Genomic DNA, 57,671 nt, shown 5'->3' with positions numbered 1-57,671 from the left:
TACAGACATCACAAAAAAATCCCTGATTGAAACTGAAATATTTATTCACGGTGCAATATGCATGGCCATTTCCGGAAGATGTTTTTTAAGCTACGGATTATATGGCCGCAGCGCAAACTGTGGGGACTGTCTGCAGCCTTGCCGTAAGAACTGGACATTGACATATGAGCAGGGCGATGACGATGTTGTCAACTTTTCAGATGTTGATGATGAAAGGTTCATCATTACCGGAAGTGATGACGGAAGTTACAGGACAAATTTCTTTTCTCCAAAGGACATGTGCATGATAGAACACATTCCCGAACTGATAAAAAGCGGTGTCGCTTCATTTAAAATAGAGGGAAGGGCCAGAAGTCCGGATTATGGTGCAATGGTTACTGGTGTATACAGACAGGCAATTGACAGTTATTTGGAAAATCCATCAGAATATGAAGTTAAAAAGGAATGGATGGATGAGCTTTCAGGAGTATTCAATCGTGGATTCGATACCAATTTTTATTTCTCAACACCTTTCGAGACAAGTGAGGATAACCAGTCAAGATATATCAAAAAGGACATTGGCCAGGTTGTAAATTACTACAATAAGGTCAAGGCGGCTGAAATAAGGATATGGGATGATTTGGCATTAGGTGATAAAATCATGATTCAGGGCCAGACTACAGGCTCCATCACCCATACAATCGATTCAATGCAAATCAGCGGTGAAAATGTAAATGAAGTCAAAAGGGGCTGTAATGTAGCAATAGCTATTGATAAAAAGGTAAGGCACAATGATTTTGTATACAAATTAGTCGAGAGGAATGTTAATGATTAAAAAAATAGCTATTTATGGAAAAGGCGGAATTGGAAAGAGCACTACTGTGGCTAATTTGTCTGCCGTATGGGGCAGTCAGGATTTGAACTGTCTGGTAATCGGTTGTGATCCGAAAGCAGACACTACACGTACATTATATGGGAAAAGAATCCCTACAGTAGTCAATACTTTAAAGGATAACAGGAAACCTGTCCGTGACGATTTGGTTTTTAAAGGATTTAAGGATATTTTATGTGTTGAAAGTGGAGGTCCCGAACCTGGTGTCGGATGTGCCGGACGTGGTGTCATTGTGGCCATGAAAAGGCTTGAAAACCTGGGAATTTTTGATGATGATTTGGATGTTGTCGTATATGATGTGCTTGGTGATGTTGTATGCGGAGGATTTTCAGTGCCTTTGCGTGAAAAGTATGCCGATGAAGTGCTGATTGTAACTTCAGGTGAATATATGTCACTTTATGCGGCAAACAATATTGTTCGTGGTGTTAAAAAGCTTAAGGGCAATTTGAGCGGTATTGTATGCAACTGCAGAAATGTTGATAATGAGGAGCAGATTGTTAACGACTTTGCAAAAAAGATAGGAACACATGTTATTGGTACTATTCATAGAAGCAATTTAATTCAGGAAGCTGAATTAGATGCAAAAACCGTTGTAGAAAAATACCCTGAAAGTGATGAAGCACAAGAATACATGACTCTTGCTTCAAGCATTATGGACAATGAAAAGATATCAACTCCGGAACCTATGGGTGATGAGGACTTTGAGGAATTTTTCAAGTCTTACATGTAGATATGATGTACTATTCAAGTAACTATACCTCACCAATCGGAGAAATGCTGATTGTAAGTGACGGTGAGGCAATCTGCGGTGTTTGGTTTTGCGGCCAAAAGCATTTCCCATCATCAATTGACAAAGACATTTCCAAAAGAGATGATTTGGCTATTTTTGCGGATGTTAAAAAATGGTTTGATGACTATTTCAATGGTCTAAACCCTGAAATTGATTTCAAGCTTAAACCGGAAGGTTCCGATTTTAGAAAGAAAGTTTGGAAAATACTGTCTGAAATACCATATGGCGAAACCCTAACATATGGTGAAATTGCTTCCAAACTGTCTGATTCAATGTCCGCTCAGGCAGTAGGCGGTGCAGTGGGACACAATCCCATAGCCATACTGATTCCCTGCCACAGGGTTTTGGGAGCGGGTGGAAAGCTGACAGGATATGCCGGCGGTATCGACAGAAAAATTGCGCTCTTAAATATTGAAAACATTGACAACTATAAAGTTTAATGCTATTTTTTGATTAAAGAAAATCCTTTCAGTGATTTAAATATATTCACAATCAGATATTTCATATGGATTGGATGAACGTGGTCGCTGACAGTGATTACTGTTTATGAATCTAATATTAAAAATAGAAGTGAGCAAAAAACCAAGTGAGATGATTTGCAGGAAGTGTTCGGATTTCCTAGCGGTGAAAACAAAATCAAATCTCTCCTAATGTTTCGTTTAAGTTATTTTTTTTGCCTGAGTAGTGTAATGGGTATCAATCACGCACGTCCGGTAAACGTGATATGTTGGTTCAAATCCAGCCTCGGGCTCTCAAATCAATATTGTGCTCAGGTCGTATAACATGGCAAAAAGTGCCGTTTGTAAGACGGCATGAAATTATATTCAGTGTCCGTTAAACTGAAAGATGCTGGTTCAAATCCAGCCCTGGGCTTTTATAATAATATTTAAAATATTTAATCTACAAATATAAATTCAATGAACAGTCATGAGGATAAAATTTTTACCAGACCATTTTTTCTGGTATTCGGTGCGTTGCTATTTTCAGCTCTTGTAATGTATGTGTTAATGTCAACCGTAACAGAATATGCCACTTCCATGGGCACTTCAGCAACTGTTGCAGGTCTGGTTTCAGGAATATACATTTTTGGAGGGCTTTGCTCAAGAATATACTCTGGCAATGCTTTGGAAAGAATCGGCTGGAGAAAGACAGCATTAATTTTCATGAGCATCCATTTTCTCTCATGTCTTTTGTATTTCATTGTAGATGACGTAACTCTGCTTTTGATTGTCAGGTTTATTCACGGAATAGGTTTTGGTGCAACAGCCAATGCAATTGTAACAATAGCATCTGCAGTTCTTCCCAAAAAACGTTTTGGAGAAGCGTTCGGATACTTTATGCTTGGAACAACAATAGCTGTCGGGCTTGGCCCTTACATCGGAGGATTTTTATATGATTATGTGGGATCAACAGGATGTTTTATGGCAGCAAGCATATTTTCAGCTCTTGCGTTAATATTCATTAACTTTGTTGATGTCAGTGATTATGATCCTGCAAACAGGGAAGTTGAAACAGTTGAAAATGACGCCGCAGGCATTGAAAAGGTTCTTGAAATTGGTGCAATTCCTGTTTCACTTTTCACAGCCCTGACAAGTCTCGGTTATGTTTCAATTCTCTCATTTTACAGACTTTATGCAACTCAGGTCAACTTAACAGCTGCATTTTCATGGTTTTTCATAATCTATTCGGTAGTTCTGGTCTTATCCAGGCCTGTTGCAGGTAAAATTCAGGACAGGCATGGAGATATGATTGTATGTGTTACAGGAATTTTAGCACAGTCAATTGGCTTGTTTTTAATTGCATTCTATCCGTCTACAGTAACGGTATTCATTTGTGCTATTTGTGCCGCACTCGGTTTTGGAACACTCAATTCCGCCTGCACTGCAATCGTTACAAGAAATGCGGCTGAACATAGAAGGTCCTATGCCATTTCCACATTCTTCATATTCTGTGATGCCACAATGGGCTTTGGACCTGCACTGCTTGGAAGCTTTGTATCACAAACCAGCGGTTATGCTCCGGTATATTTCATTTCTTCAATAATAACATTGATGGCTCTTCCGATATGTCTGTACTCTTTAAGAAAAAATAAATAGAAACAGAACCAATTTTTAATTATGAAAAAACTTTTTATATTTGATTTCGACGGAACATTATTCGATTCTGTAGGTGATGTTGTAATATGTTTCAACAAGGCTTTGGAAATTTACAATCTTCCAACCATGACACGTGAGCAATATTTGGGCCGTCTTGGGGGAAACATTGAGGATATTGTTTCACTGGTTCTAGGTGAAAACAGGACGGATGAGAATTTTGAACCATTTAAAAACACTTATCTTGAAATTTATGACTCATCAAAAAAAGAAAATACCGTTCCTTTTGCCGAATCTCTAGGACTGTTGAAAAAATTACATGAAAAGGGCATATTGCTGGCTGTCAATTCCAACAGGCTGACCTATTCGCTAAATGAGTTTGTCGCCAGATTCTTCGCTGACATTGATTTTTTAATGATTGAAGGCCATGACGAAATTCACCCTTCAAAACCTGATCCTTATGGAGTTTTAAAGATAATTGAAAAGGCCAATGTAGATAAAAGCGAAGCTGTATACATCGGGGACTCCAAAACTGATATTCAAACAGCAAAAAATGCAGGAATTGACTGCATAATTGTAAAATGGGGTTACGGCAATCAGAGTGATTATGAGGATGACTATATCCTGAAGGCCGTTGATGAGTTTGACGATCTTCTGGAGTTTGCCTCACCGTGAATTATATTTAATGATTTTAACAGATAGATTAGTATGGATTTGGCATTAAACATTGTAATTGGTAATTTAATATCATTAATAGCAGGCATTTTCATCATTTTGAGCATGTGGGTGAACGATGAAAAGAAAGCCTACAAATACCAGTTTCTAAATGCCTTTATCTTAATGATTTCATCTGTTTTTTTCCTCTCATGGACAGGCGTTACAACCATGGCGATAGCAGCAACCCGTAATGCCCTTGTCTATAAGGACAGGCTAACCTTTAAACTGACTGTATTTTTCATAATAATTTCTGTAGTTCTGGGAGTTTTGGTCAATACCATGGGAATTGTCGGATGGTTGCCGATAATAGCCATTGTCCAGATTACATTGTGCAACTACTATCTCAAGTCAATCAAAACAATCAAAACAGGTTTTATAGTAAACAGCGCAATTTATGTAGTGTATTTTTTAGCAATCTTTGACTTTTCATCTGCAGTCATTGAAAGTGTAACAGCACTGATCGGTGTGGTTTCCCTTATCAGACTGATTCGTCAGAATAATTAACTATTTTTAGCCGAAAGGCCAATCTATCATTATGTTGTTTGTACAATACCCAAAATGTTCAACTTGCAGAAAAGCCAAAAACTGGCTAGATGAACATGAAATTGAATATGAATCAAGACACATTGTAGAAGATAATCCCGCAGCCGATGAAATTGAAGCATGGTATAACAAGTCAGGTCTTCCGCTTAAAAGATTTTTCAACACAAGCGGAAAAGTCTATAGGGAAAATAAGCTTAAGGACAGGCTTCCTGACATGTCCGAACAGGAACAGTTTGACATTCTTGCAACTGACGGAATGCTTGTAAAAAGGCCTATTGTCGTTGGCGATGACTTTGTTCTGGTTGGCTTTAAGGTTAAAGAGTGGGAAGAAAAACTTTTAAAATAAGTTTTTTTGTACAGAATAATATCTGTACAAATTTTTTTAATTTTAGAACTGTATTCTGTTACCTGTCCAGAGGTCGTTGTCATCAAATACGTCGGTTTCCTCTTCAGGTTCTATTTCATGATTTTTGGTAACTTTGATTTTACAGATGTTTTCGTAGTCCCAGTAGATTACGTCTCCGTTTTCACAGGTTTCCTTGATGTGGTCTTCCCTAAATTCAATTAGTTTGTCTTCATTTTTGTAGAAATTTCCGTAATTGTCGCTGCTGTAAACTATGTGAAAGTGATCAAAGTCCTTTTTTGAAATTTCGTGCAACAAACCTTTAATGATACTTGGATAATTATATGACCTTTGGTTGTATTTTATTTCCATACTACTCTCTCCAAAAATATTTTTAAGTAAATATTTGATTTACAGTAATATATTTGGAATTCATTAAGATAATATTTTCCATTAAAAAAGATTTGAGATAGAGAAATTTTTTGATTTCACCTCTTGGGGTGATGCGCAATGCATCTCAAAAAATTCCATTTGGAAATCCAATGATTATCTGATAGGGAATTTGTTTGGAGGTTAAATAACGTTGACGCTAAATCGCTTATTTAATAGATTCGAACTTGTATTTTGGGAAAATACGTCTCATTTTCATTCCTTAGCTATATCTGCTCTATCTCGGGTGGTGAAAGCTACGCCGGTGTAACTTTCAATTGGAACTTATGCTTTTTGAATATAAATGCTTTTTGTAACCATTCGGTCACCTAAAAAACAAAAGGTTTATATACTTTAAAAACAAGTCATAATAACCTATCAATTTTTAGGGGGTACAATCATGGAAACCATAAAGCACATTAAATCATGTCCTATAGAATTAGTTGTTAAATTGATAAGCAAAAAATGGGTAATTCAGATCATTCGTGATTTATTCTTAGGTAAAACCCGTTTTCATGAATTCAAGGAAGACAAACCTGAACTTTCAAACAAGGTTCTAAGTAACTGTCTGAAAGATATGGAGAAAAACGGTTTGATAGACCGTATAGCCGACAGATATGATAGGAAAAACGTGAAATACAGATTGACAGAAAAGGGCAAGTCATTAAACAAGATACTGTATGAAATAGCTATGGTGAGTGTAGACGGCGAAACCTATTCGGATGATATTAAAAATGATGTGAAGGCATCATTCAGACAGGCTTTGCTTTAGAAAAATTGGCAGGGATGCCATATCAAACCACTTTTTTTTATATTTGATTTCTTTTTTTGATGCTATTTTTTTTAAATTCATACATTAACTTTAAAATACAAAACAATCATAATTAATAGTGAATAAAATATTTTAGGGGACAAAAATTGTTAGATATAAAATTATTCAGAGAAAATCCGGAAATAATTATTGACTCTGAGAAAAAGAGATTCAGAGGCACTGAAAATGTTGAAAAGGTAATTGAATACGACACCTTATGGAGAGAAGGTGAAAGAAAACTCAATTCTTTAAGATCAGAAAAAAACAAACTATCCAAATCATTCAAAAAAGCAAAAGAGGAAGGTAATTTGGATGAAGTAATTGCAAGGTCAAAAGAGGTTGCTTCTGAAATTAAAGATCTGACTGCTAAAAATGCCGATTATTTAAAACTCAGGGAAGACTACAGATACAAAGTCGGAAACATCATTGATGAGGATGTTCCTGTCTCAGATACAGAAGACGATAATGTGGTTGTGAGAACCTATGGGGAAATCCCTGAATATGACTTTGAGCTGTTAAACCATGTTGATTTGATCAATAAAATTGACGGTGCAGACCTTGAAACTGCAGCAAGCATTGCAGGAGCTCGTTTTTACTACTTGAAAAGAGACATATTGCATTTAAATTTAGCATTGATTCAATTTGCACTTTCAGAACTTGAAGCTGAAGGATATATTCCAATGCAGACACCTTTCTTTGTAAAAGGAGAGGTTGCAGCAGAAACTTCTGAATTGGGTGAATTTGAAGAGACATTATACAAAGTGGAAAACGAGGACATGTATCTGATTGCAACCGCTGAACAAACTCTTGCGGCTCTTCACAGAAATGAAATCATCTCCCCTGACGATTTGCCTTTAAGATATTGTGCTCTTTCAACATGCTTTAGAAAAGAGGCAGGTTCACACGGTAAGGATACATTAGGTATATTCAGAGTCCACCAATTTGAAAAAATCGAACAATTCATTTATTCCGCCCCTGAAGACTCTAGAAATCAGCATGATCACCTGATGGAAGTAACCGAGAGAATCTATCAGAAATTAGGCCTTCCATATCAAATCATAGCTATCGTGTCCTCAGCATTAAATGATAATGCTGCCATAAAATACGACCTTGAAGCATGGTTCCCGGGTTCCAATGCATTTAGGGAACTGGTTTCATGTACCAACTGTAAGGATTATCAGGCACGTAAAACCAAAACACGTATAGGAAGAGCAGGTTCTGGAGATGCTCAAACTTTACACACTTTAAACAGTACAGCTATTGCAACTGAAAGGACTATGTGCTGTATTTTGGAAAACTATCAACAGCCTGACGGCAGTGTTAAAGTTCCTGAAGTGCTGGTTCCTTACATGAATGGAAAAACTATTATAGAAGCTAAAAAATAACTTATTTTTAAATTTTGGTGTGCTTTGCACACTTTAACTATTTTTTTTGAATTCTTTTGAGAAATTTTCCTATTATAAAATAAAAAAAGTAATGGGATGTTAAAATTGAGTTATGTCATCCCATGTTTTATCAGGTGCCTTTTTACCATTAAAGATGTCCAAATCAATCGATTTGTTTTTAAATGAAACTATAATGGTACAAATTGCATCTCCAGTTACATTAACCGCTGTTCTGACCATGTCTAAAATGTGGTCTATTCCCATGATTACTCCAATTGCATCTACCGGCAGTCCTACGGAGTTGAATACCATGGTTAATGTTATCAATCCCACTGATGGAACGCCTGCAGTTCCGATTGAGGCCATCACTGCAGTAAAAACTACTGTAAGAAGAGCACTCAATCCCAAGTCTATACCATATGCCTGAGCTGCAAACATGACTGCACAGCCCTGCATTATGGCGGTTCCGTCCATGTTGATGGTTGCTCCCAGTGGAATTGTAAATGATGAAACTTCTCGTGAAACTCCAAGTTCAGAAAGCTTTTCCAAGTTCAGAGGTATTGTTGCACTTGATGTGGAAGATGAAAATGCAAAAAACATTACTGAAATGAATTTTTTAAAGAATCTGATTGGATTTAATCTTGTAAATACGACAAGCAATGCCGGATATACTATGAATGCCTGTATAGCCAATCCTATAAGAACACATCCAATATATTTTGCCAATGGCAGCAGTCCGTCAAAGCCCAATGAAGCGAAGGTTTTGGCCATAAGGCAGAATATTCCGATAGGTGCAAATTTCATCACGATACGGGTCATTTCCAGCATGATTTCATTTCCCTCGGTAAAGAAATTGTTTACTGTTTGTGTTTTTTCCCTTAGTTTGGCTAAGATAATGCCCACAAGAAGTGCAAATATGATCACTGGTAGCATATCTCCATTAGCAAGAGAACTGAAAGGATTTTCAGGAATTATATTTAAAATAGTATCGGTTAGTGTTGCATTTGATGTAACGGTTCCCTGTGTAAGGCCAGCCATATTTAATCCAACACCAGGCTGGATGATGCTTGCAATGATTAGGGCAATGGTAACCGCCAATGCAGTTGTTACCAGATATATGAGTATTGTCCGACCTCCGATTGCACCAATTTTTTTGATGTCTGAAATGGAAGCTACTCCCACAACTATTGAAAAGAAAACAAGCGGTACAACCAGCATTTTCATTAATCTTATGAATCCTGTTCCTCCCAGATAAAAGATGTTGTTCACAAGGAGTGTATCTTTTATGAAAGGATCATTAACATAGAAATTTAGTATCAGTCCTACGATAAAGCCTAAAACCATTCCTATTAACATCCAGTTTCCAAGGCTTATATTTTTCAGTTTTGAAATCATCTTCTTACTCCATTATTGTATAATATAATATATTTGAATTAAATTAAATAAAATTTTTTAAATTCTGCATTTTTTCATCATCTATATATTGCTTATTAATCTAAAAATTAATCAGTGGGTGTTAATGTGAAAACTATTGTAATCAATGCAAGTCCAAGAAAGAAATGGAATACTGCAGAAGTTATGGAAATGGCTCAAAAGGGAGCGGAATCTGTAGGGGCTGAAGTGGAATTTATAAACTTATATGATTTGGTTTTTAAAGGATGTCGAAGTTGTTTAATCTGCAAACAGAAAGACAAAACCAAGGGCAAGTGCTACTACAGTGATGATTTGACTTCTGTTATTGATAAGATTTTTCAAGCCGATACATTGCTTATTGGCTCACCGATTTATTTCGGAGAACCTACCAGCGGATTCAGGGCTTTGCTTGAAAGACTGATATTTTGCGTGATGTCATATGATGACGGAACCAGCTATTTTACCGGAAAAGTGAATGTCGGATTGTTCTATACCATGAATGCTCCAAGAAAGTTCTATGAGGATTCCATGAAGGACAGTCTGTCAAGCATTGAATTTCTGTTCGGATATCTCAATGGCGAGATTAAATCCTATCCTGTCTGTGATACTCTTCAGGTAGGTGATTATTCCAAATATAACATGGCAGGTTTTTCACAGGAAGCAAAAGAAAAGCAGCTGGTCCTTCAATATCCGAAGGATTTGGAAGAGGTCTTTAAGATTTCAGCTGAATTGTCTAAAAAGTGATTTAAATGAAAGCTGTTGTAATTAATGCAGATCCGAAAAGAAAGGAATCCACTGCACAGTTTATGAAAAGTGCAGCTAAGGGTGCCGAGTCTGTCGGAGCTGATGTTAAATATGTTGATTTGTATAAGTTGCCGTTATCAGGCTGCAGGGTTTGTTTAATCTGTAAAAAAGAGGGTATGGGTTGTAAATGTCATTGGAAGGATGAGCTTTCCCCATTGATTGAGGAGATTCTTGAAAGTGATGTTCTTCTCGTTGGTGTGCCTTTGTTTTTCTCCCAGCTGTCAAGCCATTATATGGCATTTCTCGAACGTCTGATATTTTCAATCGTTTCATTTAAAACTGGCAATGCATTTAAGGGTAAAGTTGATGTAGGCCTTTTTTACACAATTGAGTATCCGATTGATTATTTTGAAAAGTCAATTCGCCCGCATCTCAAACAGTCCGAGGATTTGCTTAAGATGCTGAACGGCAATGTCGTTGTTGAAACTTATTACAAGATTTCTAAAACCGAACGGTCTGATTCAACCGAAAATGGCATTGAATCTTTAAATTTAAAAGAAAAGCAGTTTTCAAAGGATTTGGATGAAATATTTAACATTGCTGCTGATTTAAGCCAGTGATTTGGCAATTATTTTTTTTTAAATTTTTTAAGTATACATTTTTTAAAAATGAATACATTTATATACTGCCTCATCACAATATAATAGTGTATACAAAAATCAAATTTGTAATACAATTAATAGGGTGATTAAATGACAAACCAAAAAAGAACTGAAAACCCAAGAAAATTCGTATTCGGAAACGAGAGGTTCGGAGGGTCATATTCTCCAGGAGAATTTGAATTCAACTTCCCAGAAGACATGACCAGAGAAGAATTCGAAAAGATGTTTACAAGAAGGATGAATGCGCTTCACAGAAGAGGCAATGAATTTGCAGAAGATTTTTTTGATGCAAAATCCAAAAAGGAAAAGCTCAAACCATTGAGTATTCGTGTAAAACCACACACAAAGGAATTTTTCAAAAACCACTCAATACTCTCACCAAGAGATGTGCTTGAGATGTATGAAAACTTCAACAACGGATCTGAAGCATTCATCAATTCCCTGATAGAAGATGAAAAGAACCTGCAAAAAGAACTTGAAGAAGTTCAGGAAAAATTGCACAATGCAAAACTCTTTAAAGAAAAATTAGAGGAAATGGAACCGGAGGGTGATATTTTGACAGATGAAGATAAGATATTACAATTAAAAAGAGTCTATAAAAACTCTGAAATTAAAGTAATTGGAAATGAAACTTCACTCGGAAAAGCCAAAAACGACATCATCGCCGATATTCAATTGTACAACACAATTATCGTACGTGTTTTCAATAAGGAATTTTTAACCATTGGAGCATATACAAATGCCCAGCCGGTTGTTTACTACTTTAAAAACGAATACTCAAAGGATGATATCGATGATATTTTAGGCAGGATTGAAGAATTCTGTGATGAGCAGGATATTGAGTTCAATTTGAATGAACAGTCCTGTTTTGAAGAGTAATTTAAACCTTTCGCAAGTGTGAAAAAACACATTTTCACACTTCAACTATTTTTATAATGTTTCATATTCAATATACCAATTGCATGTTTGGCTTTGCAATTAGATAGCCAAGTTAAACATGCTAGAGTATATGGCGTAATCTAGAAATGTAGGTGCGTATCACCTCAAATTCGGGAAATTCTAAAACAGGACCTGGTTATTTGTTTGTTTTTTTTTAAAAAATGGTGATGGTTGATATTTTGGTTCGTAAAACTTTTAACCAGGTCCAAAAAAATAAAAAAACAAGGTGAAAGCCTAATCGGATAAAATTAAGCTTACTCCTTCAATAATTAAAACAATTCCAATAATTATTGCAATGTATATCGGTTCGTTAATGGCAAATATTGCAAGGGCTATTGCAATGATACCCATTATTAAAACAAGAATTGATGAGAAATTTGATACGTGTTCTGATTTTGATAATAGTCCAGTAATACCAAATACCATCATTATAAATCCAACAATATAGAATTGGGCACCGACGAGGAATGATAATCCGTCAATATAGAAGACAAACAGAAATCCGAATATTATTGCTATTATTCCGATGACTATGCTTATCATTGAAAATGTATCAAAAGCATGTTTCATGTTCCAGCCCATGAACATGGTTGAAATACCAAAAAACAATAAGCTCAAACCAACAATCATAGATACTAATTCTGATGAGAACATTGGAAACAGCATAAAAACCAATCCTAAAATGATTGATAGAATTCCGGCACTTTTGTTAATCATGTGACACCTCCTTTTTTAAGCTAATTTTATATATCAATTAAATGTTATTTAATATTATGGCAGATTTTGAAGAAATTATTAACACAAGACGCAGTATACGTGAATATTCCTCACAGGAAGTTAGTGACGAGGACATATTAAAAATCCTAAAGGCAGGAATGCAGGCACCCGGATCAAGACTGGGTGCAGAACCATGGGAGTTTGTTGTAATTAAAAACAGGGAGACTCTGGTGAAATTGGCTGAAATCAAACCTAGGGTTAAAACAGCACCTGTCGCAATTTTGCTTGTGGCAAACATTGAAAGGGCATTCTATAAACTTCACTGGCAGCAGGATATGTCTGCAGCAGCTGAAAACATGCTGCTTGAAGCAGTAAATCTTGGTCTGGGAGGGCTCTGGAACGGTGTGGCTCCAACACAGGAAACCATGGATAAAATTGCTGATTTGTTTGGTTTGGATAATGAAAACCAAATTCCATTCTGCATAATAACATTGGGTTATCCTGCTGAAGGATGGGAAAACAAGTTCATGGACAAATTCGATGAAACAAGGATTCACTATGAAAAATACTGAATACGATTTTAAAAGCGTTATTGATAGAACCGGAACCGGCTCACTAAAATGGGATATGTTTGGTGATGATGTCCCTATGTGGGTGGCAGATATGGATTTTAAGGTAGCTCCCGCTATCGAAAAGGCAATTTTGGCTCGTGCCAATCATCCCGTGTTCGGATATACTATTGTTGAGGATGAACTGTTTGATGCATACATCAGCTGGTGGGATAGAAGATACGGCTTTAGGATGTCAAGAGAGAACATGCTCTATTCCACAGGTGTAATGCCGTCCATATCTTCAATGATAAGATGTCTGAGCGATGTTGGGGATGAAATATTAATCCAAACTCCAGTCTATCATGTATTTTTCTATGTAATTGAAGACAATAACAGAAAAGTGGTTGAAAATGAGTTGATTTATGAAAATGGCAGTTATAAAATTGATTTTGATGATTTGGATGAAAAATTAGCTGCCGTTAAAATGTTTATTCTGTGCAATCCTCAAAACCCAATAGGCAAAATATGGTCAAAGGAGGATTTGGCAAAAATCGGTGAGCTATGCAAGAAACATGATGTCATATTGATTTCAGATGAAATCCATTGTGATTTGACAGATCCCGGAGTCAAATACAATCCGTTTGAAATCTCTTCTGATTATCAAAATGTAATTACCTGTTTATCCCCCTCAAAATCATTTAATATTGCAGGATTTCAAAGCTCAATAGTTCACTCAAAAAATAAGGATTTGCTTGATAAAATTAAAACACAGATGCATGTCGACAATTCGGATTCGTGTAATGTCTTTGCAACGACAGCAGTCATTGCCGCTTACAGAGATTGTGAAGATTGGCTCGAAGAGCTAAAAGAGGTATTGTATGAAAACAAACGGATTGTAAGGGATTACTTGAGTGATGAACTGCCGGTGATAAATTTGGTTGAATGCGATGCAACTTATCTGTTATGGCTTGATTGTTCCTCTTTAAATGTTCCTTCAAAGGTCCTGTCAGGATTTTTAAGGACAAATCAGGGACTGTTTTTGTCTGCAGGAAGTGATTTTGGCAAGTGTGGGGACAGTTTTTTAAGGATGAACATAGCATGCCCTAAAGACCTTTTGATGGAAGGTTTGGGAAGGCTTAAAGCGGGAGTAACTGCTTTAAATATCATTAATAAAGGATTACATTAAAATTTAACTTTTTAATAACTGTCTATGAATTGCTGTATTAACCAGTCAGAAATGCTGATGTCTGAAGCGTATCTGATTATTTCATCCTTTTTAAACCATTTTGCCTTAAGTATTTCATCGCCGTCCACTTTGATGTCTCCAGAATCATATTCTGCTGTAAAAGCAAGCATTAATGAGTTTGGAAATGGCCATGACTGACTTTTTTGATATTTCAGATTTTTGATTTTTATTCCTATTTCTTCAGACACTTCCCTGTGCACTGCCTCTTCAATGCCTTCACCCGGTTCGACAAAACCGGCAATCAGAGCATATCTTATGTTTTCATGATAGCTGTGTTTAGCCATGAGCAATTCATCATTCTTTCTTATGGCCACAATAATTGCAGGGGCGATTCTTGGATAGTGGACTTGACCGCATGAAGGGCATTTTAACATCATGTCCTTTTCATCTATGACAGTCTTGGTCGCACACCTTCCGCAAAACTGGTGCTGGATATACCAGTCACGAACCAGAACGGCTCTTGTCGCCATTAAATACAGGTCTTTATCAAAATCATAAACTTCCTTCAAATCATAAAAGGAATCTCTATTCTCAACATTGACAACAAATGTGTCTTTTCCTTTAAATTTGCCTATATATAACTTAAAATCCAAATCAGTATTGTTAATGACAGTTGGCAAGGTTTTATCTTCATTTAGGTATAATTCTCTTTCATTGTTGAAAATAAAGTAATAAGCATCATCACTTGAGTGGGAATCGCTAAAATCAATATCATAATTCTCATAAATGGACTTTTCTATCATGTTAATTAGTATGTTGTCAAGGTAATTAAAATGTCACTTAAACTATATAAGAAATCAGATACAAAATTTATAATTGGTGATATAATGGTATCCGAAAATATGGAAAAAGCTTTAAACGGACAATTAAACGCTGAAATTTACTCTGGATATTTATACTTATCCATGGCATCTTACTTTGAAGATGAAGATTTAGCTGGATTTGCTAACTGGATGAGAGTACAGGCTGAAGAAGAATTGGAACATGGAATGAAATTCTATGATTACATTATCAGAAGAGGAGCTTCTGTAACCCTGACTGCAATTGACGGTCCTCAAACCGAATGGGATTCTCCAGTAGCAGCATTTGAACATGTTCTTGAACATGAAAAAATGGTATCCGGTCTAATCAATGATTTGGTTGATTTGGCTATTGAAGAAAAAGACCACGCAACCAACAACTTCCTTCAATGGTTTGTTGAAGAACAAGTTGAAGAAGAAGAAAATGCAATGGAATTGGTTGCTAAAATCAAACTCGCTGATGGCGATAACAGATTAATTTACGAATTGAACAAAGAATTAGGTGCACGTGCACCATCCCAAGACTAGATTAATTTCTAGTCATTACTTATTTTTTTAGGTGTTTACATGAGCTATCCTGATGGTCCTACTGATTTGGCGCAGGTTGATTCTGCCGATTATGATGCTGTATTACTCGGTGAAAATGATTTGGGCAGTGTACATCTTCACGGTCCTTTCGGTGATGATACATCCAGCGTTAAAATAGCTTATGTGATAGGAATGCACCCTCTTGAAAGCAAATCCCACAGGGCATTATTTGAGAAATTAACTTCCCGTGATGATTTGAAATACTGTTATTATCTCTATAACATTAATGTCTGCGATTCCGACTCCGAAACCGAAGGCCGTCTTGAAGGCCAGCTATTGGCTCAGGAGTTCATAAGAGATGATATAATCAACAAAAAATATGACTTGTTTTTGGATATTCACTCCAACAGAGGTCCGAATGGCCCTGGAGATTATCAAATAACTAATTTCGTCTTTGCTCCGGGATTTGATGAAAAATCAACAAGATTTATGGATTTGATCTTAAATGATATTTCAGAGATTCAATATTATGCTCCTGAATTCAGGTCAAGCCCTCCGTTCATAACCGAGCCGACATCAAAGGCAGGTATCCCTACTATTGTTTACGAGTGCTATTCGTTTGAACCGATGGATGTTACTTGTAATCTGGCAGAAAAATTGATTTCAAGTGTGGATAATTTGGAATTTTGAAAAAATGGGGAATGTTGATTCTTCTATAATTATGGAAAATATTATATATGTTTTCATTAAGAAATTTAAATGTTATATATTAATATGGAAGTGAAAAAATGATTATTAAAGCACCTTCAAGAATTCATATGTCCCTTATAGACTTAAACGGGTCATATAGAAGAGTCGATGGTGGAATTGGTCTAGCATTAGCTGATCCACAATTTGTATTGGAAGTTGAGCAAACCGAAAGTGGAATAACACTCGAATTTGCAGATACCGTTACAGACGAAGAGGCAATTGAGGAATGCAAAGAAAAAATTCCCGATGCAGCGAAAAAAACTGTTGAACATTTTAATATTGATTCTGGTTTTAAATTTATTGTACATGAAACTTACCCTCCACATTCCGGATTTGGAAGCGGAACACAGATTGCTGTTTCAACCGCTCACTTGATTACAGAAACAATGGGCATTGAAGTTGAAAGCAAAGAATTAAGCAGCATTGTGGGAAGGGGAGGAACTTCAGGTATTGGAACATACACTCACGATTTAGGCGGGTTCATATTGGATGGAGGACACAGCAAAGAAGAAAAACCTTTGTTTTTACCTTCAGGTGCTTCAAAAGCAAAACCTGCAACACTGATTGCAAGATATGATTTTCCGCAAGAATGGAATATTTTAATAGCCATTCCTGAAATTGAAGTTCATGTTGAAGGTGACGATGAAGTGGACGTTTTCCAGACATATTGTCCTATTCCAAAAGAAGAGGTCGAACAGGTTTCCCACCTGATTTTAATGAATTTAGTTCCGTTCATGCTTGAAAAGGACATTAAAAACTTCGGTTGGGCTGTAAGCGAACTTCAAAAGGTTGGATTCAACAAACTTGAACATTCACTTGATGAAAGCTATCTTCCTACCATGAAAGCCATTGAGGATGCCGGTGCATATGGTGTGGGTATCTCTTCATTCGGTCCGGTTTTATACACCGTGTTTGATGAGTCAAATGCAGACATTGTTGAGAAAACCAGACAAATCATTGGAGATAATGGTACTGTATTTGTGACAAAAGCACAAAATCATGGATTTACTATTGAAAAATAGAATATTTTTCACATTTCTTTTTAGGAGTTATTATTAATAACTCTATTATTTTTTTGAACATTTTTCATTCTTAGGTATCTTTTTTTTACATATATCATTTAAATATTATTAATAATAAATATAGTTTTATCAATTAAAGTTTCATACGTAAAGTGTTTAATTTCATCGTGAAACTTTTATGGATGGTGGAAAAATGGTAAACAAGAAAATTTTATTAGTATTTGCAATTGCAATTCTTGCAGTAGGTATGGTAAGTTGCGCCAGTGCAGCTGATGGTACTATAGAAAATATCAGGGGAATTGACTTCAATATCCCAAGTGATTTTGTAAAAAGTGATTTGTCCGTTCAGGATAATGAGACAAATATAGCTACTACAGATATCTGTCTTTACACAGATTCCAATAATGACATATACAGTATTATGGTAATTGAATATAAATCTGCACCTTCCGACAGTCTTTTAAAAGAAGGTGAAGACGGTGAAAAAACAACAATCAAAAATATAGACGGTTATATTGGTCCTGACAGTTTTGGAGATTTAGTATTCAAATATCTTGACGGTAACTGTCTTGTTGAAGTTTCAGCTCCAACACAGGACAAAATCGAAGAAATGCTTATAGGAAAATAATCCTATTTCATTTTTTATTTTTTTATTACGCGCTGTTTGGTGTTGAAATTGCAATTAAAAAATCTGGATAAAAATTTAATAGGCAATATTGTAATTATCCTTTCAGTTATTCTGGTTTTTTTATGCATTGGTCTTATTATGATTTCATCTGTTACTGAGGCATTTATTTCCGCTGATTCAACGGTTACATGGAACGGTCATGATTTTATTATTCCGGGAGATTCCGAAGCTACCGTTACAGAGGATTCATTGATAGTTACAAGCCCATATGCGACTCATAATGTTGAAATTAAAAAAACAAAAGATTTATCGAATTATAAGAAAAATATAGAAGGTCAATATGATTGCGGCTACTTTGATGTTAACAGCACTCATGTCATGATATCAAATGACAAGGTAAATTATGCTGCCATTGTTCCAAAGGATTCTGTTGACTTCAAATCCGTTGATAATCTCTATCAGATTAAAGGAAACCCACAAATCATTGAAATGACCGGAGGGGACTCCAGTTACATGATGTCTTTTGCAAGCAGTTTCTCAAACGGGTGATTTTTATGGCTCATGATATTTTTATAAGTTATTCAACAAAGGATAAGGTTACTGCTGATGCTATTTGTCATATTCTTGAACAAAACAAGATGAGATGTTGGATTGCTCCAAGAAACATTGTTTCAGGAAAACCCTATGCCGAAGAGATTATGGATGCAATAAAGGCAACAAAAATCGTTGTTTTAGTATTTTCATCAAATTCTCAGGCATCACAGTTTGTAAACAATGAGATTAACATAGCATTTTCAAACAACAAACCAATTATTTCTTTTAAAATCGATGAATCAATGCCTGAAAGGGAATTGGAATATTTCTTAAAAACCAATCATTGGTTGGATGCATATCCGAATCCGGATGAGGTTTTCGGAACCTTGGTTAAGGACGCATCAAGGTTGATTGGTGATGAAACAGCTAACCCGATCATTGATAAAAATGTAATGGAAAAAGCTAGAAATGGTGAATTCAACCAAATTTCAGTTAAAAACGAATGGAAATCATTGATTTTCATGTTCACTCCATTATATTCTCTTGCACTGATTTATATGGGGATTTCGGCTAAGATGAAAAAGGTTACTGTAGAAGGAATAATATGTGCTGTTCCTCTTCTGCTGATGATTTACTATTACTTTATTGGTGCCCAGGGTTTGTATAATTTAACTCAGGTTGTAATCGCACAGAGATTTTTAATTATCCTGTGGATTGTATCATTGATTTACGTATACATAATCAGAAAAGACTATTCATTCAGGAAATCTGTCATGAATAGTGTAGGGGATGATGACCGTCTCTTCACTGCACTGGTTGATGAATATGGTGATATATAGGTGTAACAATGACTAATGATGTTTTTATTTGTTATAGTCCTGAAGACGAAAACGTTGCATCAGATATATGTAATCTTTTAGAGGATAAGGGTTATTCATGCTGGTTTAAAAAAAGGGATTTGGGTGAAGATGATACGGTCTTTGCCGTGTCTGAAGCAATTAGGGATTCCAGAAGTGTTATTCTGGTATATTCAAAGGATGCAAAAAACTCAAATTTTGTTACAACAGAAATTGACATTGCATTTTCTGATTCCATCCCTATTCTCATTTTCAGCATTGACGATTCAACAATTGAAGGTAAACTGCAGTTCTACTTAAAGGATAAGCCTAAAATTGATGCATATCCAGATGCAAGTGATTTCTATGATGAACTGGCTTTGGATGTATCTCAATTGCTTGGATCTTCTGATAAAAAATCGGATAATGTCAACAATGCATATATTTGTTGCTGTGAAGAGGATGAACTGACTGGGGAGGCCATTTGTCATGTTCTTGAAGAAAACGGCATTAAGTGCTGGATAAAAAAACGGGATTTGAAAGTCAGTGATACTGTTGAAAAGGTTCCTGAAATGATTAAAAATTCTCAGAGTTTTATTTTAGTTTATTCTAAGGATGCAGTCAATTCAAATTATGTCGGCACTGAAATAGAATTTGCCAAATCATCTGAAATCCCATTTTTATCATTTAAAATTGATGATGTTGAAAAACCGGGTGATTTGAAGGATGTTCACTGGTTGGATGCATATCCGAATCCTGAAGAAAACTTCGGGAATCTGGTTATGGATACTTCCAAACTGTTGGGCAAGCCGATTGATGATCCTAAAATAACCGGAAATTATGATTTGAAAAAAGTTAGTGAAAAACCCGTAGATGATACTCCTGCAAAGGTTGAAAGTGAAGTTGAGGATAATGGTTCCGGCGGTTTTATGGGCAATTATGGAGTAAGCAAGAAGTTAATCATTGCTATAATTGCCGTAGTGGCTATAGCTATTGTGGCTCTGGCCGGAAGTTACTTTTTCTTCATGTCTGGAGGAGATGTCGGATATAATATCCCCGAAGGTTTTGCGGAAAATCCAGAATACTCCTATCAGGAATCTGATGGAAGTGGAATGACTGTCCAAAAATTCTACGAAAACAATGATACTTATGGATGGTTTTCGGTTACTATGATTTCTTTTAATTCAGGGCCTGCTGGTCTTTCGGATGAACCCGGACAGACTCCAAAAACCATTAATGGAATATCCGGTAAAATCAAGGAAACAGATGGTGTATATACCTTTACTTATACTGATAACGGTAAAATGGTAATGGTTGATTCGGATGATATTAAAATAATCGAAGAGGTTGTACCAAAATAACTTCTTCATTTTTTCTATTTTTGTTTAAATTAGCTTAATTAGTTAGTTTTATATATTCTATGAATCAATTTATATTTGTAAGTTGGTTTTATGATTGAACCTCCCCTCCCTTATCGAGGAAGAGGATTCGCAAACCAAATTTTTTTTTACAAAACCAAAAATATGGTTTTTTTGATTTTGTTTTTTTTTTGGAAATTTTACTGCCCCGTAGTCCCTACGAGTTCTAGACCTTTGTTGAGGATATTAATACTGGCATTGACGTCTCTATCATGATGTTCATTACATTCAGGACAATCCCATTCTCGTATTCCTAATTTATCCAATCCACTAATATTTTTATTTCTTTTGCCGCAGTTGCTGCAGATTTGTGTGGATGGAAAGTTTCTGGGAACTTTTTGGAATTCTACGTCGTTCCAGTCACATTTGTATTCTATTTTGTCCATGAAGATGCGTGGTGCGTTCAATTGTATGCTGTGGCTTAAATATTTATTGTTTTTCCATGCTATAATGTTTTCATTTTGAACAGCCACAAAACAACTATTTTTAACAATATCTGTTGTCATTTTATCGTAATAGTCGTTTCTTTTGTTTAGTAGTTTGGTGAACCATACTTGGAATAGTCTTTTTGCTTCGTTGTATCTTATGGAACCTTTATTGTGGTGGTTCATATCTCGTTGATACTGGATGATTTTGTCTGTTTCTTGCGTTAAATCAAGATTGAGTATTTCTTGAGTGTTGGAGAGAACGGCGAGTTTACCGCATCCTATATCAATTCCGACTTGTTGGCGAGGACCAATAATACGTTCGGGAACATGCATACATCGGATATTGAAAACAGCATAATATTCATCGCCTTCTTTTTTGATGGTTACATGTTTTATTTTCGCACTGGGATCATTTTTGTCGCTGGCTTGTCGCAATATACGATGGTATTCTTTGCTGGTTTTGAATTTAACCAAACCCAGTTTAGCTAGTTTTATCTTATCAAAACCATACTTGTCCTTTTGTATTCGTACATTGTTATTGTTGTTAATTATCTTGAAATTCTGTTTAGTATGATTTTTTCTTTTAAATTGCGGATATCCGGAATTTAGCTTAGGGTCTTCATGTCTTTTAAAGGATTGTATGAGGTTTCTTTGTGATTGTTGGCGGCTACTGGATTCTGCTTTTTCCAAAAACAGATAATCCTCACGTAACATTTTCAAAAGCACATTACAAGAAACATCATCCACAATAACATTATCATCATAACCATTTTGAATTAACAAACTCCTAAAATAGTTTATGAATTCCAGTTCCTTGTTATAGATGAATCTGTAAATTCCTATATTAGACTCGATTTTGTTAATGCTAACAATTTTCTCGCCTTTATCATTCCTATCCGCCCGAGATGGATAAATCCTAACCCTAAACTGCTTATTAACAACTTTCATCCTTAAAAAAACCCACCATTATTATTAAAAAAACTCATAATGTCAAAAAGTTTTTTTTCTTACAATTAAAATTTATTGCCTCAAACTATATTTAAAGACAAACAAAGAGAGCATTTGAAAAGTAATCGCCAAACCCTCTAAATTGTAAATGTACACTAAATAGAAAAATAGTAAAAATAACTATATAAAAATAGTTCATTTTATAAAAACAACAGTAAAAACCTAGTAAAAAAAACAAAAGTACCCCTAACTTGCGATTCATCCTCGACTTAAGAAGTCGAGGTATTCTCGCATTTTTAAGATAAAAATTATATTGGTAATAGTAATTTTGTTAATTGTTGGATACACAGCATTCTATTTTACGGAATATCATCATGCTGAAAAGATTGCTACTGACTGTTTGAACGGTAGTGAAAATGTTTCAGTCGTTAAGATGGATAATGCAATATTTTTGGATGGTCCTGGAAATGAAAGCGCAATTATTTTCTATCCTGGCGCTAAAAATGAATACACTTCCTATTTGCCGATGTTTATGGATTTGGCAAGTCAGGGCGTTGATTCATATATAATTCAAATGCCATTTAATTTCGCATTTTTCGGTGAAAAAAGTGCAGACCCAATAATAGACAGCGCAAATCACACACATTATTACATGTCGGGCCATTCTTTAGGCGGTTTGGTTGCAGCATCATATATAAATTCAACCAATAAGAGTGATGGGTTAATACTGATTGCAGGTTATCCGACTGAAGAAATTTCAAAACCGGTCCTGTCAATTTATGGGTCCAACGATGGAATTTTGAACATGAAAGCATATAACGAATCCAAAAAACTGATGGATAATCTCACGGAATTCATCATTGAAGGCGGAAACCATGAGCAGTTTGCTTACTACGGTCCTCAGGAAGGGGATGGAAAGGCAACTATTTCTGCTGAAGACCAACAAAAACAGGCTGTAAATGAAATTTTAAACTTTATAAATCATTTACATTAATTTTTTTTAAAAAAGGAAGTCAGATTGCTCCAACTTCCTGTTTTAAGGTATATATTTTTAAATTTCAAATCCGCCGTCTACTTTTATGATTTGACCGTCAATAAAAGCAGAGTCGTCACTTGCTAAAAATAGAGCTACGGTTGCAATGTCGTCAGGTTGACCGCATCTTTGAACAGGACATTGGTCAATCATTTGCTGAACTGCGGATGGGCCTCCGATACTGTCTACCATTGCAGTGTGGATAAGTCCAGGTGCAATACCGTTACATCTTATTTCAGGACCTAATTCCCATGCGATGGATCTGGTAAGTCCCATCATTGCATGTTTACTGTCAACGTATGCTGCAAATCCGTGGTGAGCTCCGAATGAAGCTACAGAACATGTGTTTACAATGGTTCCTTTTCCTTTTTCTTTCATAACAGGTGCGACCAATTGTGTTAATACTAATGCTGAGGTGACATTAACGTTAAATACTTTGGTCCATTCTTCAATTGTCAAATCCATCAATGGAGACATTGAAAGCATTCCTGCATTGTTGAAGAGAATGTCTACTGTTCCGTATTCATCCATTGTCGCATCAAAGATGCTTTTAACGTCATCCAGGTTTGCCATATCTGCAATCACATAGATTGCTTCTCCGCCTGCCGCTTTGATGTCGTCAACTACTTCTTTTGCTCTTTCTTTGTTTCTTCCGGTTACTACTACTTTTGCACCTTCAGCTGCGAACAGCTTTGCGGTTGCTCTACCCATACCTGAAGTTGCTCCTGTTGCAATTGCTACTTTGCCGTCTAGTTTTCCCATTTTATCACCTTTTTTAATAAATCATGTCAAATCATGATAATTCTATTTCATTGTATATTTTAAAAAGTATTTAAATTTTTTCTAATAATTTTCATATTTGTTAAATAATTTTGAATCATTTCCCATATTTTTTGAATATTTTAAAATATTTTGTTATATGTTTGTCAAAAGATTTAACCCTAAAATTACTGTTTGCAAATAATTTTTTTAAAATTAGTTGTTTCAAATAATAGAATTGGTCGGTAAAATTAAAAAAAGATATGAAAAATTAAACTGTTTTGTTTTTGTTTAATGAAATTCAAAAAAAGAATAAAAAAAGAAGTTATAGATTATAAACTTCTTCAGCAGATACTATGGTAAAGTTGTCATTTTTTAATGAGGAAATTAACTCATCAATATCATCGGCATGTAAAAGTAATATAGCTTTTCCGACCTTGTCGTGAGTAAATGCATAAAGGTATTCCAAATCAATGTTGTTGTCTTTAATGGATTTTAAAACTGCTGTAAGACCGCCCGGTGTATCGTTCATTTCAACACCGATGATTTCGGTAATTTTAACTAAAAAGTTATTTTCTTCCAAAACTTCCTTTCCCTTTTCAGGGTCATCAACAACAAGTCTTAAAATACCGAATTCGGAAGTATCTGCCATGCACATTGCCCTTATGTTGATGTCTGCATCGCTGAGTATCTCCAATGGTTTTGATAAGCTCCCCATTTTATTTTGCAGAAATATTGATAACTGTTTGATTTTCATATTTTCACCTAATGCAAATTCCTTTCATCTATTACTCTTTTTGCTTTTCCTTCAAATCTTGGAAGGGTTTTCGGTTCAACGAGTGTCACTTTTACTCTGATACCGGTTTCATTTTCAATGTATTTTCCGATTTTTGTTTGAACTGCCATCATTTCCTTCACGCCATCGAAGAAAATGTCTTTGGACGCTTCCACTTTGACTTCGATTTCATCCAGGGTTCCAGGTCTTGTAACTATAATTAGATAATGAGGCTCTACATCACCTGCTTTAAGCAAAGCTTTTTCAATCTGTGATGGGAATATAGCTACTCCTTTGACTTTAATCATGTCATCGGATCTTCCTGTAATTCTGCTCATTCTTGCATGTGTCCTTCCGCATTCGCATTTTTCATAGGTAAGTTTGGTCAAATCCTTTGTTCTGAATCTGATGACTGGCATTCCTTCCCTTTCAATATTTGTCAGGACCAGTTCTCCAGGCTTGTCGCCGCCTATGACCTTGCCTGTTTTAGGGTCAATGATTTCAGGGTAGTAGATGTCTTCTGCAATGTGGAGTCCGTTTTGCACTTCACATTCAACTCCAACACCAGGACCCATCAGTTCTGTCAGTCCGTAAATGTTGTATGCTTTGCATCCGAAGAGCTCTTCAACTCTTTGTCTTATCTCTTCGGTCCATCCTTCAGCACCAAAACCGATGGCCTTAATGCCCAAATCTTTAGGGTCAATTCCCTCTTCCAGGGCCACTTCTCCAAGATGTATTCCGTATGAAGGGGTAAAGATAAGTCCTGTTGTGCCAAAGTCATTCATGATTTCGATTTGCCTTCTGGTCTGGCCTGTTGAAATCGGAATGATTGCTGCGCCGACTTTATGGGATCCGTAGTGAACCCCGAATCCTCCTGTAAACATTCCGTAACCGTGTGTATTTTGAAGGATATCCTCTTCACCGATTCCCATCATGGTCAGACCACGTGCTGTGGTTTCAGCCCAGGTGTCAATGTCTTTTTTGGTATATCCTGATACAACTGGTTTTCCGGTTGTTCCGGATGATGAATGCAGTTCTTTTATTTCTTTGATGTCCACTGCAAAGAGTCCGAAGGGATAGCTTTCCCTTAAATCATCTTTTGTAATGAACGGAAGTTTTTCAATGTCCTTTAGGGTTTCAATATCTTCCGGAAAAACTTCAGCTTCAGTGTATTTTTTATTGTAATATGGAATCTTGTCAAAAGCTCTCTTTACAGTTTTTTGAAGTTTCTTTAACTGTAATTCCTCAAGGTCTTGCCTTGGCATTGTTTCAATTTCTTCGTTCCAAAACATGTTTTGCCTCATTAAATTATTAACATTATAATATATTATTCTAGGTAACTATAAAATTTTCTAGTGTTAAAATCAGCATCTCAATTTTAATCATGTGGGGTTTATTTATATAAGAGATATTATTAACAATGTTATATTCATTTTTCATTTAATATTAATAATGATGGTGCGTTTTAGGCTTTGATTTTTTATTTATTTGCAAATATAATATCATTAACATTGTTATCTAATTATTACTTTAAAATTTAGTAATACTTTTCTTATTTTGAATTTAAATAAATTTGGGGCCTTCTTTTTAGGAAATAATGATGCTGGTAATTTTTTTTTAAAATAATATTTTTCAGTTTTCATTGAACAGATTGTTTATTTTTTTAATATAATTAAAAATTATTCAGTTCGTAATAATTAATATATAAATTGTATTATGAATCGTAATAACTAATATTTAAATAAGTATTACTAAATACATTGTTTCGGTATAATAAGAGTTTATTATACCAAAAATTTAGGTGAGTATTTATGAAAAAACATGGAATTGTTATAATTACATTTTTAATTTTAACAATGAGTTTTATAAGTGCTGTTTCAGCCAGTGATGCAACTGATTTGGCTGACGGAGATTTATCTGCTGATGTGGAGTCTCAACTGTCAGTAAATCAGGAAAATGCTCAAATAAATGTTGATGATGAATTATTATCTAATGATAATGGAGTTAGCGTTAACTCTAAAGGAAATGATAACAGTTATTCCAAATTCATCGATTCCAATTTGGCTGATGACAGTAACTATAAACTTGGTTATAATGTCACTTCGGCTGCAGATAAGCTGCTGGATTTTGATTCTGCAGATGATATTTTAGTAATTACTACAGCCGGTTTGACAAGGATTAATAATATAACTACTGAAAATGTTTTAAATGGTATAATTGATGCTTCAAACGGTCATGTTACTTATGGAAAAGGTAATCTTTTAACATTATCTGCTATAAGAACCGATCCGACTAACATAGCTTTCATTATCAAAAAATCAAATACTCTTACAATGGCATTCTATAAAAATGGAGCATTAACTCCATTGTATTATGGAACCGCAGGTCCTGAAATATCCGATAAGGAATGGAAAAAAATCCAACAGTTGCTCGGCAATGAAGATGCATACTCCTATGTCAGTATTGCAAATTCATGGGCTAACGGCATCTCAAAGGATATTTTAACCCAGGCGACTTACCACGGACATGTATGTACAGGACTCATAAGCGGTCAGGCCATGATACAAACATTGCTTAAATATTATCCTCCACGTGGGGAATCCGGATTGCCTCTTGAAAACACAGCATATTATGTTTTAGGAATTCCGGGGGACTCTGATGATGATGCATTTACTTGGACAATGGATATCACTCCAGGTAAAAGGGCGTACATTGGTGTGGATACCATGGTTGATAAGTCCATGACAGGATTTATCAGATGGAACAGCCAAACTAAGACAGGATTAATCATTGTAATGAGTTATAATGAAACAAAAATCAAACAAACATTTAAAGCAAAAACAGGTTTAAATCCTGATGCAAGTGCTACAAACGATTTGAAATATCAAAATTGGTTAATTCAAACATTAGTTGATAATCCAACTTCTCTTGTTGATGTTTTATATGAATTTGATGGTCTCACTCAGGATGATATATATTATTTGATGGGTGAAGAACCTGGCAAAGGATCTGTAACCAAGAGTGCTCATGGTTTGGATATGGATTATATTCTCAACTTAAGCCTTAAAAAAGCAAACCGTGAAGAACAATCTGTAAAACCACAAACAAAACTAACTTCTGAACAACTAAAACAAATTGGTTCTGATGCCAGTAAAATGGCATTGAATTACTTCAAATCACAGGGCATTGATGTGCCTAAGGATTATCCTACAATGTATGTATTGACATCTGCAAGTTATGTCAGAATAAACGGAACCTCTACAGAAATGGTTTTGGATGGAATCACAGATGTATTCGGATCAAGATTAAGTAAAAAAACCTTATTGCCTGTACATACAGCTTTGTGGAAAGATCTGGTATTTGATTTCTTCTGGGTAAACAGTACCAACAATAAGGATACCTTATCATACAGTTTAAAGTATGATGTTACCACAGGCAGCTTAATTGAAACCGCCAACACTACCGCAAATGCGAATTATGTTATTCAAAGTGCAATAAAATACGACCCTCCATATGATGTATTGGTCGGATGGTTATTCCACAATCACGTTTGTGGAGGTAGTGCTCCGGGTTATTTAATCGCTGATTTTGTTTATGAACAACTTCCGATAACAAATGAAAACGAATCATTCATTTACATCACTACAAATGACAACTGTAAAGATGATGTAATCTCAAGACTTTTAGGAGTTTCTCCGGGTATGGAAAACTATTACAATTTGAGATATGATGATTCACGTACTAACAGTACCAATGTTGGAATTGCAATAAAATGGAACAGTGCAACAAAAACCGGTGATTTAATAATAATTAATTTAGAAAATTGGTCTTCAGGTGTTGCATTTAAAAAAGGCTCAGACATGTACGAAGAATACATCAGATTGTATAAACATGATTATTCTTCTGAAAATCTCATTGCACCTCCTTCTATTTCAGTAACAGCCAGAAAAGAAATTAATGAAGACATGCTTCAGACAATAGTTTCCGGCGCTACCGATACTGAACAGGGAAATTCAATCAGCTACATTATGAGTTTGGATGATAAGCTTCCAGTAACTCCTAAACCTCAGGACAACACCAATAACAATAAAAATACTGGTGAAAAAGGTAAAGGCAATCAGGCTTTGGTTAATGGAACTACTGATGTTCAAAGACCTGATTCTGGAAATGGTGTTTCCAAATCCATAAGCAGAGGCAGTTATTCTGTAGGAACTACCGTTAATGCAGCTGCTGCGAGTGTAGCTAGTGAAGCTGATGACGCTTCTGAAGATGATTCCGATGATGGTGCATCACAATCAGACAGTAAATCATATGAAATTTCCGAAAAACCTGCTGCAAAAGATTCTAGCTCAAATACCATTATTTTGGCAATTGCTGCAGTATTAATAGTTGGTGCAATATTTGGATACGGTTATATAAAACGAGAATAATTAATATTTCACTTTTGTGAAATATTTTTTTTATTTTTTTGGAAGGTGGTAAAATTAATCATAAACTTGTTTTTTATATTTTGATTTTGATTGTTTTTGGAATGACTTTTTCTTGTGTGGTGGCACATCCTGGACATGGAGAATATCATCCCGAAGAGGTTGTATCTCCTTCAGCCAGTTCTTCTTCTCTGTCTCCATCACAGGACAGTTCATCTGGAAGTTCTCAAGTTCACTCTCAATCTAGTTCAAGCGCTGATTCCAGTTCCCAGTCTTCACAAAGCAGTTCGTCAGGCAGTTCAAATAATGGTGGGGGAAGTTCAGCCAGCAGTTATGAGTCTTCCAAATCCCAGAGTTCCAACGACAATGGTGCCAGTGAAGTTGTTTTGGATAATGGCGAAGGTAATGTAAGTGATAATGCTACAAATGAAAGCAATGTAAATGAATCAGCAGCAGATGATAATGATGATTCATCTGTTTTCACAGTCACTAATGTTGCTATTTTAATATGCGCATTCTTATTCGGTTTTGCTGTAATTGTATTATTGCATAAAATTAAGGTGATTTAATGCATTTGCCGGATGGAATAATTCCAATCGAACAGTCTGCAGTATATTGGTGCATTACATTAATTGTTATAGCTGTCTTTTTACATAAATTTTCAAAAAACCCCCAAAAAGAAAGGACTATGGTTTCAATTGCACTGTTTTCAGTGTTTTTTGTGGTTGTAACCTCGCTTTCTATTCCGTCTCCTCTAGGAGTTCCGATACATTTCTTTTTGATTCCATTGGTGGCAATCATTCTAGGGCCATTTAACGGATCTATTGTTTCATTTTTCGGATTGCTTATGCAGGCATTGGCTCTGGATATGGGTGGAATAGTATGTTTTGGAGCCAATTTTCTCGTCATAGGTGTTGTCGTTGCCTTTGTAACTTATGGATTTTACACTCTATTGGACAACGTTAATGATAAACTGGCAATATTTATCTCAACAGTAGCTGGCATTGTATTAGCCACATTCGCCCAGATTTTGATATTAATGGTGTCAGGCGCCATGAATCTGGATAGTCTTTTAGCCACTCTGGTTCCATTTTATTTGTTTGTTGGGGTCATTGAAGGATTTGCAAATACGATTATAATTTATGCAATCAGGACAATAAAGCCTGAAATTATGAATATAAATAAAATATAGGTGTTTTTATGGTGAAAAAATTTTTAATTATTTTGATTATACTTCTGGCCGGTGTTCAGGGATTATATGCTCATGGAGTTGATGTTACTGCCGATACTATGGTCATTGCAAATGACGACAACGGCGTATTGGTTAAGGAGATTGCAGATGCAAACAACATTAACATCAGCGTCTATAAGTTCACATCCGATGGAGAAGTTGCTCACCAGCTTGAGCATATGCTGAACAATTCAAACAAGAGAATTCTTGTTACTTCATATCAGGATACAGCAAATGAATTCTTGAAAAATCATCCTGAAGTATCTGACAGACTGATAATTGTTGATGATGTAAACAACGATTCTGTTAAGGACGGACTGATAAAAATAGGTAATGTTAATGTTGAATCCCAGCAAAATTCAAATTTCATAACTCCTCTGGTTTCAGGACTGATAATTGGATTGATAATTGGAATAGGCATTGGGGTTTTGGTTAAATCAAAACGATGAAAAAGAAAATATTTTATTAATCAAATTTTATAATATAATATTGATGTTTGTTTGAATACACATCGCAAATTTATAAAATTTAAATACTTTATTAAAGTAATAGTTATTTGTAATAAATTAAATTCAAATTGATTAAGGAGAATTAAATATGGATATGATGAGTGTTTTATGGCAAGTGGGTATCTTTGCATCCGTTCTTGTTTTTGGTATAAAGATAGGGCTGGCTTCAGGTTTGGCCAATTTGTCTAAAAAATTATTTGCAGCAATTTGTATTGCATATGGTGGTGGAGTAATTGTAATATCAGCTATTGCGTCATTATTTGCTGAACAGCTAATTCAGGCTATCTACAGTTACAATACTATATTTTACATTATAATGGCTTCAATCATGATTGTTGCAGGTTTGTTTACTATAAGGGAATGGAAAATACATGATAAGAATACATCTACTGCAACTTCCCTGGCTATTATTGCTCCTTGTCCTTGCTGTTTCGGGTCAATCATTGCCAGTGTATTGATTGTTGCACCAACAATAGGCGTCAGCTCACTTAATTTAAGCTGGTATGCGGCAGCCGCACTTGTTGGAGTCATGATTGTGACTTATCTTGCATCAAATACAATCATCAGGTTTATCAAAAAACCGTATCCTGTTGTTTTGGGAAATTTCATGCTGTTGCTTGGAGCATACTTCCTGCTTTCAGCTATTGTAATTCCAAACATTGCAGGTGTTTTAACAAAAACTTTAACTCCAATTACTATTGGTTCTCCTCAAGATTTATTAATGATTATTGTGGCATTCGCTATTTTATTAGTGGGTGGTGCCGTTTTAAATAGAAGAGGTAGTATTTTAAAATAACTAGGTGAAAATTATGGCTTTAAATATTCCGGGTGGAGAATTTTTAACAGGATCTCTTGATGTAATTTCACAAAGCTTAACAATTCCGGTTCTTATAATTTTGCTCGTAATTGTTATAATAAGTATTATTGCATTGGGAGGAATTATTGCTGAATATACTTCCAGACGTAAAGTTTCCGTTGGAACAATAAGGGATTTGATTTATGAAATCAATGCTGCTGAATCACAGGACAAATTGAAAAGTGTAATTTCTTCAGCAAAAATCCCAAAATCTCAAAAGAAGGTTTTAGATGAAATTGCATCTTCTGAAAGTTTAGGTAATTCATCAAGAGAAGCTTTGGCTCGTAAATTATTTGAATTTGAAGAAGAAAAAACCGAATCTACATTACAGAAAACTGATATTATTACTAAAATCGGACCTACGTTAGGTTTAATGGGTACTTTAATTCCAATGGGTCCGGGACTTGCCGCATTGGGTGCAGGTGACATTAACACTCTTGCAAGTTCTCTGACAGTTGCGTTCAACACTACTATTGTAGGTATCGGTTCAGGTGCATTATGTTATGTAATCAGTAAAGTCAGGTCAGGATGGTATGACAGATATCTATCTGATTTGGATGCTTTAATTGACGCTGTTCTTGATAAAATGGGTAAATAGTGATTTTATGGTAAGAAAAGGTGGAAGACGAAGGGCTAAACGTGTCGAAGAAGACCCAATGGCAGGTACATCCAACTTGGTGGATGCAATGCTTGTTATTGCTGTGGGCTTTCTGGTTTTCGTTATCATAAGCTGGAATATGCAGGCAATGATTGACCCTGACAATAACATTCAAGACCAGATGCAGCAACAGAAAATGACTGAAGTTGATCAAGGCCAGCAGTTGAATGAAACCCCTGACACTTCAAACAGTTCCGGTCAGGGTTATACCGAGATGGGTAAGGTTTATAAAGACCCTGCTACGGGTAAGCTGATCATGGTGGAAGGCTAAGCCTTTCACACTTAACTTTTTTTTGACCTATTTTTTTTTTAACACTTATATGTTTTAACATACATACATAATAACTGATTTTACTTCAAACATTTTCCGGTGATTTCATGAAGCATGGTAATATTCTTAGAGTTTTGATATTGAATTTTGTCTCCTCATTAATAATTGCTATAGTTACTTCAGATATCCTGGACGCATTTCACCTTAAGGGAGGAATGTATTTGGGTAATTTATTTGGATTGTACTTTTTAGTCGTTTATGGCGTAAATAATCTTGTGGAAGCACAGAAAATTCCAAATAATTACATAAGATTCATTGTTGCAATACTTTACATTTTGGCATTCGATATTGCATTTGTTTTTATCATACCGTTACTGTTCGGTCCGAACGCATTTCCGCCAACAGAATATTTATTCCTGAACTATGGCGGCACATTTTTCAATCTTGCATTAAGCAAGGAGTTTTATTTGGCGCTTTTCGCCGTAGTGATGCTGATATTCAATTTCCTTATTTACAGAAGATACAAACATTTTAACCGTGATTAAATGAAAGTTGGCGAATTAATCAAATCAATGTTCATGAACCTTATTGGAGCAGTTATCGTAACTGTTATGGTCTGGTTTTTCATAGGCACTCTGCAAAATGCTTATCTTCCGTTTATTGCAGCACTGGTTGGAATGTATATCTTTGCATGTTTTGGAGTAAGCCGCATAATCGAAGACGGAATAATTCCCGACAATTATTCCAGATTTGTCCTGGCCATCGTCTGTATTGTAATATTTGCGGCGGTGTTTGTCTATGTCATGCCGATGATATTCGGTGATGGTGTATTTCCGGGACCTTTGACATTAAGTTCGGGCATCGTTCTGGATACCCAAATGATTCTGGCAATTTGCGGCATAATTGTTTTGGTTTTAAACTACTTTGATATGTAGATTATTTTTAAAATGTCGATTGATTAAATTGACAGTTATTAACAACCTGTTTTACACATTAACAGTTTCTTTTTCTAATGAAGTATCAAAAAAGTCTTAAGAACTGTTGATTTTGCATTTGGATTTTAGCCAGCTTGCCAACTTTGTTTTGTTTTTTAATATGTTTTCTGTTTTTTTAAAAAGATTAATTGGGGTAGTTTGAGGTATTTTGAAATTTTTTTCTTTTTTATTTTCTTTTAATTGTGAATGATTATTATTTTTCATCTTTACATCAAATATTTTCTATTTAGCTCTTTTCGCTATAATATATGTTAATATTTAATTTCTTAATCTACAGGCGCCACATTCATTATGAATGATTCTTTTTGAGGTTATTTTTTTCTGGTTTTTCAATTTGTTAGTTGGTTATTTTATTTAATGTTTAACATCGTAATACTTTTTATCAAATTTATGATAATTTAGTAATAATTATATTTATATATGTATTACTTTAAATGACAATCTGTGTAGATTATAAGTCTATACATGATTATATAAAATTTTTTTAAAATTTTATGGGGGGTACTAAAAAAAATGAATAAAAAAAATTTATTCATTGTTTTGTTAATATTCATTTCATTAGTTATGATAACTTCTGTTTCAGCTAGTGATGATTTGGATGTTGCATCTGTTGCCAAACAGGGCGCTGATGTAAATATTGAAGTTAACTACGAATATAATGAAAATATTAATCCTCAAATAATTGTTAATCAAGATGGAAATAGTGTTTCTTATCAAAAAACTTCAAATGACAATAAATATAATATTGCTCTAGATGATGTTGACAGTGAGAAAAATTATACTATTTTTGTTTCTGCACATGGTTATGAACAAGCTTCACAGGTAATTACTTTTGATAATGCTAACTCAAGTAATTTAATTTTTAATCTTAAAGCAACTAACAATTATAAAATCGGTTATGATATAACTGTTGATGCTAATAATAAACTTGATTTTAAAAATGCTGATGAAGTTTTAGTAATTACTACTGCTGGATTAACAAGAATTGATGGAACAACAACTGAAGACGTTTTGGATGGAATTATAAATGCTGCTGATGGTTTTATTACCTATGGTCAGGGAAACATTTTAACTCTTTCTGCTATAAGAACTGATCCGACTGATTTTGCTTTTGTAGTCAAAAGAGGAAATGATTTAACTATGGCATTTTATAAAAATGCTACATTGACTCCGATATATGTTGGAACTGTTGACAGCGCAAATATGAATGCAAATAAATGGAAAGAATTACAAAAAGTTTTAGGTTCTGAGGACGCTTATTCTTATGTTAGTTTAGCTAATGCTTGGGCTGCAGGTTTGTCTGCTGATGTTTTAACTCAATCAGCTTATCATGGTCATGTTTGTACAGGGTTAGTAAGTGGTCAGGCAATGATTCATACTTTACTCAAATATTTCCCACCTAGGGGTGAAACAGGTGTTAATCCACTTGAAAATACAGCATATTATGTTGTAGGAGTTCCAGGAGGGTCTGATGATGATTCATTTGTTTGGTCAATGGATATTACTCCAGGTAAAAGAGCATATGTTGGTATTGACACTATGGTTAATACAACAATGACAGGATTTATAAGATGGAATACAACATCCAATACTGGTATTTTAATATTGATGTCTTATAATGAAGATGGTCTTAAAAAAGAATTTAAAACTTTAACTGGACTTAATCCTGATGCAAGTTCTGCAAATGATTTAAAATATCAAAAATGGTTAATTGATAAATTAGCTAAAGATCCAGAATCATTAATAGTTATTGTAGATCAATTAGGATATTTAACTGAAGAGCAATTAATTCAAATAATGGGAACAAGTGATGCTTCAATCGATGTGGATGCAAGAGGATTGGATTTGGACTATATTTATAGTTTAAATTTGACTCACATAGAATCAGACTCTAATAAAGAACTTAAAGCATCATCTCTTACAGAACAGGATTTAATTAATATCGGTAGACAAGCAGCAATTAATGCTACTAATTACTTTAATTCAATTAATATAACTATTGAAAAAGATATGTCTAATTTCTATGTTCTAACTAGTGCTGGATTTGTACGTATTGATAATACTGATACTACAAGCGTATATGACGGTATCGCTGAAATTTTAGGTTCTAGATTGAGTAGAGCAACTTTATTACCAGTGCACACTGCATTGTGGAAAGAGTTAGTATTTGATTTCTTCTGGTTAGATCCATTAAACAATGCAAATACTGCTTCATACAGTTTATTATACAATCAAACTTCTGGTCAATTTGAAATTTGTCCACAACAATATAATATTCAGGATAATTCAATTAAATACAACCCGGCATATGATATTTTACTTGCATGGTTATTCCACAACCATGTATGCCCTGGCGGTTCTCCAGGAATATTGCTTGCTGATAAAGTATTTGATGAATTGCCGTTAGGTGAAAATGAAACATATATGCTTGTTACTACATTAGCATACTGTAAAGATGACACCTTATCCAGACTTCTTGGTGTTTCACCGGGTATGCAGAATTATTACAATTTAAGATATTCAGAAGCTACTGCAGATGGTGGAAATAAATCAAGTTATGTGAATATTATTATTCGTTGGAATGAACAAACCCAAACTGGTACTGCAACCCTTGCTCAAGTTGCATTCCCTAAATTTGCAACTGGTGGTTCTGCAAACTATGAAGAATGGAATAAATTATTCAAAGGAGATTATTCTTCACCAGGTTTAGTAAGAGCTCCTCTTGTCGAATTTGTTGCAACTAAAGAAATCAATAAAGAAATGTTAGATACTATTAGGGCAGGTGCTTATCAAACTGAAGAAGGAGATGCAATTTTATACTTAATGGCATTAAATGATACTCTTCCAGTTTCATCTTCAAGTGATAAAGATGCCAATGATAATGGTGGAAACACAAAAACTGATGATGGAAGTTCTCAAAAATCCAATTCTAAAGACACTTCATCTTCAAAAGCTACTAATAGGGGATCTAACAATAGAGGAACTAGTACTAGCGTAGGAAGATCTTCAAATCCTGTTGGTTCTGTATATGCAGCTTCAGCTGCTACTCCGGTTTCCGATGATTCATCTTCTGATGATTCTTCTGATGATTCATCTTCTGATGATAACCAAGCTGGAGAGTCAAGTGACAGTTCAAAAGCATATGAAATTGAGAAAAAAGAGTCAAAAGAAATTGATTATAATAATTTACTCTATGGAATGGCTTTTGTTTTAATCATAATTGGTGCTGTTGCTGGTGTCATGTACATAAGAAGAAAATAAGTGAGTAAATATCTTAGGATATTTATTCTTTTTTTATTTTTTCAGATATTCATTTTTTAGAAACATTAATTTTCCTATACTTTAGAAAGTGTAGATAATTTTATAAACTGGTTTAATTAAATTAATACTTACGAATTTTAAATGGTGTTTAGTAATATGGAATTCTGTCCTGATTGTGGTAAGATGTTAATGCCTAAAAAAGGCAAGATTAAATGTAGATGCGGTTATGAAAAGTCATTAACCGATGAGGATATTGAGGAACAGTACTCTTTTGAAGGTGAAACAAATCCCGAGGCAAAAGTTATCGTCACCGACAGAAATAATGTTGCCTTGCCTACAACCAGAATAACCTGCTATAAATGTGGTGGAACTAAAGGTTACTGGTGGACAGTACAGACAAGATCAGCCGATGAGGCTCCAACTAATTTTATTCGTTGCGCTAAGTGTGGAAACACATGGCGAAGTTCCAATTAAAAATCATTTTGCAGATTCAATAAATTTTCTTTTGTAATAATTTTGTCAACACAATTAAATATTGGTTATTTCAAATTTAGAGGAAAGCTAGAGGTGATATTATGGCAAGAAAATCATTCAATGACAAGTTAAACGATTCAAAGGACATGCCAAAAATTATCGAAATTGCTGATGAAAAATCAATTGAAAGATATGGTGGCTCTCAGATGCTGATAGCTCCTCCGCTAGACTATAATGGCATCATGGCTCAAATTCCGGAAGGCAATGTAATTACTGTCAGTGAAATCAGGTCATTTCTAGCTCAAAAATATGGTGCTGAATTCACCTGTCCAATGACGGCAGGAATATTCATTTCCCTTTCAGCTCAGGCCAGCTGTGAAAGAGATTGTGATAGAATTCCTTTTTGGAGAACTCTTAAAAAAGACGGTGAACTGAATCCGAAATATCCTGGAGGCATCGAATATCAAAAAGAGAAATTGGCATCTGAAGGCCATACATTCACGACAAAGGGAAGAAAAAATATCCGATATTTCGTTGAAAATTATGAAAATTTCTTATATGATTTAAAATAAAACATTAATATAATGAAAACTCTTGAAAAAACATTGAAGTCTGTGGCTGAAAATCCAAAATATATCTTTCGACTTACTATTCAGGGAGTAATGGTGGGTATATTTGCAGGATTGATGGTTTGTTTATACAGATTTTTGCTTAACGGCTCAGAGCATATTTTAAGAGGGTATTTAACTGTTATTAAAGGAAATTTCCTTTACATTATATTGTTTTTTATAGCTTTGGCCGTTATGGGTTTTTTAATAGACTTTTTAACTAAATGGGAAGTTGATTCTGCTGGAAGCGGAATACCTCAGGTATATGCTGAGGTAAAAGGTCATATGGAAGCCAATTGGCTTAAAGTTTTATTTTCTAAAATAGTTGCCGGAGTCCTCACTGCATTGGGCGGTTTATCTTTAGGTCCTGAAGGTCCGTCCGTTCAGATTGGAGGTATGGCGGGAAAGGGAGTTGCAAAACTTTTCAAGGGTTCCAAAACAGATGAGCTAAGACTGATTCTGGTGGGTTCAGCAGTTGGTATTACAGCAGCATTCAATGCACCTTTGGCAGGTGTGATATTTGTTTTCGAGGAAATAAATCATGGATTTGACAAGACTCTGGTATTCATTGCCTTGGTATCAGCAATTGTGTCTGATTTTATCTCAAAGGCCATATTCGGCCAGTCAACCATTCTGAATTTCCCGGTATTGAACATTCCTCTTGAATCATATTGGGTTTTGATTGTTTTGGGAATATTTATTGGCATTTTGGGCTACATCTACAATATCGGAATGATCAAATCATCCGATTTTGTCTCAGGCCTTAAGATTCCCTCATGGCTTAAATTCGTATTGGTATTTATGGTATCCGGTGTTGTGGCACTGACAATACCTGAAATCAGTGACGGAGGACACTTCATGATGGACATGTTGGATGTGGCAATTCCATCTTTGGGAGTATTGGTGTTATTGCTGGTGTTGAAGTATCTCTTTTCAATGTTTTCATTCTCATCCGGAGCTCCTGGAGGCATATTTTTGCCTATTCTGGTATTGGGGGCCTATATTGGGGCGGTATTTGGAAGCGTTTTCGTTCCTGCACTGGGTCTTGAGCATGAGTTGATTTACAAGTTCATAATCATTTCCATGGCCGGATTTTTCGCAGCAACCGTCAGATCACCAATCACAGGAGTCGTGCTTTTGGCTGAAATGTGCGGTTCAACAGAATCCCTTGTTGCAATGATTATAGTCTCACTGATTGCTTATGTGATTCCGACACTTCTTGGAAATGAACCGATATATGAGTCACTGTATGACCGATTGCTTTTAAACAAAAACAGGGAATATGTCAAAAAACCGTCAAAACATGTTTTAAGCGAGTATGTTGTTCCGCTTGACTGCAACTATATCAATTTTAAAATCAAGGACATTCCGTTTCCTAAAAATGCAATTGTCGTATCAGTAATCAGAAACGGCAAGTATATCATCCCAACAGAGGACTTTAACATTCAGTATTCAGATCAGATTAATATATTGACGGATGTAAACGATTATCCGTTTGTAAGACAGGAAATCGAGGATTTATTTGGTGGTTAATATGAGTATCATTTTTAAAAGGCATTCCGTACGCAAATTCAAGGACGAAAAGGTAGATGACAAGCTAATTGAAAACCTGCTTAAGGCAGGCATGCAGGCACCTTCCTCATGCAATGCACAGCCATGGGAGTTTATTGTCGTTGATAAAAAGGAAGATAAAGAGGCAATTTCTGAAATGCACAGATTTGCAAAACCTGCGGCCGGCGCATCCCATTTGATAATAACGATAGGAAATCTGAACCGGGCAAAGGTGATTGGAATGATTGAGCAGGACCTTGGAGCGTGCAATGAAAACATATTGCTTCAGGCAACCCATGAAGGACTTGGAGCGGTATGGTTGGGTTTCCATCCTATTGAAGATAGGACATTGAAGCTTAAGGAATATCTTAACATTCCGGATTTCTGCATTCCGTTTTCCGTAATATGCGTAGGCTGGCCGGAACAGGAAAGCGAGACAAAACTGAGATATGACGAATCAAAAGTTCATTTTGACAGATACTGACAGGTGTGATTTTTCATGGGAATATTTGACAGATTGTTTAAACCGAAATACAAACACAAAGACCCTAAAGTAAGACTTGAAGCCGTAAAGAAATTGGATGACCAGAATATTTTATCTGAAATCGCAAAACAGGACAGTGATGTAGATGTTCGTCTGGCGGCAATCGGACGGATTAGAAACGATGCAGTCCTTGAAGACATTGTCAATACCACATCAGATATGGATATTCGCATGCAGGCAATTGAAAGAATAACCGACAATGACATTCTGGTTAAAATTGCAAGAAATGATTTAAACACAGATATCTCTCAAAAGGCTTTAAACAACATTACAAGTGAATCAGCTTTAAATGAAATTTCAATAACGGACGATGAATCCGCCAACCAGCTTCAGGAGGTAAAGACAACCGGAGATTTGGTTTTATTAAGTGACATTGCAAAAAATGATGTTAATGTAAGCATTCGTCTTGAAGCGGTAAAGGGACTGGTGGATGATGATTTGCTTGCAGACATCGCCAAAAACGATATCAATGCGGCAGTCCGTATGGAAGCCGTTTACGGTTTGAAAAAACAGGATGTTTTAGCTGATGTTGCAATAAATGACAAAAATGAAAAGGTTTCTATAGAAGCACTTAAAAAGGTTCATGATAAAAGTCTGATTGGGGAAATTGCAAAAAATGCCAAAAATTATCTGATACGCCTGAAAGCTGTTGAAAAGGTCACTGATGAAGATGTATTGAAGGACATTTTAAACAATGATGAGGATGACTGGGTTCGCCATGAAGCGGTTGGAAATGTCAGTGATGAAGAGTTTCTGGCTGAAATTGCAAAAACCGATGACGCTCCGCTGGTTCGTGAGGAAGCGCTCATGAAAGTGTCTGATGAAAACCTGTTGGCTGATATTGCAAAGGACGGTGAAGATTCATACATTAGAATGGAAGCAGTAAAAAGAGTCAGTGACAAAAACCTGCTTGAAGACATTGCCCTTTTGTCAATCGATTCATGGGTTCGTGTTGAAGCAGCAAAGATGATTGACAATGAAAGCGTTCTGGTGGATATCGTAAACAATGACAGGGATGCATGGGTTAGAAGAGAAGCATTAAAGGGAATTACAAACGAGATTATCTTGGAAGATGTTGCAAAACAGGATAAGAACTATTTTGTCCGTCTTGATGCAGTTAAAAGAATTGATGATGAACTGATACTGCTTGAAATCGCAAAGGATGATGAGAATTTCAATGTTCGCCATGAGGCTCAAAAAAGAATAACACGCCCGGATCTGTTGTCTGAAATAGTTGAGGATTCCGATGACTCCTGGATAAGGGAAGGTGCACTTAGAGGCGTCAGCCATGAAAACATCCTTCTTGACATTTTGGAAAATGATAGGGATCCTTGGGTACGTCTTGAAGCCCTTAAAAAAATAACGGATGAAAGTGTTATAGAAAATGTGGCTTTTAACGATAAGAATTATTATGTCCGCCTTGAAGCTGTCAAAAAAATTGATGATGAGGCTGTATTGAAAGACATTGCAAAAAATGATTCCCATCAGTGGGTTCGCCACCTTGCAAGCGAGAAAATAACCGACAGTGATACTGTTAAAGCTGAAGTCGATGAGATTGACATTGCAGAAGCCCGTCAAAATGAAGCATACAGAAAGATAACAGACTACACAGTAAGTGAATTTGAACGTGGAATATATGTCGATGATATAGTTGATGAAAAGCTTTTGAGAATGCTTGCACAGGACAAAAACCTCTATGAACTTAGGGTAAGGGTAATTGAAAAAATCCATAACGAGGAATTTTTACAAAAGCTTTATCGTGAAACACCCGAAGGCCATATCAGAAGAGCAATCGTAAACAATATAAAAGACAAGGAATTTCTGCGATTTATTTACAATAACGATATGGACATAGGTATTGTCAGTCAGGCATTTACCTTGCTTGGTGATGATGTATAGTGTCAAAATTGATGTTGGTGAGTTCGATGTAATGCCTAATTCATCGTAAAACTCACAAAATCAATCTTTTTTGTTAAAAATTCATAATCTGCAATTATAACTTTTATATACTGAATTAAACAAAACAATTAATATATTAATTTCTTTTCAATGGAATGTATATCATGATAAGCAAGCAGTTAAGGGAATTTGAACTATTGAATACTACAACCCAAAGCATCTATGAATTGGATGATTCTGATGTTCTTATAATTTTGGAAAACGGGTCTAATCTGACTAGTTGGCGTGAAGTAAGAAACAAGGAAGACATCATATACATCAGTGAAGACCTCTTTGGTAAAACAGACATTGCAGGAAGATATGCCGGTTTAAAAAATCTTAAAGCTATTGTTGCGGCAGGTTTCGGTGATGTGGAAAACATGGATGGTGTATTTAACGGATGCGAATCCCTGAAGGATATCTCATCCTTAAGAACATGGGACACTTCCAAGGTTACAAGCATGAGCAAGATGTTTTACGGGTGTGAATCTCTGGAGGACATTTCCCCTTTAGGCTCATGGGATGTTTCAAAGGTCAGAAATATGGATTTGATGTTTTGCGGATGCAGTTCACTGGAAGATCTCTCCGATTTGTCTGACTGGAACGTTTCTAAAGTTCAAAATATTTCCGGAATGTTTTGGGATTGCGCATCACTTGAAAAAATTTCAGGTTTGGCAAAATGGGATGTTGGCAATGTCACTGATATGCATTACATATTTTCTGATTGCATCTCCCTAAAGGATGTTTCAGCCCTAAAGAAATGGAATGTTGGCAATGTAGGTGATATGGGTTGCATTTTTGATTTTTGTGCTTCACTTGAAAACATATCTGGTTTGGCAAAATGGGACATGTCAAACGTGTTCAACATTACAGCGATGTTTAGGGGATGTGAATCTCTAAAAAACATATCTGCCCTTAAGAAATGGGACTTGTCATCCATGACCCATAACTCAGGTCTTTTATCACTGTTTGCAGACTGCAGTTCACTTTCTGACATCTCACCATTGAAGTCATGGGATGTTTCAAACATAACAAGAATCGACAGCTTATTTGAAGGATGCAGTTCACTTACAAATCTCTCGGCTTTAAAAAAATGGGACGTTTCAAACGTAAAGTCAATGTCTGAACTTTTCAACGGATGTCTGGTGTTGGAAAATATTTCCGCTTTGGAAAACTGGGACGTCAGCAATGTTGAAAACATGGCGGGAATTTTTGGAAGCTGCGAGTCACTTAAAGATATTTCCGCTTTAAATCAATGGGATACAAGCAAAGTGACCTCTTTGGAATTTTCATTTGGAAGATGCATGAGTCTTGACTCAATAGCTGCCCTAAAGGAATGGAACGTTAAAAGGGTTTCAAATATGGCTTCATTATTTGAAGGATGCAGTCTTTTAACCAGCATAAATGATTTGAAGGACTGGAAGATTGAAAATGTGGAAAACATCAATGAAATGTTCAGGGATTGCGAGTCACTGGTCAGTCTGAATGAATTGAACGTGTGGATTTTCATCAAGGTCGAACATGACGAGGATGTGTTTGAAGGCTGTGAAGCTTTGGAGGAATATCCTATGTGGTATGCCAACGGACATGTGACTGCTGGAAATCTATATCTGCATGAATTTGACAGACTGAACAAGACAACCGACAGCATAAACAATCTGGGAGAGTTTAAAGTATTGATTATCCTAAAGGACGGTACAAATCTGACCGATTGGGAAGATGTGAAAAACAGGCAGGAAGTCATATTCGTAAGCGAAGATTTATCGCAAGATGTTGATTTGACTGAAAAATATGTCGGTTTGACCTCCCTTAAGGCAATTGTCATTACAGATTCCAATAAGATAGAAAACATGAATGGAATGTTTTCAAAATGCCATTCTTTGGTTGAAATTTCATCTTTAAAATCCTTGGATGTGTCAAATGTATCTAAAATGAAGTTCACTTTCCATGAATGCAAATCCCTAAAAGATTTAACTCCTATAAAGGACTGGAACGTTTCAAATGTTGATGATATGGCTGGAATGTTTTTTGGCTGTGAATCATTGGCCGACATATCTCCTTTGGACAGCTGGAATGTGGGAAATGTCAAATCAGTGAGAGGAATGTTCTGGAACTGCATTTCAGTGGTAGGTGCCTTTTTGCATAACTGGGATGTTTCCAATGTTGTTAATATGAACGCAATGTTTTTAGGCTGCAGGTCATTGGTTGACCTTGCTCCGATAGAAAACTGGAACATATCCAATGTGTCCATTCTGGCAGGAATGTTTGAAAAATGCATAAACCTTGCCGATGCGTCATATCTGGACTCATGGGATGTGTCTAATGTAAAGCATATGGAAGACATGTTTCTGGATTGTGATTCTCTAAGTTACACTCCGAAATGGCTAAGCGATTAGAAACTCATTTTTAAATTTATTCGCTTTGAGTAAAGCAAAAGCTTTACCTCATTTAATTATTACAAGATACATAACTACAATTATATTTAAGATAATTGGGGTTATTATTTTGAAATTCAGACACTTTTTATTTATTGGCTTAATTTTGGCTATTTTATCACTCGGAGCCGTTAGCGCTTCGGATAATCTAACAGACGTGAATGTTTTAAAAGAAGGCTCCTATTGGGATAATGACTTTTACATTACCGTTAAGGAAAACTACACACAGGATAAGGTGGACTGGTCCTCTCAGGAGCTGATTTACATCTCCTCATATTCAAATGACAACACCACTTTAAAAATACTTGTAGATGATGTTGTAAAGCAAAATCTGAGTGTAACCGACGGATATTTTTCAAAAGAGGATGACGGATATGGGGGAACATACAATAAATATTACGCAAACATTTATCCGGCAGATCTGGGATTGGACTTCGGAACATATAATATCAAAGTCAATGAGGCTGACAAAACACTTTTAAACTCTCAGGTAACATTAAAGCAGAAGGATGACTTTGATATCTGGTTGCAGAATCCTTATTATTGTGAAGAGGAGTATTGGAAATCTCCAAGTTTCATCGTAATAGATTCTAATCACTTCAACACCGGAACCTTGGAAATTCTTGTAAACGGCTCTCGAAAATTAAATTTCACACTAACAAATGGAAATTTTGAATCCATTGCCGATTGCAGCAACAAATCAAGATACATTTCACCGTCTGATCTCTTTGAAGGTTATGGAAGATATGATGTAAAAATTACATTTGAAGAAAATGGTTTAACTAAAACTTTGAGCCAAGAAACAGTGCAGGTGGCTGAATTTGAGCCTACAACCAATCCGAAGCTAGAAATTGGATTTGATTTGTATTATCTGACATTGCCTGCAGACAATGTAGTTCACATCTATCTGCCTCGTGAAGCGACAGGAAGATTGTCAATCAGTTATAATGATGTTAAAAATCAGACAGTAACATATTCCAAAGGCTTTGCAACCCATAATATAACCTCATGGAACCTAAATCATTTGGGTGAAAATGTCATAACCGTAACATATGAAGGGGATGATTTCGGGACATTGACTGCAACAGGAACAGTAACAGTTCTTCCTGATATAAACTGCCCTAGTTATGTTAGTGTTGGTGAAGAGTTTTCCATTTCAATGCTTACCCATGATTGGGTTTGGGGAGATTTCAACGTATACGATTTCACAGGTGACGTTAAGGGAAATCTCCTGGCAAGCGATGAAATATTCAAAAGACCGGCAAATCAGTTTGCAACAGCATCAGTTAACCTTTCAAGTGATAAGGTCGGTTTAAATAAATATTATCTGGAATTTGACTATCCTGGTGGAAATTATCCTGTAGTTCGTGAAGTCTATGTGGTTGAAAACAGCAAAAACGTTAGCGTTAATGTTACAAAATCCGCCAAGATAGGATCTGACGTGTTCATTAACATTACAGCAACGCCTGCTCCATTCAATTTCCTGTATATTTCAGTTGATGACGGTCCATTTGAGATGTTTTCCATGCAAACAGGAGAGGTTTCAAAAAAGGTTTCCTTTTCAGCAAAAGGTTACCATGATGTATCCATTAAATATGACGGCAGATATTGGGACAGTGATGGAAAATACATTGGAGATGTCTATTCCAATACATTCATTGTCAATGTTGGCTGTGAAACTGAAATCATATCAGACGATGTAATTAGAGTTTATAAGGCATCAGATAATTTGAAAATCAATCTTAAAGATGAAACTGGAAGCAATTTGGCCAATAGGGAAGTAATCATCAGATTGGACGGCAAGACATATGTGAGAAATACTGATGAAAATGGAATTGCTTTATTGCAGCTAGATCTTGATGCCGGAAACTATAGTGCAGAAATTGCCTTTGAAGGCTTGCCCGGATATCTTGCTTCAAATGTGACTGCCAAAATTACAGTAAAAAAGGCAGAGACAAAACTGCTTGCAGATGACATTTCAATGTATTATGGACAGTCCAGACAGCTGACTGTCAGGTTATCGTTAAATGATTCCGCTTTGGCAAATAGGAAAATTCTTATCAGTTTGAATGGTGCTGATTATAATAGAACTACTGACATTAACGGTCAGGTTTCACTTCCCCTTAATCTTGGAGTTGGCGAATATAAGGCATTGTTTAATTTCTCAGGTGATGAAAACTTAATCGGATCTGCTGCAAGCTCTAAAATTGTCGTAAGCAAAAGCACTACAAAACTAATAGCTCCTAAAGTGAATGCTGTTTATAACTCAGGCAAAAACCTTGTAATCACTCTTAAGGATGCCGGCAATAAGGTTGTGGCCGGAAAATATGTTTCATTTAAATTGGCCGGGAAAAACTACAACATGAAAACAGACAAAAACGGACAGGTCAAACTGGCCATAAATCTGGCTGTAAAAACCTATGAATTTAGTGTAAATTTCAAGGGCGACGGCAGTTACTTAAAGTCCTCTGTGAAAGTAAAAATAGTTGTTTCAAAGGCCACTGCTAAATTAACTGCTCCGAATAAATCATTTAAACTAAGATTAAATGCAAAAAAGGTTACTGCAACTTTAAAGGACAATAAGGGTAAAGTTATGAAAAACACAAAACTCACCTTAAAGCTCAACGGTAAATCATACTCAGCAAAAACCAATTCAAAAGGTGTTGCGACATTTACAGTTAAGCTAACCAAAAGAGGCGCTTTCAGTGGAAATATTAAATTTGCAGGTAATTCAAACTTCAAATCAGCCAGTAAAACTGTAAAAATAACTGTTTACAGATAAGGGGTTCAATCCTCTTATTTATTCTTTTTTAGTTCTGTTTATTTCAACTTTTTTTTCAAATTCATTTAGTCACTTTTATATAATAATAAATATAAATTTTTAACCAGTAACTTAAAAGTTATAAGTTAGAATTTGATATGAGGTTAAACTATGGTAAGTGTAAACATAGAAGCTAAAAAAACCGTAGATGTAATGATTGAAAAAGCAGATGAATTAAACATCGCTGTAGAAACTTTAGGAAATGGCGCTACAGTTTTAGACTGTGGTGTTAATGTAGATGGAAGTTTCAAAGCTGGAGAACTTTATACCAAAGTTTGTCTTGGTGGACTTGCTGATGTTGGAATTTCAATTCCTGGAGATTTATCTGAAAAATTCGCACTTCCTTCAGTAAAGATTAAAACTGATTCACCTTCTATTTCAACATTAGGTTCTCAAAAAGCAGGTTGGTCTGTATCTGTAGGCGACTTCTTTGCATTAGGTTCAGGACCTGCTAGAGCAATTGCTTTAAAGCCAGCAGAAACTTATGAAGAAATTGATTACGAAGACACTGAAGCTGATTTAGCAATTTTAACATTGGAAGCTGATGTATTGCCTGGCGAAGATGTAGCACAATACATTGCTGATGAATGTAAAGTTGACGTTAAAAACGTATACTTGCTTGTAGCTCCTACATCCTCTTTAGTCGGATCTATTCAAATTTCCGGAAGAGTTGTGGAAAACGGAACCTACAAAATGTTAGAATTTATTAAATTCGACGTAACCAAAGTTAAACATGCTGCAGGTATTGCTCCTATCGCACCTGTTGACCCTGATGGCCTTAAAGCTATGGGTAAAACCAACGATGCAGTACTCTTCGGCGGAAGAACATACTACTATGTGGAATCTGAAGAAGGAGATGACATCGCTGATGTGGCTGCTCAATTACCATCTTCAGCTGCTGACGGATATGGTAAACCATTCTTCGATGTATTCAAAGAAGCAGGATTTGACTTCTACCAAATCGACAAAGGAATGTTTGCTCCTGCAGAAGTAGTCATCAATGATTTAACTACTGGTAAAATTTACAAAGAAGGATTTGTAAACGCTGATTTACTCAAAAAATCCTTTGGTGTAGATGAATAGATTTTCATCTATTCTTTCTTTTTTTCTTTATTATTTTAGATTAATTTTTTAAAGGTGTTTAAATGGAAATTTCAGAAATTATTAAAGATTCTTTTAAATTTCCGGCTAATAATATAAAAGCACTTGCAATATATATAGTCATTACATTTGTAATAGGATTGTTGATTGGAGGAGCAGCTCTTTCAAAAATATATTTTGCCAATAATTCTATGTTCGCTATATTGTCTTTCATTGCGTTTATTGTTGCATTATTAGTTGGATTTATCCTATCAGGTTATCAGATTGACGTTATTAAAACAGGTATAACTTTTGATGAACTGGCTCCTGACTTTGATTTGAAAAACGACTTTATAAGCGGTATTAAATCAGTCGTCGTATCTATCGTATGTTATATTATTCCGGCAGTAATTGCTTTAATTGTTGCATTTATAACCAATGTGCCTGCTCATATTTTAAAGTTCAGCGAATATATAAGTATAACTAACACCAATGGGGGCGTTATGCTAAATAATGCTACAAATCCCGTTCCTGCCGATGTGGTGTCAGGTTTATTTGGTTCTCTTTCAATTACTCTTCTTATTTCAGCCATATTCTTTATCATTTTCTCATTTATTGCGATTATGGCAACTGCAAGATTGGCAAAGACTGACAGTTTATCAGAATCATTAAACATTTTGGAGGCTGCTAAAGACATATCAAGAATTGGAATCGGAAAGGTTGTTGCAACTGTTGTTGCAGTGTTTATCATTATTCTGGTTGTCAATTTAATTGTATCCCTTATTGGTCAATATATACCATTATTAAGCTTTATAAATATCATTTTAACTCCTTACATGGTGTTTGCTTCCAATAGGGCTACCGGATTGTTATATTCACATATTGCATAAGGAAAAGTAATCTTATTTTTCCTTTTACTATTTTTTTGTTCAAAATATTTTTAAACGATAATAGATATAATAATATTATTGGAGATGTATATTATGACTGATTTAAAAGGTACAAAAACTGAAGCAAACTTACAAGCAGCTTTTGCTGGTGAGTCCCAAGCACATACTAAATACCAATACTTTGCTGCAAAAGCAAAAGAAGAAGGATATGTTCAAATCCATGACATTTTCATGGAAACTTCCAAAAACGAAAGGGAACACGCTAAAATCTGGTTTAAACTTTTACACGATGAAGATATTCCAGACACAATAGCTAACCTAAATGCAGCAGCAGACGGTGAAAACGAAGAATGGACTTCAATGTATAAGGAATTTGCAGAAACCGCTAAAGAAGAAGGTTTCCCAATGATTGCATTCCTGTTTGAAAAAGTAGGAGCAATCGAAAAAGAACATGAAGAAAGATACAGAACATTACTTGCAAACGTTGAAAACGATGCAGTATTCAACAAAGAAGCAGACATTGAATGGAAATGTGAAAACTGCGGATTTGTATTCTCAGGACCTAATGCTCCTGAAAAATGTCCTGTATGCGGACTTCCAAAAGCACACTTCGAAGAAAGAGCTACTAACTTTAAATAAGCTCATTCTTTCTTTTTCTTTTTTTTAGTTACCGGCTAATCACCAAATATTTATATATGGGATTATTAAATTTTAATCTAGAGGTTGATTTAAATGGCAGATTTAAAAGGCTCAAAAACTGAAGAAAACTTAAAAGCAGCACTTGCTGGTGAATCTCAAGCACGTGTAAAATACGAATTTTACGCTTCTCAAGCTAAAAAGGACGGATATGTGGAAATCAAAGAGATCTTCCAAGAATCATCCGACAACGAAAAGGAACATGCCAAAATTTGGTTCAAATTGTTACATGACGGTAAAGTGCCTGACACTTTAACCAACCTTGCAGATGCAGCAGCAGGTGAACATGAAGAATGGACTTCAATGTATAAAGGATTTGCAGAAACTGCACGTGAAGAAGGCTTTGATGATATTGCAGACCTCTTCGATGCAGCAGGTGCTACCGAAAAAGCACACGAAGACAGATACAATGCATTGACCGACAAAATCAACGCAGGTAAAGTCTTTAAGAAAGATGAAGAAATCGCATGGAAATGCAACAACTGTGGATACATCCATTACGGAACAGACGCTCCGGAAGTATGTCCGTTATGTGACCACCCACAGGCACACTTTAGAAAACAAGATACTAGTTATATCTAATCTTTTTTCTATTTTTCTTTTTTTTTTGATAATTTATATTAATATCCTGGTACTAACTAATATATAAGGGATATTATGATTGAAAACAACATTTGCTTATTGACAGATAGTTACAAGGTAACTCATCACTATTTTTATCCTGAAGGCACAGAAAAGATTTATTCTTACCTTGAAAGTAGGGTGGGTGCTGAATTTAACAAGACTATCTTTTATGGGTTGCAATATATAATTAAAAAGTATTTGGAAGGTCAAATTGTAACAGAAGAAAAGATAGATGAAGCAGACAAGCTTATGGCTGCTCATTTAGGCGAAGGTATATTCAACAGAGCAGGCTGGGAATATATTCTGGATGAACATGACGGAAAACTCCCGATTGAAATAAAGGCCGTACCTGAAGGAACACCGGTCGATGTTAGTAATGTATTAATGACTGTAGAAAATACTGATAAAAAATCATACTGGCTGCCGAACTACCTGGAATCTCTGCTCCTGCAGGTTTGGTATCCATCAACCGTTGCTACACTGTCTGCAGAGGTTAGAAAACTTTCCAACTTTTATCTGGAAGTGACAGGTTCATCTAAAGAAAACTTGGATTTCATGCTCCATGACTTCGGATATAGGGGATCTTCATCTACCGAATCATCAATGCTTTCCGGTTCAGCTCATCTTCTCAGTTTTTCTGGAACAGACACAATTCCTGCATTGACAATACCTGAAAACTACTACAATGACTCAAACGTATACGGATTTTCAGTTCAGGCTACAGAACATAGTGTAATGACCTCATTAGGTCCTGAAGGTGAAATGTCACAAATACTCAATGTCATTGACAAGGCAAATGATGGAGTTTTATCCATGGTCATTGATTCATACAACTACAGAAACTTCCTGACTGAAGCCGGAAGGTCAGGCAGTGAATTGAATGATGCCATCTTAAGCTTTTTGGATGTTGAAGGAAATAAAGTAGTGTTTAGGCCGGATAGTGGGGAACCGGTTTCAACCACTATTGACTGTTTAAATCTGCTTTCAGAAGGTTTCGGATGTCATCTAACCGATAAAGGATACAAGGTATTTGACTTGAACATCGGTCTTTTGTGGGGAGATGGTCTCAACTATCAAAAAATCCGTGATATCCTGTTTGCAATGAAATCCAACGGATGGGCTGCACAGAACATTATTTTCGGCATGGGCGGAGGACTCCACACTGCCGTAAATAGGGATACTCAAAGAAATGCATTCAAATGTTCAGCTCAACGGAGGGATGGCGAATGGCATGATATCTTTAAAAACCCACTTGATTCAAGTAAAAAATCAAAAACCGGTAGATTCAAGTTAATTAAAAAAGATAATTCCTTTAAAACAGTTTCTATCGATAGTGAAGGTGAAGATTATCTGCAGACTGTATTCAGAAATGGGGAATTATTAATTGATGATAAATTTGAGAATATAAAACAAAGGGCATTTAACTACTCAAATTTCTTATGAGGTGATAATATGTGTACAGCAAGTAATTACATAACTGAAAAACATTATTTTGGACGTAACTTTGACTATGAAATTTCATATAATGAGAGAGTTACTATAACTCCAAGAAATTATGAATTTAAATACAGAAAAATAGATGATATCAAAACCCATTATGCCATAATTGGTATTGCTGCTGGCATTGATGGATATCCATTGTATTATGATGCTTGCAATGAAAACGGATTGGCCATGGCTGGTCTTAACTTTGCAGGAAATGCAGTCTATCGTGAATATGAAGATGGTATGATTAATATCACTCCTTTTGAATTTATTCCATATATACTTGGCTCTGCTTCTTCAGTATCTGAAGCTAAAAAATTACTTGAAGAAATCAATTTGGTTAATATTAACTTTGCTGATGAGCTGCCTTTATCTCCACTTCATTGGATGCTTTCAGATAATAATGGTGAATCTATCGTTGTTGAACCAATGGAGGATGGATTAAAAGTATATGATAATCCTGTAGGAGTAATGACCAATAATCCTCCTTTTGATAAGCAGTTATTTACTTTAAATAACTACAGAAACTTATCCAATAAAAATCCTGAAAACACTTTTGGAGGCGATTTTGATTTGGATGAATATTCCAGAGGTATGGGTGGATTAGGTCTTCCCGGAGACTTGTCATCATCTTCAAGGTTTGCAAAGGTAGCATTCACTCGTGCAAATTCCTATTCTGGCAGTGATGAAAAAAGCAGTGTTGGTCAATTTTTCCATATTTTGGGCTCAGTTGAGCAGCAGAACGGATGTACATTTATCTCAGATCCTAATTTGTATGAATATACTATCTATACTTCGTGTTATAATACACAGGATGGAATTTTATATTACAGGACATATTTGAATTCCCAAATCACTGCAGTCAGCTTGGCAAATGAGGATTTGGATTCAACAGATTTAATCAACTATTTATTAATTAATGAAGAGCAAATCAATTTCATTAATTAAACTTTTTTTTTATTTTTTTGCCTTTTTGTAGTATATTTTTCCACTTTTTTATATGAATATGTAAATTGTTCAATATTTTTACACATTTTTTACATATTTCTTATCAAAAAATCATTTTAAAATCAATATTTATTCTATTTTGGTATTATTTGTCTGAAAATCAAGAAACTATTTATATTTCAACAAACATAAATATTAAAGAATAATCTTTTAATTGCCTTAAGATTATTTGATTTTTATTAATTGACTGGACCAGGGGGTGAAAACGCAAAATGAAAGGCAAAAAGTTAATCGTGATAATGGCTATAGTTATTCTTATATTTACTATTCAGGCGTCTTGTGCGCTTGAATCGGATAATGACTTTAATTTAACACAAACAAATCATGTTAATACTGTTAATGTTCAAATTGATGATGATAATCAAGTAAATAATGAGTTGAATGACTCTGCAGGTATTAAAAACAATATTAGCGTAAGCTCTAAAAGTAATGTTTTAGGTGTTTCCAATGAGGATGATGTTTTAGGTAAGGATTGGACTCCATCTACTAATACTATGAAAGCGTTGAGAGATCTACTCATTAATACGACTCTAATGCCGGGAGATAATGTTTTCCTAAATGGTTGGACATATTCTGGTGATTTTGTTTACTTTACTGTACGTCCAGGTATTAATATTTATGGAGGTAGCTCTACTACTGATACTGCAAAGGCTACACTTGACTTTTCTGGAATTATAACTCATCCTACTAAGTCTAGAATTACATTTGTTGATAATACTAAAATTACTGGAGTTAATTTTGCAAATCATTATTTTGAGTCTTCTGTAACTACTGGGAATCCACCTGGAAGGGGGCATTTGATTGCTTGTAATGGAGCGGTTTCATTTTATAATTGTACTTTTGAAAACAACACTGTTTATCAGAAGTCATATATTATAAATTATGATAAAAGTGGAAGCGGAGCTATTATTGAAAATTGCGAATTCTACTATAATACTGCTTCAGTTATAGTATGTATTTCAAGCACAATCACTAATTTCAAAGCTAATAATAATTTATTCAAACACAATAAGGGAACTATTAGTCTTGACCCAAATGCTAATTCAAATTCTTTAGGATTATGTTTTAAAGTTAGCTCTGTGGGTGCTGTTTTTGACAATAATACTTTTATCAATAACACAAATGCAGTACACGGTGCAGCTTATTGTGTAAATGCAGAAAATGTTATTATATCCAACAATCACATTGAAAATAACTCTGCATCATATGGTGCAGGTATTGAATGTCACAAGGGTACAATGAAAGTTTATAACACAACTTTCATAGGCAATCAAGCTTATGGACCTAATGTCATGAAACCTGATAGAAGTGGGGGTGGTGGTGCTATTGCTTTTATTGGACCAAATAACTACATTGAAAATTGTACATTCATCAATAACAGTGCTGAAAAATTTGGTGGAGCGATGGATATTCATACAGTTGATACGGAAAGGGCTGATAACACTGTAGTTGTAGACTCTAGATTTGAAAATAACTTTGCTGAAAGTGACTACGGTGGAGCTATATTTATTCAAGGTGACTTTGCAAACATTACAAACTGCAACCTTACGAATAATTTCGCACCTATTGGAGGAGCAATACAAATTGTAGGTTCCAATGCGAGAATCTATGATTCAAAATTCGTTGAAAATGGTGCTATTCAAGGTGGTGCTGTTTATATTGAGGGTAATGCTGCAACTGTAGGCAATTCAACATTTGCAAATAACAATGCAACTCATAATTTGGGAAGTAGAATTGTTGATAATCTTTCTAAAGTTACTTCCGGTGGGGCTATGTTTATTCAAAGTAATGATGTATCCATTAAAGATACTTCATTTGAAAGTAATGTTGCTGAAGGTAATTATTCTCTAAATACTGGTTTGGGTGGAGGTTTATACCTCATAGGTCAAAATCCAGATTTTGACAATGTTAATTTCACACAAAACGATGCTACATTAGGAGGTGGTGTTTATATTGAGGGTAGCAATATCGACGCTTCAAACATAAACTTGTACAATAACACTGCTGTTCAAGGTGGTGCTGTTTATATTGATGGTAATGATATAACTCTTGATAAGATCACTGCAAAAGAAAACAATGCTATTCAAGGTGGAGCTGTTTATATTCAAGGTCACAACACTGAGGTGGTTAATTCAACATTCGATAACAACCTTGTTACTCGTGATATTGATTCAATTAAACCTGGTGCTGAAACCCTTTTGACTATGGGTGGCGCTATCTATATCGATGGTAATAATGTAGCAGTGGCAGGTAATAATACTTTCAGAAGAAATATTGCTTCAGGTTTTTATATTAATGGTGGTCTTGGTGGTGCTATTGCTGTAGAAGGTGATAATACTACAATATATGATGGCCAATTTACTTTGAATGAAGCAGTTAGTGGTGGTGCTATATATATTGATGGTGCTAATGCTACTGTAAAGGATATGCACTTCACAACAAATAATGCTGTTCAAGGTGGTTCAATATTCATTAATGGTGCTAATACTAACATTACTGGTAATACATTCTATGATAATAATGCAACACATAATTTATCTTTTAATGCTAGTTCAGTAATTAGCTTACCTACTATAGGTGGTGCTATTTCTGTTAGTGGTGATTATTCTACTATAACTAATAATAACTTTACATATAATGCTGCTATAGGTGTTGATACTAATGGTGGTCTTGGTGGTGCTATTGCTGTTGATGGTTATCACACAAATATTGCTGATAATATATTTGATGATAATGAAGCTATCATGGGTGGTGCACTATATGTAACTGGTACTAATACCACTATTAACAATACTAACTTTACATATAATAGAGCTATTAAAGGTGGTGCAGCTTATATTAAGGGTATTAACACAACTGTTGAAAATTCACAATTCATGTACAATAATGCTACACATAACCTAACTTACAACTTAAATCCTATATTTGATAGTGTACCTGCTGAAGGTGGTGCTATTGATATTGTAGGTAACAACACCTTATTGGATAATTTATTATTCTCTGAAAACAATGCTATTGGGGTTAATCCTGATGGTGGTCTTGGTGGTGCAGTTGCAGTAAACGGTTACGATACAAGAATTGTAGATGTCACTTTCGATGCAAATCAAGCTATCAAAGGTGGTGCAATATATGTTAATGGTACTTTAAATGCTCTCAACTATACAAATTTCACATCAAACAGTGCAATTCGCGGTGGAGCAGTGTTCATTACTGCATTCAATACTACATTTTTAGGTTGTGACTTTGACAACAATACAGCAACTCATGACTTAAGATTTGCAGTCAATGATGAATTGAATAAGCTTACATCCATTGGTGGAGGTATTGCAATTCAGGGAAATGACGTTAACATAATCAACTCCACTTTCACTAACAATACTGCTGTCGGAATATATGAAGACGGTGGATTGGGTGGTGCAGTTGCTGTAAACGGTACAGACAATTGGATATATAATTCATTATTTGAAGATAATGAAGCTATCAAAGGTGGTGCTTTCTACCTTGAAGGCGGATCCACAGTACTTGAGGAATCCAATTTCACATACAATCATGCAATAAAAGGCGGAGCAGGTTATATTGACGGGGCAAACAGTGTTATTAAAAATTCTCTCTTTGAAGACAATAACGCAACCCATGACTTGAAATTCAATCTATCCGATGCATTGAAGAATTCAGCCACTGCTGGTGGAGCGGTTTACATCATAGGTCATGACGTTAACGTGACTTCAAGTAATTTCACACATAACCATGCCAATGCTGAAAATCAAACAAGCAGCATAGGTGGTGGTGCATTTTACATTGAAGGAAACAAGGTTAACATTACAGATTCCAAGTTTGAAGAAAACACCGCTTTGAAAGGTGGTGCGGTATATATCACAGGTAATGTAACCATGATATATGACAGTAATTTCACACGTAATTCCGTAACCAATTTCACAGTTATGGAAGGTTTCGGAGGAGCGGTATACTTGGAAAGCTCACATGGCAGTGATTTCACTCGATGTAATTTCGAAAACAACTCAGCTTCCATAAACGGTGGTGCTATCGATTGGCATGAAGGTGCAACTGACGGTCAAATCTTGGATTGTACATTTACCAACAACACTGCAGGTGCTAATGGTGGTGCTGTGTTCTGGTTTGGTACTGGAGGTATCATAAAAGGTTCCAATTTCACAAACAATGCAGCTAACGGAACTGTTGCTTGTATGATGGGCAACTCTGGAGACGGAGGAGCTATCATGTGGACAGGTTCAAATGGTGTAATAGATGATTGTGAATTTATAGACAATACATGTACTGACAATGGTGGTGCAATATACTTACGTGGTGTTCCAGGACGTGCAGATTGTAATAACAATTCATTTATAAACAGCCACTTTGAGAATAACTCTGCTGGTGTTAACGGTGGTGCAATCACATGGGAAAATGGTGCAACCAATGGTAAAATTGAAAACACTACATTTGAGAATAACACTGCAAAAGCTAATGGTGGTGCTGTGTTCTGGTATGGTACTAATGGTACTATTGAAGGATCTAACTTTACTAATAATCGTGCTTTAGGTACTGAAACTGGTACTTATGGTCGTTCTGGTGAAG

General features: G+C 35.4%; 54 protein-coding genes and 1 tRNA gene (1 of these 55 running past the window's edge). 47 read left to right on the top strand and 8 right to left on the bottom strand.

What is annotated here, in order from left to right:
* The 8 genes from Q0W04_RS04860 to Q0W04_RS04825 form a co-directional block, all read left to right on the top strand.
* Positions 1-814, top strand: partial view of a U32 family peptidase gene (locus Q0W04_RS04860; RefSeq protein ID WP_298500930.1) — the 3' portion only. 434 nt of this gene lie to the left of the window's left edge; the window shows 814 of its 1,248 coding nt (coding positions 435-1,248); its start codon lies beyond the left edge, outside the window; it ends in the stop codon at positions 812-814.
* Entirely contained in the window at positions 807-1,601 is a 795-nt protein-coding gene (gene cfbC / locus Q0W04_RS04855; protein WP_298500929.1) for a Ni-sirohydrochlorin a,c-diamide reductive cyclase ATP-dependent reductase subunit, read from the top strand. Before Q0W04_RS04860 ends, cfbC begins: the two co-directional genes overlap by 8 nt.
* Positions 1,602-1,606: 5 nt before the next feature.
* On the top strand, positions 1,607-2,101 hold the full coding sequence (locus Q0W04_RS04850; RefSeq protein ID WP_366938631.1) for a methylated-DNA--[protein]-cysteine S-methyltransferase: 495 nt from the start codon (positions 1,607-1,609) through the stop codon (positions 2,099-2,101).
* 235 nt (positions 2,102-2,336) lie between these two features.
* Positions 2,337-2,412 (top strand) — tRNA-Thr (locus Q0W04_RS04845).
* A 166-nt stretch (positions 2,413-2,578) separates the two neighbouring features.
* Positions 2,579-3,757 (top strand): MFS transporter, encoded by a 1,179-nt coding sequence (locus Q0W04_RS04840; RefSeq protein ID WP_298500927.1) that lies wholly within the window; start codon positions 2,579-2,581, stop codon positions 3,755-3,757.
* A gap of 21 nt (positions 3,758-3,778) precedes the next feature.
* On the top strand, positions 3,779-4,429 hold the full coding sequence (locus Q0W04_RS04835; RefSeq protein ID WP_298500926.1) for an HAD family hydrolase: 651 nt from the start codon (positions 3,779-3,781) through the stop codon (positions 4,427-4,429).
* Positions 4,430-4,462: 33 nt separating this feature from the next.
* Positions 4,463-4,975: a YgjV family protein gene (locus Q0W04_RS04830; protein WP_298500925.1), complete on the top strand. Its 513-nt coding sequence runs from the start codon at positions 4,463-4,465 to the stop codon at positions 4,973-4,975.
* 31 nt (positions 4,976-5,006) lie between these two features.
* Positions 5,007-5,360, top strand: a complete 354-nt coding sequence (locus Q0W04_RS04825) for an arsenate reductase family protein (RefSeq protein ID WP_298500924.1) — start codon at positions 5,007-5,009, stop codon at positions 5,358-5,360.
* Between the two features lie 42 nt (positions 5,361-5,402).
* Here the strand turns inward: Q0W04_RS04825 and Q0W04_RS04820 are convergent, their stop codons facing one another.
* Complete coding sequence (locus Q0W04_RS04820; protein ID WP_298500923.1) at positions 5,403-5,729, bottom strand: hypothetical protein; 327 nt, start codon at positions 5,727-5,729, stop codon at positions 5,403-5,405.
* Positions 5,730-6,186: 457 nt separating this feature from the next.
* Between Q0W04_RS04820 and Q0W04_RS04815 the strand changes: the two genes are divergently transcribed.
* On the top strand, positions 6,187-6,558 hold the full coding sequence (locus tag Q0W04_RS04815; protein ID WP_298500922.1) for a helix-turn-helix domain-containing protein: 372 nt from the start codon (positions 6,187-6,189) through the stop codon (positions 6,556-6,558).
* 146 nt (positions 6,559-6,704) lie between these two features.
* Positions 6,705-7,982: a serine--tRNA ligase gene (serS, locus tag Q0W04_RS04810; protein WP_298500920.1), complete on the top strand. Its 1,278-nt coding sequence runs from the start codon at positions 6,705-6,707 to the stop codon at positions 7,980-7,982.
* A gap of 99 nt (positions 7,983-8,081) precedes the next feature.
* Here serS and Q0W04_RS04805 read toward each other — a convergent pair whose 3' ends face one another.
* Positions 8,082-9,377, bottom strand: coding sequence for a dicarboxylate/amino acid:cation symporter (locus Q0W04_RS04805; RefSeq protein ID WP_298500919.1), 1,296 nt, complete (start codon positions 9,375-9,377; stop codon positions 8,082-8,084).
* 126 nt (positions 9,378-9,503) lie between these two features.
* On the opposite strand from Q0W04_RS04805, the gene Q0W04_RS04800 reads away from it, so the two are divergent.
* The 3 genes from Q0W04_RS04800 to Q0W04_RS04790 all read left to right on the top strand — a co-directional run bounded on the left by Q0W04_RS04800 (position 9,504) and on the right by Q0W04_RS04790 (position 11,680).
* Positions 9,504-10,139 (top strand): flavodoxin family protein, encoded by a 636-nt coding sequence (locus tag Q0W04_RS04800; protein ID WP_298500918.1) that lies wholly within the window; start codon positions 9,504-9,506, stop codon positions 10,137-10,139.
* Positions 10,140-10,144: 5 nt separating this feature from the next.
* Entirely contained in the window at positions 10,145-10,759 is a 615-nt protein-coding gene (locus Q0W04_RS04795; protein WP_298500917.1) for a flavodoxin family protein, read from the top strand.
* Between the two features lie 132 nt (positions 10,760-10,891).
* On the top strand, positions 10,892-11,680 hold the full coding sequence (locus Q0W04_RS04790; RefSeq protein ID WP_298500916.1) for a hypothetical protein: 789 nt from the start codon (positions 10,892-10,894) through the stop codon (positions 11,678-11,680).
* 294 nt (positions 11,681-11,974) lie between these two features.
* Here the strand turns inward: Q0W04_RS04790 and Q0W04_RS04785 are convergent, their stop codons facing one another.
* On the bottom strand, positions 11,975-12,457 hold the full coding sequence (locus Q0W04_RS04785; protein ID WP_298500915.1) for a DUF308 domain-containing protein: 483 nt from the start codon (positions 12,455-12,457) through the stop codon (positions 11,975-11,977).
* A 56-nt stretch (positions 12,458-12,513) separates the two neighbouring features.
* Between Q0W04_RS04785 and Q0W04_RS04780 the strand changes: the two genes are divergently transcribed.
* Both Q0W04_RS04780 and Q0W04_RS04775 read left to right on the top strand, forming a co-directional pair.
* The gene (locus Q0W04_RS04780) at positions 12,514-13,029 is read left to right on the top strand and encodes a nitroreductase family protein (protein ID WP_298500914.1); all 516 of its coding nucleotides are present in this window, start codon (positions 12,514-12,516) and stop codon (positions 13,027-13,029) included.
* Positions 13,016-14,194 (top strand): MalY/PatB family protein, encoded by a 1,179-nt coding sequence (locus tag Q0W04_RS04775; RefSeq protein WP_298500913.1) that lies wholly within the window; start codon positions 13,016-13,018, stop codon positions 14,192-14,194. The genes Q0W04_RS04780 and Q0W04_RS04775 overlap by 14 nt, the downstream gene beginning before the upstream one ends.
* A gap of 11 nt (positions 14,195-14,205) precedes the next feature.
* Here the strand turns inward: Q0W04_RS04775 and nudC are convergent, their stop codons facing one another.
* Positions 14,206-14,997 (bottom strand): NAD(+) diphosphatase, encoded by a 792-nt coding sequence (gene nudC / locus Q0W04_RS04770; RefSeq protein ID WP_298500912.1) that lies wholly within the window; start codon positions 14,995-14,997, stop codon positions 14,206-14,208.
* A gap of 84 nt (positions 14,998-15,081) precedes the next feature.
* On the opposite strand from nudC, the gene Q0W04_RS04765 reads away from it, so the two are divergent.
* From Q0W04_RS04765 to Q0W04_RS04735, 7 genes are all read left to right on the top strand, one after another.
* Positions 15,082-15,582, top strand: a complete 501-nt coding sequence (locus Q0W04_RS04765; protein WP_298500911.1) for a ferritin — start codon at positions 15,082-15,084, stop codon at positions 15,580-15,582.
* Positions 15,583-15,621: 39 nt separating this feature from the next.
* Positions 15,622-16,272, top strand: coding sequence for an adhesin (locus tag Q0W04_RS04760; RefSeq protein ID WP_298500910.1), 651 nt, complete (start codon positions 15,622-15,624; stop codon positions 16,270-16,272).
* 98 nt (positions 16,273-16,370) lie between these two features.
* The gene (locus tag Q0W04_RS04755; RefSeq protein ID WP_298500909.1) at positions 16,371-17,354 is read left to right on the top strand and encodes a beta-ribofuranosylaminobenzene 5'-phosphate synthase; all 984 of its coding nucleotides are present in this window, start codon (positions 16,371-16,373) and stop codon (positions 17,352-17,354) included.
* Between the two features lie 193 nt (positions 17,355-17,547).
* On the top strand, positions 17,548-17,982 hold the full coding sequence (locus tag Q0W04_RS04750; protein ID WP_298500908.1) for a hypothetical protein: 435 nt from the start codon (positions 17,548-17,550) through the stop codon (positions 17,980-17,982).
* Positions 17,983-18,030: 48 nt separating this feature from the next.
* Complete coding sequence (locus Q0W04_RS04745; RefSeq protein ID WP_298500907.1) at positions 18,031-18,531, top strand: hypothetical protein; 501 nt, start codon at positions 18,031-18,033, stop codon at positions 18,529-18,531.
* A gap of 5 nt (positions 18,532-18,536) precedes the next feature.
* Positions 18,537-19,355, top strand: coding sequence for a toll/interleukin-1 receptor domain-containing protein (locus tag Q0W04_RS04740; RefSeq protein ID WP_298500906.1), 819 nt, complete (start codon positions 18,537-18,539; stop codon positions 19,353-19,355).
* Between the two features lie 8 nt (positions 19,356-19,363).
* A complete protein-coding gene (locus Q0W04_RS04735; RefSeq protein WP_298500905.1) occupies positions 19,364-20,713 on the top strand; it encodes a toll/interleukin-1 receptor domain-containing protein in 1,350 nt (449 codons plus the stop codon).
* A gap of 197 nt (positions 20,714-20,910) precedes the next feature.
* On the opposite strand, the gene Q0W04_RS04730 is transcribed toward Q0W04_RS04735, so the two are convergent.
* The gene (locus tag Q0W04_RS04730) at positions 20,911-22,146 is read right to left on the bottom strand and encodes an RNA-guided endonuclease TnpB family protein (protein ID WP_298500904.1); all 1,236 of its coding nucleotides are present in this window, start codon (positions 22,144-22,146) and stop codon (positions 20,911-20,913) included.
* 328 nt (positions 22,147-22,474) lie between these two features.
* Between Q0W04_RS04730 and Q0W04_RS04725 the strand changes: the two genes are divergently transcribed.
* Positions 22,475-23,140: an alpha/beta hydrolase gene (locus Q0W04_RS04725; RefSeq protein WP_298500902.1), complete on the top strand. Its 666-nt coding sequence runs from the start codon at positions 22,475-22,477 to the stop codon at positions 23,138-23,140.
* A 57-nt stretch (positions 23,141-23,197) separates the two neighbouring features.
* On the opposite strand, the gene Q0W04_RS04720 is transcribed toward Q0W04_RS04725, so the two are convergent.
* The 3 genes from Q0W04_RS04720 to Q0W04_RS04710 all read right to left on the bottom strand — a co-directional run bounded on the left by Q0W04_RS04720 (position 23,198) and on the right by Q0W04_RS04710 (position 26,005).
* Entirely contained in the window at positions 23,198-23,941 is a 744-nt protein-coding gene (locus tag Q0W04_RS04720) for an SDR family NAD(P)-dependent oxidoreductase (protein ID WP_298500901.1), read from the bottom strand.
* 322 nt (positions 23,942-24,263) lie between these two features.
* On the bottom strand, positions 24,264-24,695 hold the full coding sequence (locus Q0W04_RS04715) for an acetolactate synthase (RefSeq protein ID WP_298500900.1): 432 nt from the start codon (positions 24,693-24,695) through the stop codon (positions 24,264-24,266).
* Between the two features lie 8 nt (positions 24,696-24,703).
* Positions 24,704-26,005, bottom strand: a complete 1,302-nt coding sequence (locus Q0W04_RS04710) for a phenylacetate--CoA ligase family protein (protein WP_298500899.1) — start codon at positions 26,003-26,005, stop codon at positions 24,704-24,706.
* 519 nt (positions 26,006-26,524) lie between these two features.
* Here Q0W04_RS04710 and Q0W04_RS04705 point away from each other — a divergent pair.
* The 24 genes from Q0W04_RS04705 to Q0W04_RS04590 form a co-directional block, all read left to right on the top strand.
* A complete protein-coding gene (locus Q0W04_RS04705) occupies positions 26,525-29,143 on the top strand; it encodes an FmdE family protein (protein ID WP_298500898.1) in 2,619 nt (872 codons plus the stop codon).
* Between the two features lie 101 nt (positions 29,144-29,244).
* Entirely contained in the window at positions 29,245-29,709 is a 465-nt protein-coding gene (locus Q0W04_RS04700) for a hypothetical protein (RefSeq protein ID WP_298500896.1), read from the top strand.
* Positions 29,709-30,332 carry an energy-coupling factor ABC transporter permease gene (locus Q0W04_RS04695; RefSeq protein ID WP_298500895.1) on the top strand — a complete coding sequence of 208 codons (624 nt, stop codon included), beginning with the start codon at positions 29,709-29,711 and terminating at the stop codon, positions 30,330-30,332. Before Q0W04_RS04700 ends, Q0W04_RS04695 begins: the two co-directional genes overlap by 1 nt.
* Before the next feature lie 8 nt (positions 30,333-30,340).
* The gene (locus Q0W04_RS04690; RefSeq protein WP_298500894.1) at positions 30,341-30,820 is read left to right on the top strand and encodes a hypothetical protein; all 480 of its coding nucleotides are present in this window, start codon (positions 30,341-30,343) and stop codon (positions 30,818-30,820) included.
* A 148-nt stretch (positions 30,821-30,968) separates the two neighbouring features.
* Positions 30,969-31,676, top strand: coding sequence for a DUF2162 domain-containing protein (locus tag Q0W04_RS04685; protein ID WP_298500893.1), 708 nt, complete (start codon positions 30,969-30,971; stop codon positions 31,674-31,676).
* Positions 31,677-31,689: 13 nt separating this feature from the next.
* Positions 31,690-32,334 (top strand): MotA/TolQ/ExbB proton channel family protein, encoded by a 645-nt coding sequence (locus Q0W04_RS04680; RefSeq protein WP_298500892.1) that lies wholly within the window; start codon positions 31,690-31,692, stop codon positions 32,332-32,334.
* Positions 32,335-32,341: 7 nt separating this feature from the next.
* Positions 32,342-32,665: a DUF2149 domain-containing protein gene (locus tag Q0W04_RS04675; protein WP_298500891.1), complete on the top strand. Its 324-nt coding sequence runs from the start codon at positions 32,342-32,344 to the stop codon at positions 32,663-32,665.
* A 107-nt stretch (positions 32,666-32,772) separates the two neighbouring features.
* Positions 32,773-33,210: a hypothetical protein gene (locus Q0W04_RS04670; RefSeq protein WP_298500890.1), complete on the top strand. Its 438-nt coding sequence runs from the start codon at positions 32,773-32,775 to the stop codon at positions 33,208-33,210.
* Positions 33,211-33,600 (top strand): hypothetical protein, encoded by a 390-nt coding sequence (locus Q0W04_RS04665; RefSeq protein WP_298500889.1) that lies wholly within the window; start codon positions 33,211-33,213, stop codon positions 33,598-33,600.
* Positions 33,601-34,173: 573 nt separating this feature from the next.
* Positions 34,174-36,921 carry an FmdE family protein gene (locus Q0W04_RS04660; protein ID WP_298500888.1) on the top strand — a complete coding sequence of 916 codons (2,748 nt, stop codon included), beginning with the start codon at positions 34,174-34,176 and terminating at the stop codon, positions 36,919-36,921.
* Between the two features lie 156 nt (positions 36,922-37,077).
* Positions 37,078-37,395: a transcription factor S gene (locus tag Q0W04_RS04655; protein WP_298500887.1), complete on the top strand. Its 318-nt coding sequence runs from the start codon at positions 37,078-37,080 to the stop codon at positions 37,393-37,395.
* Between the two features lie 101 nt (positions 37,396-37,496).
* Positions 37,497-37,967: an MGMT family protein gene (locus tag Q0W04_RS04650; protein WP_298500886.1), complete on the top strand. Its 471-nt coding sequence runs from the start codon at positions 37,497-37,499 to the stop codon at positions 37,965-37,967.
* Positions 37,968-37,979: 12 nt separating this feature from the next.
* On the top strand, positions 37,980-39,536 hold the full coding sequence (locus Q0W04_RS04645) for a ClC family H(+)/Cl(-) exchange transporter (RefSeq protein ID WP_298500885.1): 1,557 nt from the start codon (positions 37,980-37,982) through the stop codon (positions 39,534-39,536).
* 1 nt (position 39,537) lies between these two features.
* The gene (locus Q0W04_RS04640; protein WP_298500883.1) at positions 39,538-40,038 is read left to right on the top strand and encodes a nitroreductase family protein; all 501 of its coding nucleotides are present in this window, start codon (positions 39,538-39,540) and stop codon (positions 40,036-40,038) included.
* A 15-nt stretch (positions 40,039-40,053) separates the two neighbouring features.
* On the top strand, positions 40,054-41,997 hold the full coding sequence (locus tag Q0W04_RS04635; RefSeq protein WP_298500882.1) for a HEAT repeat domain-containing protein: 1,944 nt from the start codon (positions 40,054-40,056) through the stop codon (positions 41,995-41,997).
* Between the two features lie 155 nt (positions 41,998-42,152).
* Positions 42,153-44,432: a BspA family leucine-rich repeat surface protein gene (locus Q0W04_RS04630; protein WP_298500880.1), complete on the top strand. Its 2,280-nt coding sequence runs from the start codon at positions 42,153-42,155 to the stop codon at positions 44,430-44,432.
* Positions 44,433-44,541: 109 nt separating this feature from the next.
* On the top strand, positions 44,542-47,253 hold the full coding sequence (locus tag Q0W04_RS04625; protein WP_298500879.1) for an Ig-like domain-containing protein: 2,712 nt from the start codon (positions 44,542-44,544) through the stop codon (positions 47,251-47,253).
* A 150-nt stretch (positions 47,254-47,403) separates the two neighbouring features.
* The gene (mch, locus tag Q0W04_RS04620; RefSeq protein WP_298500878.1) at positions 47,404-48,375 is read left to right on the top strand and encodes a methenyltetrahydromethanopterin cyclohydrolase; all 972 of its coding nucleotides are present in this window, start codon (positions 47,404-47,406) and stop codon (positions 48,373-48,375) included.
* A 62-nt stretch (positions 48,376-48,437) separates the two neighbouring features.
* Positions 48,438-49,262 (top strand): DUF4013 domain-containing protein, encoded by an 825-nt coding sequence (locus tag Q0W04_RS04615; RefSeq protein WP_298500877.1) that lies wholly within the window; start codon positions 48,438-48,440, stop codon positions 49,260-49,262.
* 93 nt (positions 49,263-49,355) lie between these two features.
* The gene (gene rbr / locus Q0W04_RS04610; RefSeq protein WP_292808338.1) at positions 49,356-49,901 is read left to right on the top strand and encodes a rubrerythrin; all 546 of its coding nucleotides are present in this window, start codon (positions 49,356-49,358) and stop codon (positions 49,899-49,901) included.
* 93 nt (positions 49,902-49,994) lie between these two features.
* Positions 49,995-50,540 carry a rubrerythrin gene (gene rbr, locus Q0W04_RS04605; protein ID WP_298500875.1) on the top strand — a complete coding sequence of 182 codons (546 nt, stop codon included), beginning with the start codon at positions 49,995-49,997 and terminating at the stop codon, positions 50,538-50,540.
* A gap of 75 nt (positions 50,541-50,615) precedes the next feature.
* Entirely contained in the window at positions 50,616-52,025 is a 1,410-nt protein-coding gene (locus Q0W04_RS04600; RefSeq protein WP_298500874.1) for a nicotinate phosphoribosyltransferase, read from the top strand.
* Positions 52,026-52,034: 9 nt separating this feature from the next.
* Entirely contained in the window at positions 52,035-53,015 is a 981-nt protein-coding gene (gene bsh, locus Q0W04_RS04595) for a choloylglycine hydrolase (RefSeq protein ID WP_298500873.1), read from the top strand.
* Positions 53,016-53,287: 272 nt separating this feature from the next.
* On the top strand, positions 53,288-57,671 hold a 4,384-nt coding region (locus tag Q0W04_RS04590; protein WP_298500872.1), incomplete at its 3' end, for a right-handed parallel beta-helix repeat-containing protein.

It is taken from the genome of uncultured Methanobrevibacter sp. (assembly GCF_947170395.1).
Taxonomy (GTDB): domain Archaea; phylum Methanobacteriota; class Methanobacteria; order Methanobacteriales; family Methanobacteriaceae; genus Methanocatella.
This window is presented reverse-complemented; position numbering and strand designations above follow the sequence as displayed.

Bases quoted from the DNA above. Each gene is read 5' to 3' on its own strand.
- mch (WP_298500878.1), top strand. From the start codon at position 47,404: ATGGTAAGTGTAAACATAGAAGCTAAAAAAACCGTAGATGTAATGATT.
- Q0W04_RS04670 (WP_298500890.1), top strand. From the start codon at position 32,773: ATGAAGCATGGTAATATTCTTAGAGTTTTGATATTGAATTTTGTCTCC.
- cfbC (WP_298500929.1), top strand. From the start codon at position 807: ATGATTAAAAAAATAGCTATTTATGGAAAAGGCGGAATTGGAAAGAGC.
- Q0W04_RS04700 (WP_298500896.1), top strand. From the start codon at position 29,245: ATGACTTTTTCTTGTGTGGTGGCACATCCTGGACATGGAGAATATCAT.
- Q0W04_RS04600 (WP_298500874.1), top strand. From the start codon at position 50,616: ATGATTGAAAACAACATTTGCTTATTGACAGATAGTTACAAGGTAACT.
- Q0W04_RS04795 (WP_298500917.1), top strand. From the start codon at position 10,145: ATGAAAGCTGTTGTAATTAATGCAGATCCGAAAAGAAAGGAATCCACT.
- Q0W04_RS04705 (WP_298500898.1), top strand. From the start codon at position 26,525: ATGAAAAAACATGGAATTGTTATAATTACATTTTTAATTTTAACAATG.
- Q0W04_RS04825 (WP_298500924.1), top strand. From the start codon at position 5,007: ATGTTGTTTGTACAATACCCAAAATGTTCAACTTGCAGAAAAGCCAAA.
- Q0W04_RS04640 (WP_298500883.1), top strand. From the start codon at position 39,538: ATGAGTATCATTTTTAAAAGGCATTCCGTACGCAAATTCAAGGACGAA.
- Q0W04_RS04755 (WP_298500909.1), top strand. From the start codon at position 16,371: ATGATTATTAAAGCACCTTCAAGAATTCATATGTCCCTTATAGACTTA.
- Q0W04_RS04690 (WP_298500894.1), top strand. From the start codon at position 30,341: ATGGTGAAAAAATTTTTAATTATTTTGATTATACTTCTGGCCGGTGTT.
- Q0W04_RS04680 (WP_298500892.1), top strand. From the start codon at position 31,690: ATGGCTTTAAATATTCCGGGTGGAGAATTTTTAACAGGATCTCTTGAT.
- Q0W04_RS04850 (WP_366938631.1), top strand. From the start codon at position 1,607: ATGTACTATTCAAGTAACTATACCTCACCAATCGGAGAAATGCTGATT.
- Q0W04_RS04760 (WP_298500910.1), top strand. From the start codon at position 15,622: ATGAGCTATCCTGATGGTCCTACTGATTTGGCGCAGGTTGATTCTGCC.
- Q0W04_RS04675 (WP_298500891.1), top strand. From the start codon at position 32,342: ATGGTAAGAAAAGGTGGAAGACGAAGGGCTAAACGTGTCGAAGAAGAC.
- Q0W04_RS04660 (WP_298500888.1), top strand. From the start codon at position 34,174: ATGAATAAAAAAAATTTATTCATTGTTTTGTTAATATTCATTTCATTA.
- Q0W04_RS04815 (WP_298500922.1), top strand. From the start codon at position 6,187: ATGGAAACCATAAAGCACATTAAATCATGTCCTATAGAATTAGTTGTT.
- Q0W04_RS04835 (WP_298500926.1), top strand. From the start codon at position 3,779: ATGAAAAAACTTTTTATATTTGATTTCGACGGAACATTATTCGATTCT.
- rbr (WP_292808338.1), top strand. From the start codon at position 49,356: ATGACTGATTTAAAAGGTACAAAAACTGAAGCAAACTTACAAGCAGCT.
- Q0W04_RS04840 (WP_298500927.1), top strand. From the start codon at position 2,579: ATGAACAGTCATGAGGATAAAATTTTTACCAGACCATTTTTTCTGGTA.
- Q0W04_RS04820 (WP_298500923.1), bottom strand. From the start codon at position 5,729: ATGGAAATAAAATACAACCAAAGGTCATATAATTATCCAAGTATCATT.
- Q0W04_RS04805 (WP_298500919.1), bottom strand. From the start codon at position 9,377: ATGATTTCAAAACTGAAAAATATAAGCCTTGGAAACTGGATGTTAATA.
- Q0W04_RS04830 (WP_298500925.1), top strand. From the start codon at position 4,463: ATGGATTTGGCATTAAACATTGTAATTGGTAATTTAATATCATTAATA.
- rbr (WP_298500875.1), top strand. From the start codon at position 49,995: ATGGCAGATTTAAAAGGCTCAAAAACTGAAGAAAACTTAAAAGCAGCA.
- Q0W04_RS04655 (WP_298500887.1), top strand. From the start codon at position 37,078: ATGGAATTCTGTCCTGATTGTGGTAAGATGTTAATGCCTAAAAAAGGC.
- Q0W04_RS04645 (WP_298500885.1), top strand. From the start codon at position 37,980: ATGAAAACTCTTGAAAAAACATTGAAGTCTGTGGCTGAAAATCCAAAA.
- Q0W04_RS04790 (WP_298500916.1), top strand. From the start codon at position 10,892: ATGACAAACCAAAAAAGAACTGAAAACCCAAGAAAATTCGTATTCGGA.
- Q0W04_RS04780 (WP_298500914.1), top strand. From the start codon at position 12,514: ATGGCAGATTTTGAAGAAATTATTAACACAAGACGCAGTATACGTGAA.
- Q0W04_RS04720 (WP_298500901.1), bottom strand. From the start codon at position 23,941: ATGGGAAAACTAGACGGCAAAGTAGCAATTGCAACAGGAGCAACTTCA.
- Q0W04_RS04765 (WP_298500911.1), top strand. From the start codon at position 15,082: ATGGTATCCGAAAATATGGAAAAAGCTTTAAACGGACAATTAAACGCT.
- Q0W04_RS04730 (WP_298500904.1), bottom strand. From the start codon at position 22,146: ATGAAAGTTGTTAATAAGCAGTTTAGGGTTAGGATTTATCCATCTCGG.
- Q0W04_RS04750 (WP_298500908.1), top strand. From the start codon at position 17,548: ATGGTAAACAAGAAAATTTTATTAGTATTTGCAATTGCAATTCTTGCA.
- Q0W04_RS04650 (WP_298500886.1), top strand. From the start codon at position 37,497: ATGGCAAGAAAATCATTCAATGACAAGTTAAACGATTCAAAGGACATG.
- Q0W04_RS04715 (WP_298500900.1), bottom strand. From the start codon at position 24,695: ATGAAAATCAAACAGTTATCAATATTTCTGCAAAATAAAATGGGGAGC.
- Q0W04_RS04710 (WP_298500899.1), bottom strand. From the start codon at position 26,005: ATGTTTTGGAACGAAGAAATTGAAACAATGCCAAGGCAAGACCTTGAG.
- Q0W04_RS04785 (WP_298500915.1), bottom strand. From the start codon at position 12,457: ATGATTAACAAAAGTGCCGGAATTCTATCAATCATTTTAGGATTGGTT.
- Q0W04_RS04735 (WP_298500905.1), top strand. From the start codon at position 19,364: ATGACTAATGATGTTTTTATTTGTTATAGTCCTGAAGACGAAAACGTT.
- Q0W04_RS04665 (WP_298500889.1), top strand. From the start codon at position 33,211: ATGAAAGTTGGCGAATTAATCAAATCAATGTTCATGAACCTTATTGGA.
- Q0W04_RS04740 (WP_298500906.1), top strand. From the start codon at position 18,537: ATGGCTCATGATATTTTTATAAGTTATTCAACAAAGGATAAGGTTACT.
- Q0W04_RS04630 (WP_298500880.1), top strand. From the start codon at position 42,153: ATGTATATCATGATAAGCAAGCAGTTAAGGGAATTTGAACTATTGAAT.
- bsh (WP_298500873.1), top strand. From the start codon at position 52,035: ATGTGTACAGCAAGTAATTACATAACTGAAAAACATTATTTTGGACGT.
- Q0W04_RS04635 (WP_298500882.1), top strand. From the start codon at position 40,054: ATGGGAATATTTGACAGATTGTTTAAACCGAAATACAAACACAAAGAC.
- Q0W04_RS04775 (WP_298500913.1), top strand. From the start codon at position 13,016: ATGAAAAATACTGAATACGATTTTAAAAGCGTTATTGATAGAACCGGA.
- Q0W04_RS04685 (WP_298500893.1), top strand. From the start codon at position 30,969: ATGGATATGATGAGTGTTTTATGGCAAGTGGGTATCTTTGCATCCGTT.
- nudC (WP_298500912.1), bottom strand. From the start codon at position 14,997: ATGATAGAAAAGTCCATTTATGAGAATTATGATATTGATTTTAGCGAT.
- Q0W04_RS04695 (WP_298500895.1), top strand. From the start codon at position 29,709: ATGCATTTGCCGGATGGAATAATTCCAATCGAACAGTCTGCAGTATAT.
- Q0W04_RS04615 (WP_298500877.1), top strand. From the start codon at position 48,438: ATGGAAATTTCAGAAATTATTAAAGATTCTTTTAAATTTCCGGCTAAT.